A 55874-nucleotide genomic window follows, 5' to 3' on the forward strand; every position below is an offset into this window, starting at 1 on the left:
CCGGCGGGCGGTCCAGGTGCCGGGGGCCGGTGAGAGGGGACGGTTCTCGGCGATCAGGGCGCGCAGTGCGGCCGCGACGGGCCCGGGGCGTTCCTGCATCGCGACGTGACCGGTCTCCGGCAGGGTCAGGAGCCGGACGTCGCGGAAGGCCGCATAGGCGCGGGGCGCCGTGCGGAAGGGGACGAGGCGGTCCTCCCGGCCGTAGACGAGCAGGGTGGGGGCGGTGATCCGGTGGGCCTGCTGCCAGGGGGAGGACGGCCCGCGGTGCAGGAAGGTGTGGACGATCGCGCGCACGCCCGCGGCCAACATCCATGGTGTGTGCGGGAGTTCGGCGCGGCGTAGGCGTTCGCGGGCCTCGGTCGCCCGTTGCTCGGGGGTGACCAGGGCGGGGTTCGCGTAGATCAGCCGGTAGAGGTCGTCGAGCTGGCGGTCCGGGCTGTGGTCGGCGAGGCGCCGGGCGTACAGGCGGTGGGCGCCGGGCAGGGCGAGCAGGGAGATCCGCAGGGTCTGGGCCGGCGGGAGCGCGGGCAGGACCGGGGAGACCAGGGTGAGGGTGGCGACCAGGCCCGGACGGCGGGCGGCGAGGTGGAGCGCGGCCAGGGCGCCGAGGGAGTTGCCGACGAGGTGCACCCGGCGGTGCCCGGCGCGGTCCAGGTGGCCGGCGACGGCGGCGGCCAGCCGGGCGACGGTGATCCGCCCGTCGGGCGGGGGCGCCGACCTGCCGAAGCCGGGGAGATCGAGGGCGAGGCAGTGGACGGACGGCCGCAGCAGGCCGGTCAGCGCGGCCCAGTTGTGGGTCCACCCGCCGAGGCCGTGCAGGAACACGGCGGTGTCGGCGGTGGGCGCGGTGCTGGGGAGGTACTCGGCGGCGAGGGACTGGTACACGGTGGGGCGATCCTCCAGGGGTTCGGTGGGGGGCTCGGGCGGGCGCCGTCAGCCGGTGCCGTCAACCGGCGTCAATCGGCGTCAACCGGCGTCGACCGGTCGGCTCCGCGGCCCGGTCGGCTCCGTGATGGCCAGCCGGTATGGCGCCGTCAGCCGGTGCCGTCAACCGGCGTCAATCGGCGTCAACCGGCGTCGACCGGTCGGCTCCGCGGCCCGGTCGGCTCCGTGATGGCCAGCCGGTAGTGCCCGATCAGCTGGTCACCGACCTCCTCCCAGCTGCGCCCGGCCACCGCGGCGCGGCCCGCCCGGCCGAACTCCGCCCGGAGCCCGGCGTCCCGGGCGAGCCGTTCGACCGCCGTCCGGAACGCCTCGCCCGAGCCCGGCGGGACGAGGAGGCCGGTGCTCCCCGGCCGGACGAGGTCCAGCGGCCCGCCGGCGGCCGGGGCGACCACGGGCAGGGCGCTGGCCATCGCCTCCTGGACGGTCTGGCCGAAGGTCTCGAACGGGCCGGTGTGCGCGAAGACGTCCAACGAGGCGTAGAGCCGGGCGAGTTCGTGCCCGGTACGGCGGCCCAGGAAGAGCGCGTCCGGCAATGCGGCCTCCAGGGCGCCGCGGCACGGGCCGTCGCCGACGACCACCAGCCGTACGCCCGGGAGCCGGGACGTCGCGGCCAGCCGGTCGACCTGCTTCTCCGCCGCCAGGCGGCCGACATAGCCGACCAGCACCTCCCCGTGCGGGCCGAGCGTTCGGCGCAGCGCCTCGTCGCGGTGGCCGGGGTGGAAGCGGGTGCAGTCGACGCCGCGCGGCCACAGGTGCAGCCGGGGCACGCCCTGGGCGGCCAGCGCGCGCAGCGAGGACCGGGACGGCGCCAGCGTCCGGGCGGCGGCGGTGTGGATGCGTCGCAGGATCCGCCAGGCGAGCCGGGCGGCGGGCTCGCCTGCCACCGGGAGGTAGGTCCTGGTGTAGGCGGCCATGTCGGTCTGGAAGACCGCGACGGTCGGGATGCCGGCCCGGCCGGCCGCCGCCGCCCCGGCGGCTCCGAGTGCGAACGGCCCGGCCAGATGGACGACGTGCGGGCGGTGCCGGCCGATGGCCGCGGCCAGGCCGGTCGCCCGGCGCCCGGGGAGGGCGATCCGCACCTCCGGGTAACCGGGCAGCGGCACGGACGGCACCCGGACCACCTCATAGCCGTCGGCCCGCTCGGGGCCCCGCCGGGTCCGGGTCGCCGGGGCGACCACGAGCACCTCGTGCCCTCGGGTCACCAGGTGCTCGGCCGTCCGGAGCACGCTGTGGGCGACGCCGTTGACCTGCGGGGCGAAGGACTCGGTGACGATCAGCACCCGCAGCCGGCCGCCGCCTCGCCCCGGGCCACCCGGGGTTCGTACCGCCGCTCCGGACAGGATCCGGCTCACCGGGCGGCTCCCGTCGCGGGCCCGGTCACGGTCGGCCGTGGCTCCGCCTCGATGGAGCGGCCGACCGCCCGGAGGTCCCGCAGGATCTCCCGGAACGAGTCGACGAGACCGGCCTCGCAGTAGTCCACGCCGATCTCCGCACAGTAGGCGCGCACGATGCGCGAGGCCGGGCGCAGCGCGGCCACCGGCATGGCCGGGAAGAGGTGGTGCTCGATCTGGAGGTCGAGGCCGCCGAACAGGAAGTGGACGAACCGCCCGGACCGGAGGTTGCGGGAGGGCAGCACCTGCCGCCGCAGGTAGTCGGTGTGCTCCTCGGCCGCGCCGGTCATCGGCATGCCCTTGTGGTTGGGCGCGAACACGCACCCCAGGTACACGCCGAGCACCGTGCCGCACACCACGGCGAACGCGAGCGCCTGGAGCGGTGTGAGGACGACGAGCAGCAGACCTGCTGCCAGGGCGTAGTGCAGGACGGCCAGGGTCCGTTCCAGCGCGGGGTGCCGGAGTGGGCCGCGGACCAGGGTCAGCCCGGTGGCGACGACCAGGCCGAGCGCCTGGAGGGAGAGCAGCGGGAAGAACAGCTCCGCCTGGTACTTGGCGACGCTCCGCCTCAACCCCCGCGTCCGGGCGGCCTGTTCGGCGGTGCGGACGAACAGGATGGCGTCGGCCGCCGGGTCACGGCCCTCGCGGTTGGGGTGCGCGTGGTGGCGGTTGTGGTCGCTGACCCACCAGCCGTAGCTCATGCCGACCACCAGGTTGCCCAGCAGGATGCCCGCCAGGTCGGTCGCCCGGCGCCCGGAGAACACGGCGTGGTGCGCGACGTCGTGACCGAGCAGCGCCAACTGCCCCAGCACGAAGGCGGACAGCGGCGCGAGACCGAGCTGCCACCAGCTCGCCCCGAGCGCGGTGAACCCCGCCAGCAGCAGCACCGAGGCGGCGAGCAGGGCGCCGGCGCGGCAGGCGTAGTACAGCGGGCGCCGGCGCAGCAGCCCGGCCTCCGCGACGCGTCGCCGCAGCTCGGCGAAGTCGCCGTGCCGGAGGGCTCCGGCGGTCGGGACGTCCTGAACGGTCATGTCACCTTCCCGGTGGGGGTCGCTCCGGCCGATCCCGGGCGCCGCGCCACGGGGCCCCGCTCCGGATGGGCGGAGCCTTTCGTACCCGGCCCGTTCCTGTCCCGAACCGTTCGGGGATGTTCCGGGGAAGTGCCCGATCGGGTGGACGGAGGCCCTGGTGGCCCGGTCGTCCGTCCGAGGATCGTCCAGCTGTTCCGACGCTGCACGGAGTTGACGAGATCGTTCGTGCTCGGGAACATGTGTCACCGTGCGTGTGCACGGGTGCACGACTGTAAGCAGAATCGGTTCTCCGAAGTGGGGTCATGACGTTGCTGGTGTCCGGGCGGGGCATGGGACGGGCCGGTCTGGCCGTCGGGGTGGCGCTGGTGCTGGCGGCCGGTGCGGCCGGCGGAGCGTCGGCTGCCGGGCTCAGGTCTGAGGCGGCGGCGCACGGAGCGGTCGGCGGGGCCGGGCAGGTCGGTGCACAGGGCCTCGGGCAGCGGCCGCCGGGCGCGAGTGCCGTCTCGATCACCGAGGGCGAGGTCGGCCAGGTGGGCCCGAAGGGGACCATCACCTACCCGTCGGTGACCAGCTGCCTGGTCGTCACCGTCTACCTGCGGGACGGCGGCAAGGTCGGCGGCCACGCCAGCCTGTTCCAGGTCCCGGGGAAGTACAGCTCGGACGAGATCCTCCCCGCCATCAGGCGCGCCGTCGGCCACCGGCCGGTGAAGGCCGTCGACGTCAGCGGGGCCGTCGGGGCCTGGAACCCCTCGTACTTCGAGAAGTCCATCGAGCGCTACACCGACGGGGCGCCCCCCGGGCCGACGGGCGACGCCCAGCGGATCGGTGACACGGTGGCCGAACTCCTGGGCCGGCAGCGCGCGGAGGTCACCGTCCGGGACGTGCCGGACGGTGACATCACCAGGTGAACCACGCCGACGGCCACGGCCACCGGGTAGCGGTCCAGGTGGAGCTCGTCTTCGAGCGGGACGTCCGCTGAACGGCTTCGGGCGCCGACCGCCATGGTCGGCGCCCGAAATCGTTCTCGGCGGAGGGTGGGAGGAGCCGGCGCAGTCAAGGGCCACCGGTCAGCGGAGCTGGAAGGTCCACTCCTGCTTCCAGCCGTCCTTGCAGGTCCACACGCCGAGCTGCTTGAAGTCGGCGTCGTGGGTGAGGCAGTTGTCGTCGTCGATCTGGACCCGGTACTTGCCGTCGCCGAGGCTGACGAACTGCCACTTCTGGTTGGAGGTGTCGCCCCACGCCTGCTGCTCGGCGACGTAGGTGTCGGGGTTCTCGGTGAGGTTGTACCCGAGGTCGTTGACGATCCGGTAGCGGTCCCCGCCCAGCGGCTTGATCGTCCAGGTGGACCCCTTGTAGCCCAGGATCCCGCCCACGATCGGCGAACCCCAGCCGGCGGTCTCGGTGGGTGCCGACGCGCCCAACCCGTTGGAGAGCTTCAGGAACAGCGGCCGCTCGGTGGGGACGTCGGCGCCGCCCCCGGTCGGCTTCGGGTCCGGCTTCGGCTTCGGGTCCGGCTTCGACGGGGTGGTCGGGTCGGTCGGCGTGATCACGCCGCCGGAGGCGGACTCCAGCACCCACTGCTGCTGCCAGCCCGACTTGCAGGTCCACACGCCGAGCTGCTTGAAGTCGGCGTCGTGGGCGAGGCAGTCGTCCTCGGAGATCCGGATCTGGTACTTGCCGTTCCCGACCGCGACGAGCTGCCACTTCTGCTGGGAAGAGTTGCTCCACGGCTGGAGTTCGGCCATGTAGTTGCTGCTCTCGGTGAGTTCCAGCCCGTAGGAGCTGGTGATCCGGTAGCGGCCGCCGCCCACCGAGGTGAGCTTCCACTTGGACTCGTTGCCCCCACGGATCCCGGCGACGACCGACGCACCGGCGGAACCGTTGACCGGGACGGCACCCAGCCCGTCGTCGAGCTTGAGGGTCACGTCGGCGCCGTTGGTACCGCCGCCGCCGGGCGTGGGCGGGTTGGTGGTCGGCGGTGTGCCGCCCCAGGCCCAGTTCTGGTTGGGGGCGTCCCGCCGGTCCTCGGAGCCGCAGCCCCAGGCCACCACCGGGCTGCCGTTGCCGGTCTGGCCGCTGAAGTCGTCGATGCAGACGTCCTTGGACCGGTCCTCCTGGTCCACCAGGTGCCGGAAGCCACCACTGGCCGACATGTTCCAGCGCTGCCCCGGGTTGTCCAGGCAGTCCCAGACCTGGAGCTTGGTCCCAGGCGCGGTGTTGTTGGCCGGCAGGTCCAGGCACTTGCCGTTGGCCGCCTGGAGCCGGTACCCGTTGTAGGTCCACTTCTGGGCGTCGCCGCCGTTGCACTCCCACATCTGCACGGGGGTGCCGTTCGCGGTGCCGTTGCCGCTGACGTCCAGGCAGGCGTGGTAGCCGGGGCGGGCGGAGTCGGGGGTCAGGCTGCCGGTCCTGGTGCCGTAGCCGGACCGCGCGGGGAAGTGGATGGTGCGCACGTCGCCGTCGCACTTGTAGGGCCTCGCGGTGCCCGACCGGCAGGTCCAGGAATCCTTCTTGACGCTGTCGCCGTCGTTGCCGACGAACGCCCAGTTCATGAAGCCGCCGTCGGTCCGGTTGCGAAACGTCGAATCCCCCTGGAAGACCCAGATCCGGAACACGTCGTAGCCGGACGGATCCTTCTTCTCCTTGTCCAGGAAATGATTGAGCTTGTAGGTGGTGTCGAGCAGCACCCCCTTCATATCGGCCTTGTACTCGCCTTTGAACCACTCGGTGTCATACAGGTCGGTGCCCACCGTCTTGTACACCATGACGTTGAACGCCGGGAACTTCTGACTCAACTTCGTCGCGGTGCTCTGGGTGAACTCCGCATTGTCCAGCTTGTTGACGTTCGCGGCGTCGCGCATGCCCCTGATCATGTCGAAGGCCGAATTGATCAGCGCGGTCATGCAGTTGCCGCCGCCCACCGAGGCCGGGGTTCCGCAGCTCGTGTCCACGGGGCCGGCGGCGGGCGCGGCCTGGGCCTGAACGGTCAGGCCGGAGACCATGGCGACTGCGGCGAGTCCGCAGGCCAGGGCGCTTTTCAGGCGGGATAGGGGTTTCATGTCAGATCCGTCTTTCTACTCGGCAAAGATGGATCGTAGGCCATGAAATCCGGCGTCCAGCCGCTCCTTACGGAATCCATATGACGGCTTCGGGAGTCCTGGCGCCCTTTCATGAGAAGCCGGGTCGAAGTGAATTCGGATGAACCTGAACGCCGGATTATCCGTTGCCCGATGTACCCGGCCGCGCCGACCGCTTCGCGGTCCCGTCCGGTCCCGTCCCGTCCCGCGCCGTTCTATCTCGTCCCGTCCCGTCCCGTCCCGTGCCGTTCCGCCGCCGGCGGTCAGCCGCGTACGTGCAGCCCGAAGCCGGTGCGGCCGGGGGGCTCCAGGCCCTCCTTCAGGTGCAGCGAGGGGATCTCGTAGTCGCCGAAGTTCTGCCGCCGGAACGCGATCGGCTCGGTCGACTCCAGCGTGAGCAGGCGCTGCTCCCAGGCCTTGGCGACGGCCGGGTAGTCCTCGTCGGTCAACCGGTCGGTGCCGTACAGCACGAACGGCGGCAGTACCTCGATGCCCGGGTAGTAGAGGATGCCGTGCTGGAACGGGAACAGCAGGTCGTCGATGGGGCCGTTGATCCCGCGGGCGGCGTAGTGCGACTCCGGGCCGCCGGTGGTCACCGACAGCAGAGCCCTCCGGCCCGCGAGGGTCCCTTCGCCGAAGCGCTCGCCGTACTTGGTGTCGCTGTGCTCGCCGACGCCGTACGCGAAGCGGTAGGTGAACACCCGGTCCACCCAGCCCTTGAGGATCGCGGGCATCGAGTACCACCACAGCGGGAACTGGAAGATGACCGTGTCGGCCCACAGCAGCTTCTCCTGCTCGGCGAGGACGTCCGGGGTGAGCGTCCCGGCCTGGAAGGCCCGGCCCGAGTCCAGGGCGACCTTCAGCGGACTCGAAGCCTCGGGGCCGTAGTCCGCGGCGTCCACGACCGCCTTCCAGTTCATCGCGTAGAGATCGCTCACCCGCACCTGGTGCCCGGCGTTCTCCAGGGTGGACACCGCGAGGTCCTTCAGCGAGCTGTTGAGCGACTTCGGCTCCGGGTGGGCGTGGACGATCAGCGTCTTCATGGGAACTCCTTCGGATCGGATGCCGTGCGGATGTCCTCGATCCTGGACGCCGCGGCGCCCGGTGTTCAGGGGCTCCGCGTCCATCGGACCGGACTTCCTGGTCATGGCAGGGCCACCCTCGCGGACACGGCCGAGGCCATACTGGGGGGCATGGACGATCTTGCGGGCTTCCTGCGGACCCGGCGTGCCCGGGTCGATCCGGCGGCCGTCGGCATCCCCACCGACAACCGCCGCCGGGTCGAAGGGCTGCGCCGAGAAGAGGTCGCGCACCTGTCCGGCGTCAGCGTCGACTACTACGTACGGCTGGAGCAGGGCCGCGCGACCCAGCCCTCCGAGCAGGTGCTCGACGCGCTCGCCCGCGTGCTCGACCTCGACGAGACCGAACGCGGGCACCTCTACCGCCTCGCCCGGCAGCGCCGCCGCCGTCCGAAGTCGCCGGGCGGCCGGATCCGGCCGGAGCTGCTGCGCGTCCTCGACCTGGTCACCGACGCACCCGCGCTGATCATGAACCACCGCATGGACGTACTCGCCGGGAACCGCCTGGGCCGGCTCCTCTTCGGCCGCCCGATGCCGGGCCTGAACACCGCCCGGCACATCTTCCTGGAGGAGGCCGAGCGCGGCCTCTACGCGGACTGGGAGAACTGCACCCTCGACGTGGTCGGGCACCTTCGCCTGGCGGCCGGCCAGTACCCCGAGGACCCCGGACTGGCCTCGCTCATCGGCGAGTTGGCGATGGGCAGCGAGCGCTTCCGCCGCTTCTGGGCCCGCGCGGACGTGCGCGCCCGCACCCATGGACGCAAGGCGTACCGGCACCCCCTGGTCGGGCTGCTGGAACTGCACCAGGAGAACTTCGCACTGCCGGACGAATCGGGCATCGAGCTCCTGGTGCTGTCCGCGGCCCCCGGCAGCCCCGCCGAGGACGGGCTGCGCCTGCTCGCCGGCCTGGACGCGGACACCGGTGACGCGCATCCCCCGGTGAACGCCCGGATCCGCGAGTGACGCGCCTTTGACGTGCCTGCTCCTGCTGCCGACCGTTCGCCGGGCACCACGTGGTTGGGCGTGCATCGAGGTGTCGGAGTCGGTCCCGGTGCTCCCGAAGCTGCCGGTTGAACGACGAGCAACTCCGCGGAACGCTCGAACCGTCCTCCCGACAGCGGCCGGGCGGGACGGAGGCTGAGCCCGGTCCCGGGGCTTCGGACGGTGTCCTGGCGCTCAGACGTCGGCTTCGATGGCGAAGGTGTTGCCGTCCGGATCCTGAAACCACGCGATACGTCCACCGCCGGCTCGCGCGGTGATGCCCCTGGGGTCGTGCTCCAGCCCGTCGTAGCGGGTGAAGTCGACGCCGGCGGCAGTGAGCTCGTCGACGACCTGCTCGATGTCGTCGACGTACCAAACCGCCATGGTCGCCCGCGACTTCCCCGCGGTGCCCGACTGGTACACGTTCAGCGCCGGGCCGCCACCGGAACCGTAGACGCGGCTGCCGTCGGGGATGTCGGCGCTGGGACCGGCCCGCAAGGCCCGCAGGCCCAGCTTTCCTTCGTAGAACGCGACTGCTCGCTGAATGTCGGACACGGCGACCGAAGCACGCAGGTGGAAATCGCTCAAGGGCATGATCCACCCTCCCACAGCCGCTGTTCGCGTTCACCTGCACCGGCGGGCCCGGGAGCGGGAAGCGGTGGGCACGGCTGGGTCGGGCGGCCGGTCTGTGAGGCTACGCGGCGGCGGGCTCCGCGAGCCGGTGCCTGGTGCGAGGGGTGAGGGCGAGGCCGAGCAGGCAGCCCGCGACCAGGCCGATGCCGTGGTTGTTCCGCATGAGGCAGAGCAGCGTTCCCGCGGCGGGGATGAGGAGCAGGTACCAGATCTCCTTGAAGGGGCGGCGGGGGGTGTTCGCGCCGAGCAGGCAGGTGACGGCCACGGCGCCCAGGAGGGCACAGACGGCCACCGAGTCGCCGCCGCCTCGGGGCGACCAGCCGGTCAGGCTGACCACGTGCGCCAGGACACCGCCGACGAGGAAGACGGCCAGGGTCCGCCACCAGCCGAGGACCGCCTCGGCGACCGCGCCGACCACGAGCAGGGCCGGCAGGTTGATCGCGATCTGCATGATGCCCGAGGACTGCACCAGCAGTGCGGTCACGGCCCGCCACCACTGCCCGTCCGACAGGGCGTCCGGCCGGCGCATCAGATCCTCGACGACGGAGGGCACCGCGTACTGGACCACCGCCATCACCGCCATCACCGCGAACAGGGCGAGGGTGGCCCAGGGGCGCCGCGCCAGGGCCGCGCGGACCACCGCCAGCACGTCGCCCGGCCCGCCGGCATTCGCCGCGCGGCCGGCCGCCGCGCCGCCGGCCCCGGAGTCGCTCGCGGGGCCGTTTGTGGGGCCGTTCGTGGGGCCGTTCGTGGGGCTGACCAGCACCAACGCCCTTAGTCCCACACCGATCACCACGGCAGCGCTTGCGTACAACCCGATTTCGTGCGGCGACATCGCCGACCCCCCGTTCGAACAGCCTCGGGGCACCTCGCCCCGTCGACGCGGCCCATCCTCGCAATCGGGCGGCGCCCCACGCCAGCGCGGATGATCACTGGATGACCATGACAGTCGTCACAGTGGGCGATCACCCTGGAGGTCGGCCACCGGTCACCGGTCACCGGGCGGGTTCGGGTACGAGCGCGGCGGGGACGGCACCTTCCACGACGCCGACGCGTGGACCGAGTTGTCGACCCGGGGGCACCTAGCGACGGTCGGTCTCGGCCAGGAGCCGGGCCCGATGGCGCTCGCCCGTGCCCTGCTGCCGCCACCGCGACGGCCGGCGCGGGGCAGGCGTTACATTTGGGGCGAAAAGGGGCTCGATCGCCGACGAGGTGTGGCCGATGCATGCGATCACCGACTGGCTGCGCGGCCTGTCCGGCCCGGTGGTGTACGCGGTCGTCGGCGGCATGGTCTTCACCGAGGACGCCCTGTTCTTCAGCTTCTTCATCCCCGGCGAGACCGCCGCCGTCCTCGGCGGCTTCATCGCCCACCAGGGCAGCGTCTCCCTCGGCTGGATGGTCCTGGTCGTGGTCTGCGCGGCCGTTCTCGGGGACTCCGCCGGCTATGAGATCGGCCGACACCTCGGCCCGGCGATCCTGCGCACCCGGCCGCTGCGGCGCCATGCGAAGCAGGTCGACGCGGTGCGGGACTCGATCCGCCGACGCGGGCCGGCCGCCGTCTTCGTCGGCCGTTTCGTCGCGTTCTTCCGCCCGCTGGTGCCCTCGCTGGCCGGGATGTCCCGGATGCCGTACCGCCGGTTCCTGTTCTACAACGCCCTCGGTGGGCTTGCCTGGGGCGTCGGCTTCACCCTCCTGGGCTACTTCGCCGGAGCCGCCTACACCAGGGTGGAGGGCACCGTCGGCCGGGTCGCCGCCCTCACGATCGCCGTGATCATCGCCGCCGTGTTGCTGGTCTGGTACGTCCGGCGACACCGTTCGCGGGGGCGGGAGCCGTCGGATGACGGGGGCGGGCGGGAGCCCTGAACCGGACGGCCCCGACCGGCCGCCCGGCCCGGCGGTGTGGGCTCCCGGGGCACGCGGAGCGAGTCGGCGGACCCACCCGGCGACCCTTGTCGTCGATGCCTTCTCTCATGCACCCACCGTCGAGCGGCCACCCGAACGAGATCGATCCGGACGAACGATCGACCACGAGGCGTCTCACGCGGTTTGGGAATCGATTCTCAGAGCAGGCGGTGGACAGACGGTCCTCGGTGCCGGCGACGACGTGCAGGGGCAGGGCCAGCGGCGCGCCCGGGGTGTGCCGGTGGCTGCCGACCATCTCGAAGTCGGCCCGGTGGGTGGTCATGATCAGTGCCAGCAGCTCCTCGTCGTCGGCGATCTCGGCGGGCAGCGAGCCGTACTGGCCCTGGATGGCCGCGAACAGCTCGCGGTCGCCGAGGTGGTGGATCGGTGGCACGCCGCGCGGCAGGTCGGGGGCGACGCAGGCGGAGAGGTACAGCCGTTCCGGCTGCGGCAGCCCGCGGTCCCGCAGGGCCCGGGCCGTTTCGAACGCGACGAGCGCGCCCAGGCTGTGGCCGAAGAAGGCGAACCGGCCCCGGAAGTCGGCGTGTTCGACGATGTCGGCGACGGCCTGCTCGATCCGGGTGTGCCCCGGCTCGTCGATCCGCGAGCCACGGCCCGGGAGTTGCACGCCCCAGATCTCGGCTTCGGGAAGTTCGTCGCCCCAGCGGACGAACTCCCCCGGCGAGCCGCCGCTGTGGGCGAAGCAGTACAGCCGGACTGCGGCATCGGGCCGCCGACGGCGGCAGACCAGCAGTGCGGGTCGGTGCTCAGGCATGGACGACCTCCTTCGCAGGGGTGGGGCCGGGGATCTCCCGCAGGGAGCGGACGGCCGGCCCCAGCGCCGGCAGCGCCGCGAGCAGGCCGCCCAGACCGAGCAGCCATACGACCGTGCGCAGGCCGAGCGGCCCGACCAGGGCACCGCCGGCGAAGGTGCCGACCGGGATCGCGCCCCAGTTGACGAACCGGAACGTTGCCGTCATCCGCCCACGCAGCTCGGGCGGGGTGACGGACTGGCGCAGGCTCACCGAGTTGATGTTGAAGACGGCGGCGCTGAACCCCGCCAGCGCCATGGCCGCGACGAGAACCGGCACCGCGCTCGTCGGGGTGGCCAGCGGGAGCAGCAGGAGCGCGCCCGCCATCAGCACGGCCGAGCCACCGAGGGCGGGCCCGACTCCGCGCAGGCCGGTCAGCCGCTCGTTGAGCAGCGAGCCGACCAGTACACCGCCGTTGGCGACGGCCAGCGCGCCACCCAACGCCCCCGCGGACAGGTGCAGTTCACGCACCGCATAGAGCAGCAGCACCGCCTGGCCCATGCCGAGCAGGCCGAACAGGTTGCCCAGGCCCGCGGTCAACACGATCGGCCGCAGCAGGCGATGGCCGAAGACCGATCTCAGCCCGTCCCGGATCTCGGTGACGAGCGCCGCCCGCTCCGCCCGGGCCGGGCGCGGCTCCTCCCGTGCCCGCATCAGCAGGACCAGCACGCCGGACACCGCGAAGCCGACCGAGTTGGCCAGCACCGCGACGGGCGCGGTCAGCCACTGGACCAGGAGGCCGCCGATGCTCGGGCCGCCCAACTGCCCCACCGTGGTGGAGAGCTGCAGTTTGGAGTTGCCCTCGACCAAGCGCTCCGCACCGATCACGGTGGGCAGGAAGGACTGGGCCGCGAGGTCGAAGAAGACCGTCATCACCCCGACCACCAGCGCCGCCGGGTAGAGCACCCACAGCCGCAGCACCCCGCAGAGCGCGCTCACGGGCACGGCCAGCAGCACCGCCGCCCGCACCAGGTCGGCGACGATCCAACTCGGAGATCCTGGCGGCGAACTCGCCCAGGATCGGCTCGACCTGCGCGCTGTGACCGGCGGCGGCGATGTGCAGCCGACGGGCGTCCACACCGCGCTCGCTCAGCCGCCGGCGCAGCTCCTCCACGGCGGCGGGCGGGCTGGAGCGCGGCTACCACGTCCTCACCTTCGACGGCCCCGGACAGTCCAGCGCGATCCGCCACGACGGACTGACCCTACGGCCCGAGCGGGAGCACGTCAGGCGTCCAGGGCGTAGCGGCCGATGGGCGCCCAGGCCGTCCGGCGTGCTCGGTCGGCGCGGCCTCATGGCGCCCGGCAGTGCCTGACCGCCGCCCGACACCGCTAAGCGGATAGGTAATCCGGTTGTGTGCTACCGTCCCAGCAAGCGGATGAACTATCCGAATATCTGGGTGGAGGTGCACATGGTGAAGACAGCCGTGGTCACAGCGGGGACGGCCGGCATCGGGCTGGAGACGGCCCTGGGACTGGCCGACGCCGGGTTCTCGGTCACTGTGGTCGGACGCAACGCCGGCCGCGGTGCCCGGGCGGTCGACCGAATCAACGCAACGAGCCCGGCGCATCCCGGACGGTTCCTGCCCGCCGACCTCGGCTCGCTCGACCAGGTGCGCGCGCTCGCCGACCGGATCGCCGCCGAGCACGCCGCCTCCGGCGACCCGCTGACCGTGCTGGTCAACAACGTCGGGGCGATGTTCCCGCAGCGACAGACCCTGGATGGCATCGAAGCGTCGTTCGTCGTCAACCACCTCTCGCCGTACCTGCTGACGGAACTGCTGCTGCCCACGCTGACAGCCGGGGCGCCGAGCAGGATCGTGAACGTGACCTCGGGCGCGGTCGGGCTCGCGAAGAGGGCCTTCGACGCCGTCGAGCCGCCCGGCGGCTACTACGGCTTCCACTGGTACGGCCGCGCCAAGCTCGCCAACCTCGCCTACACGCTCGACCTGGCGAACCGGCTGAAGGGCACGACCGCCTCCGTCTTCGCCGCCGACCCGGGAGGCGCCGCGACCGACATGACCAACGGCACCATGACCGACCCGCGGATCGTCTCACCGGCCCTGCGACTGCTGTGGCCGCTGGTGCGCCGCAAGTTCGAACGCTCCACCTCGGGCCCGGCGTCCGTGGCTGCCCGGCCCTCGATCGTCGCCGCCACCGACGAAGCCCTCGCGGGCCGGACCGGCATCGTCATCGGGGCCCAGGTGCACCCGGTGTCGCCGCTGCGCGCAGCGACCGACCCCCGCATCGCCCGGGACGTGCGCCGGCTCAGTGAACGGTACGCACCTCTCACCGTCACCTGACCCGCCAGGCGGTGCGAGTGCCGTCGGGGGGCATCATCCGGATGGAGAATCCGGTTATCATGTCCCCCATGACGACGCCCCTGCGCAAGGACGCGGCCCGCAACTGGGACCGGATCGTCGCGGTCGCCCGTGCCCTGGTCGACCAGGGCACACCCCTGCAGCTGAACGACGTCGCCGGCCGCGCCGGACTCGGAGTCGGCACCGTCTACCGGCACTTCGCCACCCCCGAGGCGCTACTGGAGACCGTCGCCACCCCCTGCCTGGAAGCCCTGGCCGACCACGGCCGGCAAGCTCTGACCGGCACCGACCCCTGGCGCGCCCTCGAAGGCTTCCTGTACCGCACCGTCGAAGCGCAGGTCACCGACGCGTCCCTCGCCCCGGTCGCCGCGGCAGCCACCGACACCCTGCCGCGCACCACGGAACTCAAAGAGACACTTCGGTCGGTCGGCACCGCACTCCTCGGCCGGGCTCGCGATGCCGGAACGGTCCGACGCGACCTGGCCGCCACCGACCTCGTCCCGCTCATGTGCGGCATCGCCTACGCCGTCAACGTCCACGGCGGCACACCCGCCGACCGGATCGACACCGCACACCGCTACCTGGCCACACTCCTCGAAGGACTGCACACCACGCCACAGCACACGTGAGAACACCACCCGCACACCAACCGGGGTGATCCGCACCTGCCGCCACGACCTGCATGGCGCGCCGGTCTGCGATCGCCGTCCCCCTGAGGTCGTCCGGCGTGCGAGCGCCGAGCACGACGAGGAACCCGACCGGATGATCGCCGCCGCCCGCGCCGACAGCCCGGTCATGCACTGGGCCTGCGACCACAGCTGCTACGTGACGGGTACGGCGCTGTGGTTCAAGCGCAAACGATGCCCACCTCCCTACCGTGGGCAGTGGTCAGCACAGACGCTGGAGCCCCGGCCGCGGCCCGCGCAGGTCGCACTTCCGCGCAACGGGGCCGACCGTCCCCCATGGTTCGTCGGCCCCGCAAGGTCGAGCACAGGCAGGTCCGTACACCAACGCCACCCCGCGGCCAGCGCGACCTGCACGGTCGTCAGCGCGAGGGCGACAGGTTAAGCAAACCGAAAGCTGCGGCCTCCTAGCTTCGGCAGCGTGAGTGGTCTGCGACTGCGGACCCCCGCCGCCTTGGAGGTAGGAAGTCATGGAACGCTTCGCCGCATTCGTGATGCGGCACCGCATCTGGGTGGCGCTCATCTGGGTCGCCATCACGGTCGTCGGCGTCCTCATGGCGCCGCAGGTGTCAGGCCGGCTCAAGAGCGGCACGACCATCAGCGCGCCCAGCTACACCGCCAACAAGTCCCTGCAACAGCACTACGGCGGCGTCGCGGCCAACCCGAGCGTCCTGGTCGTGGACCTGCCCGCCGGCACCACCGTCGACAGTCCCCAGGCCAGGGCCGGGCTGGCCGCGGCCGACAAGGTTGCCGCCCAGGTGCCGCAGGTACGCGACCTGTCCTACGCCAACACCGGCGACAGGGCCCTGGTCGGCAACAACGGCACCGCAACCCTGATCATGGTCTACCCGCCCGCCATGGGCGACCCGGTCCCGCAGGAGGTGATGGATGCCATGGGAGCGGCCATCGCCCGCCAGGTCCCCGGCGCGCACGCGCAGACCACCGGCCTCGAGCAGCTCGGCAACGGCGGCACCAGCTCCGGCGGCAGCGTGCTGAGCGAGATCCTGGTCGGTATCGGCCTCGCACTGATCGTCCTCGCGTGGGTGTTCGGTTCTGCGCTCGCGATCCTGCCGCTGATCTCGGCGATCGTCTCGGTGCTCACCATGCAGGTGGCCATCTACGGCCTCACCTACGCCACCGACCTCGCCATCAACCCCTCGGTGCAGTTCATCGTCGCCCTGCTGGGCCTGGGCCTGTCCGTCGACTACGCGCTGCTGCTGGTCAACCGCTGGCGCGAGGAGCGCGACAACGGCGCCGACAACAAGGAGGCCGTCGTCCGGTCGCTCAGGAAGGCCGGCCACTCCGTCGCCTTCAGCGCCCTGATCGCCTCCCTCGGCCTGTTCGCGCTGACCGTCATGCCCGTCTCGTTCATCCAGGGCGTCGGCCTGTCGGGACTGTTCATCCCGTCCATCGCCGCCCTCGTCGCCCTGACCACGGTGCCTCTGCTGCTGTCCAGCATCGGACCGCGCCTGGACAGGATCCGACTGCGCAAGCGCAAGGTTGTCAGCACCCCCAGCCGGACGTGGACCCGCAGCGCGCAGCAGATCGTGAAGCGGCCCAAGACCGCCGCCGCGATCGGCGCCGCGATCCTGGGAGTGCTGTGCGTGTTCGGCGCGACCATCAACATGAACCAGCCCGCCGGCACCTCGCTCGCCCCCAACGGCCCCGCCGAGCAGGCCCTGGTCCAGCTCCAGCACGACGGCTTCCCGACCGGGGTGCTCACATCGGTGCCGGTCGAACTGCCCGTCGGCACCGACCCAGCCGCGACCGCCGCCTCCTTGCGGGCGCTGCCCTCCATGCACGGCGTCCTGGTCTCCGGCGCCCCGCAGTGGAACCAGCACGGCACCTCGGTGATCATGGGCCTGCCCAACGCCCAGGTCGGTACCGCCCACGCCGGAACCACCGTGGCCGACCTGCGCGCAGCGGCTCCGCACAACGCGCTCATCGGCGGCGAGCAGACCCAGAACACCGACCTGACCCACATTCTGATGCACTGGTTCCCGCTGCTGTTCGTCGTCGTCGCGCTGGTCACCTTCCTGCTGCTGGCCCGGGGCATGCGCTCCCTGCTGCTGCCCGCCAAGGCCGTCGCCCTCAACATCCTCTCCGTGGGAGCTGCTTACGGCGTCCTGGTGCTCATCTGGCAGCTCGGCTACGGCTCCAACAGCCTGTGGGGCATCCCCGCCACCGGATCGATCAACCCGCTCGTCCCGATGCTCCTCTTCGGGTTCCTGTTCGGGGTCTCGATGGACTACGAGGTGTTCATCCTCGCCCGCGTCCGTGAAGCCTTCGACCGCACCGGAGACACCAACGGCGCCGTCGTCGAAGGGATCGCCCGTACCGGACGCCTCGTGACCAGCGCTGCCCTCATCCTCTTCCTGGCCCTGGCGTCCCTGTCCTCCGCGCCCGATGTCACCATCAAGATGATGGCCACCGGCATGGCCGCCGGCGTCCTGATCGACGCCCTGGTCGTGCGCACCCTGCTCACGCCCGCCCTGGTGGTGCTGTTCGGCAAGGCCAACTGGTACCTGCCCACCTGGGCCGCCCGCCTGCTGCGGGTCAAGCCCTCCACCGCTGCCGACCACCACGATGTCGACGACGAGGACGGCGACGGCAGCGACGACCGGCTCAGCACCGCAGACCTTCAGTCCCTGCGCCCCTGACCCAGAGCCCGTACGGCGGGCCCCAGACGTCGAACCCCGGCATCCCAGGGGCCCGCCCCGCCGATCCACCCAAGCCCCAGCCCGCGGTCCGCCCAGCTCTCCGCCCCTCCCTCCGGCCAAGGAACCGCAAGATGAACCTGCACCGAACCCCGCAACCGACCACCAGCGACGCGATCACCATCACACCCACCGCCGGCTCCGGGAAGAGCCAAGGCGGTGCCCCCGGCCCGGGCTGCGCCGCCAGTGCGAAGGTGTAGCCATGCGGATCCTCGTGGTAGAAGACGACGAAACCATCGGCGCGTCCCTGTCCTGGGGCCTACGGGCCGAGGGATACACGGTCGAGCTGGTCGCCGACGGGAACGAAGCCCTGTGGCAGGCCTCCGAGCACCCCTTCGACCTGATCGTCCTCGACGTCATGCTGCCGGGCCTGGACGGCTACCAGATCACCACGAGGCTCCGCGCCGCGGGCAACTGGACGCCGATCCTGATGCTCACCGCCATGGACGCCGCCCTGGACCAGGCCGAAGGCCTCGACCTCGGCGCCGACGCCTACCTCACCAAGCCGTTCGAGTACCCGGTCCTGCTCGCCAACATGCGTGCCCTGCTCCGCGGGCGCGTCCAGCAGCGCCCCGCCGAACTTCGCGCGGGAGACCTGGTCATGGATCCCGCCACCCGCCGCGTCCGGCGCGCCGGCACGGACATCGCCCTCACCTCAGGCGAGGCCTCCGTGCTGGAGTACCTGCTGCGCGCGCAGGGCAGGGTGGTGTCCAAGAGCGAACTGCTCCAGCACTGCTGGGACGACTTCGGCGAGACCGACCCCGGCGTCGTCGAGGTCCGCATCCACCATCTGCGCCGCAAGATCGACCAGCCTTTCGGCACCCGCACCATCGACACCGTCAGAGGAGCGGGGTACCGCGTTGAACCGGTTCAGCTCTAAGCGCTCCTCGCTGCGACTGCGGCTGACCGCCCTGGCCGCAGCGGCCATCACCGTCACCGTCGCGCTGGCCGTCGCCGTCCTGGCCGCCACCGTCGTCCAGGCCGTGCGCACCAACGTGAAGACCACCCTGAGCGCCTACGCCGACACCATCGCCCGAAGCGACGTCGGCGACACCTGGCCCAAACCGCTGCCACCCGCACCAGGGGGCTTCAACGCCTGGGCCCAGGTCGTGGACCAGAGCGGGCAGGTCATCGCGTCCACCGCCAACGCGGCCGGCCAACCTGCGCGCTACACCCTCCCCGCAGGCAGTACCGCCCCCGTGCCCGCACCCTCCCGCGCGGCCGCCGACGAGCGCGTCATCGCCCAGCGCTACATGGAGGGGAGCACCCCCGTGGTCATCTACGTCGGAGGCTCCACCGAACTGCTCTCCCTGCTCACCAGCGATATCCAAGGACACCTCCTCTATGTGCTGCCCGCGGTCCTGATCGCCGCCGTGGGCGTCTCCTGGCTCCTGATCGGCCGCACCCTGCGACCGGTGGAACGCATGCGCGCCGAGGCCGCCGAGATCACCGCGAGCGACCTGCACCGGCGCATTCCCGAGCCCGGGAACGACGACGAGATCGCGCGCCTCGCCCGCACCCTGAACACCATGCTCGGACGCTTGGAGACCTCGGCAGAACAGCAACGGCGTTTCGTCGCCGACGCCTCCCACGAACTGCGCACCCCGCTCACCGCTGTGCGTACCTCCCTCGAAGTGGGCTTGGCCCACCCCGACCGAGCCCCCTGGCCGCTGCTGGCCGAACGGGCCGTCACCGAGGCCACCCGCATGCAACGTCTGGTCGAGCAGCTCCTGCTCCTCGCACGTTCCGATGCCGACACCCTCGTCGCCCGCCGCGAACCCGTCGACCTGGCCTCGCTGGCCCGCGATATCGCCGACGACCAGGCCGGGCGCGTCCCGGTCGCGGTACACGCCGACGCGCCCGTCGGTGTGGCCGGCGATCCGGACCAGCTCACGCGCCTGCTCGGCAACCTCGTCGACAATGCCACCCGCTATGCCGCCGGCCGCGTCGACATCACCGTCCGCATGGAGGCACCGGGCACCGCGCTGCTGAAGGTGCGCGACGACGGCCCCGGCATCCCGCCCGAGGACCGCGACCGCGTCTTCGACCGCTTCGTCCGACTCGAGACCTCCCGAGCCCGCGGCGGCCACGACTCCGGGGCGGGGCTCGGCCTGTCGCTGGTCCGGGAGATCGCCAAAGCGCACGGCGGCACCGTTGCCGCCGCCGACCCTGGCTCTGCCACCGGCGCCCTGTTCGAAGTACGCCTGCCCGCAAGCGACGCGGGCGCGGCCTCATGACGGTCGGTCATGCAGCTTCGGGGGACGCCGCCCGCCGGGGAGGTGGCGCAGGCGTGCAGGTATGCGTGGGCGGTGTCCTCGGCGTCGGGGTCGCCGCTGACGCTGCCGGCGGAGGCGGCGACCCCGCAGCCCGCACAGCGGCCTTCGCGCGACGCGATGCCGCCCGATGCACAGCAGCAACTTCAACGAAGGGATGACCATGAGTGCCTCGGTAATCCAGTTCTTCTACGAAGCGATGAAGTCGCAGGATCCAGTCGCACTGGCCGCGGCGCTCGCCGACGACGTCGTCATCACCGAGCCCTCGGCACTGCCGTACGGCGGGACGACCACGAGCCGCGACGAGTTCTTCCAGAAGGTTCCGGGCTGGCTGGATCAGTTCTCGACGTGGCAGTTCGTCGAGGGAGAGATTTTCGGGGACGGCGACCGGCTCGCCGGCCTCTGGAGCGCGGTCTTCACCGCGCGCGCCAGCGGTGAGACCTTCCGCTATCAGCAGTTCGAGCGGTACGAGGTGAGGGGCCGCACGATCAGCAAGGTGGACGTCTACCAGTCCGACACCCAAGGGCTGATCGACTTCTTCAGGAGGAACGGGCCGGTCTGGTAGGGAAGTCCGCATGGACTCCCTCCTCTGCCTTGCGATGCACGCACCCCTACGCCGCGCGCTGATCCGACGCGAATCGTCAGACACGCCCTAGGCGGCCCGCAGCAGCCTTGCCGTGAGTGGGCTGAGTTCGACCGGCCCGTCCTCGCCGACGAGAACCGTCCCGCCGATGGTGACCATGTGGTCGCCGATTCCGCAGCTCGGCTCGAAGGCGAAGGACATGCCGGGCTCCAGGGTCATGCCGGCCAGCGTCGCAGGTCGTGGCGCCGCGGTCGGGTACCGGTCACCGCCGTCGGCCTGGATGGGTCCCCCAGGGATGCGGCTGAAGGCGCCGTAGGGGTTCAGTCCATGGATCTGAGGGCCGCGGAACCAGGCGCCGACCGCCTCGGCGGGCGCCAGCATGGCCTCGGAGACGTCTCCGAACGTCGCGCCCGCGCGAAGCGTTGCCAGACCGGCGGTGTAGCACGCGTTCGCGATCCTGGCGGCGTGCTCGATCATCGGGTGGACCTCGCCGATGGCGATGGCGGCCTGATGCTGCGTTTGACGGCCGCCGAAGGTGCTGAAAATCTCCGTGGCGATGAGGTCGCCCTCCTGCAGGATGCGCGGCGCCTGCGGCCGGTAGCCCCAGGTGGGCTGCCCGGATGCCGATGGTGCCGGGCCCGAGCAGAAGTGCAGGTGGGGCGCGAGGCTGCCGTGCCGGTACGCGGTGGCCATGGCTGCGGCGAACACGTGCGCTTCGGAGATGCCCGGTGCGGCCGTGGCCACCATGGCCGCTGCCATCGCATCGCCGATGCGGGCGGCATGACGCACCACGGCGACCTCCTCGTCGCCCAGCGGCATCATGAGACGGGCGAACGCGTGCCCGACACCGCGGAAGTCGACGCGGGGCAGGAGGGTCAGCACGGTGTCCCAGAACGGGTAGGGGATTCGCCCTTCGGGATGCGCGGGAAGGTACGGGTCAAGGCCGATGACCCCCACGGATCCGTTGCTGAGCCCCAAGTCCTGCAAGACCTGGACGAGTTGGTGGGACTGCCGGCCCAGTCGCAGGTCGTTCGCGGCAAGCCACAGGTCCTCGCCCCGGTGGGCTGCTTCCCGATGGTCGAAGAGGAACGTCGGGATCGGCACGAGCGCTGTCGGTGTCCGGTCGCGCGGGAAGACGAGGAGGACGCCTGGCCGGTCATTGGTGAACCGGCTGTCGAAGGCGAGGGGCGCGGGCCCGGCGTCTCCTTCGCCGAACACCACCAGAGCGTCGAGGCCCTCCCGTTCCATGAAGCCGCGCGCCAGGTCCCAGCGCCGGTCTCGCTCGGCCAGTGAGTAGACGGGAACGGGAGTACGGGGCATCGCTGGGAACGGCATGCTGCTAGCCCTTCCTTGATGCGGCGATGAGTGCCGCGGCGGTGTCGATGATGGTCTGTTCGGTGGGGCGGGGCTGCCAGCCGAGCTGAGTACGTGCCTTGCTGCTGTCGACGAGCCTGATGCGGCCGAGCTCGTGCCGCACCATCGCCAGCTGCGGATTGCGCCGTGCGAGCAGCTTGACCACGAGGTCGGGCATGGTGCGGACGGGCACCTTCGCGGCTTCGTCCGGGAACCTCTCGCGCAGGATGCGGGCGATCTGCCGGTACCACAGGAAGGTGCCCGAACCCAGGTAGCGCTGGCCTGCGGCGGCCGGGCTCGTCATGGCGAGGAGGTGGAGTTCGGCGATGTCGCGCACGTCGACGATGTTCCAGCCGATGTTCGGCACGGCGGGAATCTCCCGGGCGAGCAGACGGCGGATCACCTCGACCGTGCCCGGCCTGTTCGATGAGCCCAGGGTGGGTCCCTGCATGAAGGTCGGGAGGATGGCGGTCAGTTCGAGCCCGGTGGCGGCGGCGAGGTCCCAGGCGTCGCGCTCGGCGAGGATCTTGGAGTCGGGGTACGCGCGGAGCGGGGTCCCGGACGGTTCGCTCCAGGTCGTCTCGGTCGCGGGTGTGTCCGGCGCGCCGCTGTCGGCCGTGACGCCGGACGAGGTGAGCACGGCACGCCTGACCCCGGCACGGGCGGCGGCACCCAGGACGCGGCGGGTGCCCTCGCGGGCGGTGGTGATGAGGTCCGTGCCCGGACCGAAGGGCATCGGCGAGGCGGTGTGCAGCACGTAGTCGGCGCCGGCGGTCGCCCGGTCCCAGCCGTCGTCGCCCAGGAGGTCGGCGGCCGCGAACTCGATGGTCCCGGCTGCCTGCCGGCCCACTTGCGCACTCACGGCGTCGCGCACCTGCTGGGCCTTGTCGAGGCTGCGCACGGTGGTGCGCACCCGGTAGTCGCGCTGGAGCAGGCCCGCGATCACCCAGCCGGCCAGGTAGCCGGTCCCGCCCGTGACGAGCACCGTCTCACCGCAGTGGGTATCGGCCATGTGAGCCCCCAATATCATTGAGTTTCTCATTGATATTGAGAGGCTACCATGGGGTCATGACCGCAAGCCATGCCGCGAAGGCATCGATGCCCAGCCCGGCGGACGTCGAGCGGAAGGCTGAGATCGTCCGTGTTCTCGTGGAGGTGGGGAACGCCGCGGACGCGGTCGTGGCCCAGGTGCTCGGCGAGTTCGGGGTCCCGACCTCCGTCACCGGCACGCTGTGGGCGCTCGCCCCGGGAACCGAGCCGCCGACCATGCGGGACGTGGCGGCTCGCCTGAACTGCGACCCCTCCACGGTCAGCCTCGCCGCCGACAAGCTCCAGAGCATGGGACTCGTCGCCCGCCGGCCCCACCCCTCCGACGGCCGCAAGCGCATCCTGGTCCTCACCGAACAGGGCCACGAACTGTGGGAGGCCCTCCGGTCCAGGCTGCACGCCTCCGGACTGTTCGCCGGCCTTGACGCGCGGGAACAGGACACCCTGCTGGCGCTGCTGACGAAAATGCGCAACCCGCAGCGCCCGTAGCCGGTGAAGGACATCGGCAGGTCGGCCGCGCCACGCTCGGCCGCGTCGGCTGAACCCGAACTCCCGTCGACCGCTTGACCGCCCTGATGTGGCGGGGGCTGCCCCGTCGGATCGGCGCGTTGGTCACGTGTGCGCGGCTGTCCGCAGTCGCGTGAATGATCACGAAGGTGCTGCGGGTCTGCCTAGCGGACCTGGTTCACCATGTCCTGCACGGCGCTGATGACCGCGTCCGGCCGGTCGTCGGGGATGTCGTGCGAGCTGTTCTCGGCGGTGACGAGGTGGCGGTTGGGTGCGGCGCTCACGAAGTCCTGCTGGGCCTGGCGCCACAGCTGCGCGTCGTCGGGTGTCGGGAGCGGGGTCTGGGAGGAGACGATCGCGGTGGCCGGGACGGACCGGGGCCAGACCAGCTGGTGGTACGCGAGGTGGACGGGGCCGTAGTCGGCGGCCTCGGCGAGGAGTTGGCGGGTTTCGCGGGTCTGGGGCGCTTGCTTGAGTGCGTCGATCTGCGGGGTGTTCGCGGCGACGAGCTTGGCGGTCTCGCTGTCGGTGAAGAACTGCGGGAGGTTGGCGTCGACCAGGACCGCGCCGGCGATCCGGTCCGGGTGCTGCTGGACGAAGGCGGTCGCGATCTCGCCGGCCAGGGAGTGCGAGACCAGGACGACGTTCTTGGTGACTCCGAGCTGGGTGAGGCCTGCGGCGAGGTCGTCGGCGGCGTTCTGGGCCTTCCACGGCCCGGGGACGTCGTCGCTTCTGCCTTCTCCGGTGCGGTCGTAGGTGATGATCTCGGAGCCGGTGTTCTTGGCGAGGGCGGGGGCGATCTTGCTCCAGGAGGACGCGTCGAGTCCGCCGCCGGCGTCCAGGAGGATGGCCGGGAGGCGGCCGGGGGTGACGTAGAAGGCCAGCTTGTGGCCCTCGTTGGTGATCATGTGCAGCGAGGGTTCGGCGGCAGTCGCCCCGGAGGCGGTCGCGGACGCGGTCGCGGAGGCGCCGGCCGGTGGCGCGGCCTGTGTCCTGGTCGAGTCGCAGGCGCCGAGGGCGCAGGTCGCGACCGTCACGCCGGCCAAGGCGATTGCGGCATACCGGAGTCGGCGGCGTGGTGAGGTGGGGACGGCCACGGGAGTGCCTTTCGCGAGGGGCGGACTGCCGGTGCGCGAAGACCTGGTGCCGGCCATCGGCAAGTCCGCTGCTACGAGGGTCTTCTGACACTCTCAAGCCTGCAAGTCGGCGCGGCCGGTCGCGATGGCGGTGACCACCGGATCGGGGCGGGGGTTGGCCCTACCTGCGGGGAGGGGATCACCGCCTTCCGGCGCGGCCCGGTGCCCTCAGGTCATCTCATCCTCCAGTGCGGCGAGGCCGGCCTGCTGGGCAGGGTCGAGGACTTCACAGCCCCGGCCGCAGTCCTCCTACCTGTCAGGCCGTTGGCCGATGTCCGTGGCCGGTGGTGATCGGGCCGGTCAGCCGCTCCCAGTTGCCGGAGGCGATCGCGGCCTTCTCCTGTTCGGTGAAGGGCGCTTGCTGGAGGAAGGTGCGGGCGACTCCCCGACTGGTGTCGAGGTAGGGGAAGCCTCCTGGCCGGGTGCCGTAGGTGTACGGGTAGTCGGTGGAGTAGAGCATGCGGTCGGTTCCGACGACTTCGGCCGTCCAGCGGAGGTAGCGCTCGCTGACCGTGCCGCTTCCGGCGATCCAGAAGTTGTGCCGGAAGTAGTCGGCCAGGGGACGTTCCAGCTCGGCCATGTCCTGCAGGATGCCGATGTGGTCGAGGTAGAACAGGACGACCTCGCCCCAGTGTCCGGCGATCGCCTGAAGGCCGGGGTGGCGGTCGAAGACGCCGGAGAAGATCATGCGGAGGTACTGCACGCCGAGGTCGTAGTACCAGCCCAGCCCGGCGGTCGCGAGCGCGCGGCCGACTCCGTGGGGCAGTCCTGAGTAGTAGGCGTCCTGGACCGCCTGTACCGGGGTCTGCGGGTGGAAGTGCAGTGGCACGCCGAGCCGTTCGGCGGTGCCGTAGAGGCCGTCGAACTCCGGGGCGTCGGCCGGCAGGGAGCCGGTGCGCCCGTACAGCATCGCGCCGCGCAGGCCCAGGTGCGTGACCGCACGCTCCAGTTCCGCCGCGGCGGCTTGCGGGGCCGGGCGAGTGCCGCGATCGATTCCGATGGACCGGCAGCAGACTCAGGATCGGGTCAGCATCAGTCCTGTCAGACGCTGTCGCGGATGGTCGAACCGTGTCATGCGTCGAGTGCGGAAGCGAGTGCCGACGGGGGCGCTTCGAGGTGAGCGCAGGGGTACTTCGGGTCGGGGGTGTGGTGGCCCGGGCCACCACACCCCCGATTGCCTGACATGCAGGTCAGCGCACGTTTCCGCGGGGCTTGAGGGGGATTCCCGGGAGCTCCGGGGCGGGCAGCCGGTCGCCCGGGTAGCCCTCGACGGCGCCGAAGCGGTCGGGGTTCGCGGAGCTCATCCATTCCTCGCGGGCTCGGGCAATGTCTTCGTGAGACCGCCCGATGAAGTTCCACCACATGACGATCTGCTCCTCGAAGGGGGCGCCGCCGAGGAGGATCAGGCGGGCGGGGGCGTCGGTGGTGTTGGTGACGGTCAGGGCGGTGGGGCCGGGGGCGAGGTAGCCGAGGTCGCCGGGGTGGAGGTCGGCGCCCGCGAGGCGGACCTCGCCGTGGTCGACGAGGAGGCCGTGTTCGAAGGCGGGGTCGACGGCCAGGGTGACGGTGGCGTGCGGGGCGACGGTGAGTTCGGCGCCGAGGAGGGGGGTGAAGGTCGGGACGGGGGAGGTGCGGCCGGCCAGGGTGCCGAGGAAGACGCGGACGTCGGCGCCGTCCAGGGTGACGGGTTCGGGGACGTGGTGGTGGAAGTCCCGTGCGGTGTCGCGGTGTTCGTCGGGCAGGACGACCCAGAGCTGGACGCCGTGCAGCACGGTGGTCGCGGGGGTGGAGACCTCGGAGTGGCAGATGCCGTGGCCGGAGGTCATCAGGTTGAGTTCGCCGGGGCGGACGAAGGCGTGGACGCCGAGGCTGTCCCGGTGCTCGATCTCGCCGGTGAAGAGCCAGCTGACGGTCTGCAGGCCGGTGTGGGGGTGGGGCGCGACGTCCATGCCGCCGGTCCGGGCGACATCGTCGGGGCCGTAGTGGTCGACGAAGCACCAGGCGCCGATGAGCCTGCGGTAGCGGTGCGGCAGGGTGCGGCGGACGGTCATCGCGCGCGGTCCGCCGAGTGGGACGTCCCGGGGGGACAGCACCTCGACGAACGGGTCCTGCTGGTGCTGCGGTCCGGCGGCGGGGCGCGGCTCGGTCTCGGCGGTGCTCACGGCTGTGGTCCCTCCCAGGGTGATCTCGACTGTCAGGTAGTTCTAGATTCAACTATTATGGCATGGCAGAGTGTCGAACGGCAGTGCGCCGATGATGGCACGGGAGTCGAGGAGTACAGGTGAGTGATGTGACGGTGGTTCCGGCGGAGCGGCGGGTCTTCATCGACAAGCAGAGCCCCAAGGCCTACAAGGCGGCGCTCGCCGCCGCCGAGGCGGCCCGCGAGGGCGCGGCCGAGGCCGGGCTGGACCGGCGGCTGGTGGAACTGGTCAACCTGCGGGTCTCGCAGATCAACGGCTGCGCCTACTGCCTGAACGTGCACACCCGGGCCGCGCTGCGCGAGGGCGAGACCACTCAGCGGCTCGGCGTGCTGCCGGCCTGGCGGGACACCGAGCTGTTCACCGCGCGGGAGCGCGCCGCGCTGGCGCTGGCGGAGGCGACCACGAACCCCTCGGACGCGGCCGCGCAGGAAGCCGCGTACGGGCTGGCGCGGGAGGCGCTCACCGAGGCGGAGATCTCGGCGGCGATCTGGGTGGCGATCACCATCAACACCTTCAACCGGGTGTCGATCATGAGCAAGCACCCGGTCCGGCCGACGCCGGGGCTCTAGGGTCGGCGGGAGTCGGCGGGAGTCGGCGGGAGTCGGCGGGAGTCGGCGGGGGATCTGTCGGCGGGGGAGCTGCCGGTGGGCGTGCCGGCGAAGGGGTGGGTCGGCCGGTCGGCCTCCGCCGTTCGGCGTAGTGCCTACGTTGGTCGGAGTACGACCGGTTCCTCCCGGTGGGGGATGACGGAGTATCAGGCCTGCGGCGAGGCTGTGGTCCCGGAGGCGGGCGGGGGCCCGCCGTGGACGAGGGGGTCACATGACACGTCGTACGGTTTCCGCGATGGTGGCGGCGGCAGCCGTCTGTCTGGCGCTCGCCGCGCCGGTCGCGTCGGCGGGCGCCGCCGAATCGGGGAGCGCCGCACCGGGCACGGCCGTCGTCCGGGTCGAGGGTGAAGCGCGGTCGGCCGCGCTGAAGGCGGTGACCGGGGCCGGGGCGGCCTCGGCGATAGCCGAGGTGCGGGACGAGGACGGGGTCTGGCGAGCGGGTTCCGGCGTCTCCGACCTCGCCTCCGGTGCGCCGGTGCGGGCGGACGGGCGGTTCCGGGCCGGGAGCATCACCAAGACGTTCACCTCCACCACCGTGCTCCAGCTGGTGGGGGAGGGGCGGATCGGCCTGGACGAGCCGGTCGAGCGCTACCTGCCGGGGGTGGTCCCCAACGGCGGGCACATCACCGTCCGCCAACTGCTCAACCACAGCTCCGGCCTGTGGGATCCGACCAACGAGGAGGGCGGGCTGTTCCCGCACACCACGGACCCGGTGGTGATCCGCGACTGGCTCGACCAGGGCGGCCTGACCCGCTCCATCACCCCGGTCCAGGTGGTGGCGGCCTCGGTGGCGCACGCGCCCAACTTCCCGCCCGGGGCGAAGTTCAGCTACTCCAACGTCAACTACACCCTGCTCGGCATGATCATCGAGCGGGTGACCGGCCATGGCTACGCCCAGGAGATCACCGCCCGCATCCTCCGGCCGCTCGGGCTGACCGGAACGTACTTCCCCGGCGCGGCCACCGACATCCGCGGCCCGCACGCCCACGGTTACTGGACGCTCGCCGAGGGGCCGGCGCCGGAGGATCGCAGCGACCGGGACGTCACGGTGTCCAGCGTCACGTGGGCGAACTCCGCGGGTGAGCTGATATCCACCCTGGCCGACCTGAACCGCTTCGAGCAGGCCCTGTTGGGCGGTCGGCTGCTGTCGCCCCAGCTGATGCGGGAGATGAAGACGACCATCCCGGTGCAGGCCGACGGCCGGCTCCCTGGCCTGGGCTACGGGCTGGGGCTGGCACGGCTGCAGCTGTCCTGCGGTCCGGTCTACGGCCACGACGGCGGGGTGCCCGGCTTCAGCTCGCAGCTGTGGAGCTCGGGCACCCGCCAGGTCGCGATGTCCGTGACGTCCAGGGGCGACGCGGTGCAGGCCTCCGCGCAACTCGCCGCGCAGGGCGGCTTCCTGGAGGAGGCGTTCTGCGGCACCCACCAGGGCGGGGGTGACACCTGGCTGAAGCTCGGCTGAGCCGCAGCGGTCGGGGGTGGGGAGTGGGGCCGGGCCGGGTTGGGCGGCCGGTCGCGGTGGGCGGCATCCGTCGACGAGGTGCCCCGGCCCCGGCCCCGCCGTCAGGCCGAGCGGCGCTGCTCCGCGAGGTAGTCGTGCACGGGGGCGACGGGGGAGAGGGTCAGATCGGTGACGATGTGGCTCGCCGAGACGACCTCCAGCACCGGCAGGTCGGCCAGCGGCGCCATCACATGGGCGTTGAGCTGGAGACGGGCCGGGCCGGTCCAGGCCTCCTTGACGGTCACGTCGCTGATCCGGGTGCGGACCAGGTCGCAGACCCGCAGGCCGCCGGTGTAGTCGGGGATCACCTTGACCGCGAAGGTGGGCACGGTGATCTGGTCGCGTGCCTCCCGCTGGTCCAGCGGCTGCCACTTGTAGGCCATGGTCGCGGTGGCGACCCGCTGGCTTCCGTAGTCCAGGGTGCCGACGAGGGTGCCGGCCTCCGTGAACAGTCGCGGCGTGGCCATCACCTTGGGGTAGGCGCTCAGCTCCCGGCCGGCCGCGGTGGCGGCGAAGCTGTCCAGGTACATCGCGTGCAGATATTCACCGTGCTCTTCGCCGTGCCGCACCGGGATGACCTGCCCGGCCTCGACGTACGGGCCGTAGCCGTCGACCTCGCCCATTTTCATGATCTCGAAGCGCACCAGCGGCTCGTCGATCTCCAGTGGCTCGGGGACGACGGCGCGCAGCGCCTCGGGGTCGGTCCGGTAGACGACGTTCAGGTACTCGCGGTCGGTGAAGCGGGTGGCGCGCAGGGGGTAGACGGGGGCGGTCAGCGGGGTGGCGGCGTGGCGGACGACCTGCTCGGAACGCATCAGGGGGCTCCTTCGGACGGGGTGGGGTTGTGCGGTCCCCTCAAACGGATACGATATGTATCGGATACACCATGCATCCGATGGGATCGCGGTGCAAGCGCGCGGAACACCCGGGCCGCCGGTAGTGCCCCAACCGCCCGGACCGCCCGTGGCGCCCCCGCATCCCCTCGGTGCGCAGCAGCACCCGCACAGCCAAGGAGTGATCTCGATGTCGTTCACCGCCCCCAACCCCACCGGCCGACCCGTCGCCGTCGTCGGAGCCGGCACCCTCGGGCGCCGCATCGCCCTGATGTTCGCCACCGACGGCGGCGAGGTGCGGATCTACGACCCCTCGGCCGAGCAGCTCGCGGCCGCCGGTGCCTACGTGGCGGAGCAGCTGCCCGCCGTCGCCGCGAAGGTGGGCGGGAGCGGGGCGGGCACCGTCGCCGTCACCGGTGACCTCGCCGAGGCACTGCGCGGCGCCTGGCTGGTGATCGAGGCGGTGCCCGAGCGCCCGGAGCTCAAGGAGCGGGTCTTCGCCGACCTCGACCGGTACGCCGACCGGGACGCGGTCCTGGGCAGCAACTCCTCGTCCTACCCGACCAGCCACTTCGTCGACCGGGTGCGGGAGCCCGAGCGGCTGGTCAACATCCACTTCTACATGCCGCCCGTCCAGAACGCGGTGGACGTGATGTCCAGCGGCCGCACCGACCGGGCCGTCATCGACCTGCTGCTGGCCGAACTGCCGCGCCACGGCGTCTTCCCGTTCGAGGCGCGCAAGGAGAGCACCGGCTTCATCTTCAACCGCATCTGGGCGGCCATCAAGCGCGAGTCGCTCGCGGTGGTGGCCGAGGGCGTCGCCACCGCGGAGGAGGTGGACGCCATGTGGTCCGTCAACACCGGTCTGCGGGGCGGCCCGTTCCGGGCGATGGACCAGGTCGGGCTGGACGTCGTACTGGACATCGAGGAGCACTACGCCGCCGAGCGCCCGGAGTTGCCCGCCGGGCCGCGCACCCTGCTGGAGGAGTACGTGGAGGCCGGCCGACTCGGCGTCAAGACCGGGCGCGGCTTCTACGACTACGGCTCCGGCTCGGACCGCGACTCGGACCGCGGCTCGGACCGCGGCTCGGACCGCGGCTCCGGCGGGGGCGCCGCTGCCGCCTGACACGCTGCGGCCGCTCGGCACACGGACGGCGACCCCGGCCCGGCCCGTAGACTGGGCCGGGCCGCCCGGCGGCACCGTGCCGAGCGAAGAACGAGAGCCGAGGACCGCAGTTCGTGCCCAAGTCACCCACGAAGCGGCGCCCGCTGACCGTCGCCGCCCTGAACGACAGCGCCCTCGCCCTGTTCACCGAACACGGCTTCCATGCCACCTCGATCCGCGACATCGTGGCCCGCGCCGGGCTGACCAGGGGCGCGTTCTACTCCAACTACCAGGACAAGGAACAGCTGTTCCTCGCTCTCTACGACCAGCAGATCGACCGCTTGCTCGCCGATCTGCGCACCGCCTTCACGGCCACCGCCGCCGCCCAGGACGTCCCGTCCCGGATGCTGCGCGAACTGGCCGACCGGCGCCGGGAGGACGAGGGATGGTTCCTGCTCTCCATGGAGTTCACCCTGCACGCCGCCCGGCACCCGGAGGTCGCCCGCAGCCTCGCCGAGCACGAGGCCCGGCTGATCGACGGCCTGGTGGAGCTGATCGAGGAGGCGACCGACCACGCCCCGGAGGTCCACCCGCGCGACCTCGCCCGGCTGCTGGTGATCCTCCACGAGGGCGCCACCGCCATGCGCCTCACCGAGGAGGCCCGCGGCGAACTCGCCGAGTTCCCGGAGGAGCTCCTCCACCGCGTCGTGGACGGGCTGTTCCACCTACGGCGTGGCTGACGCGCCCCCGTTGAGCCGGCCCGGTGGGTCCGTCGGCCCGGGGCAGGGGCGTTCACGGGCAGGGCGGTGCCGAGGCCCGACCGCCGCGGCCGGCTCGCGGTCCGCACCAACCGCCACTCGGTGCCGGTCCGTTCGATCGGCAGGCGAGTCCGGGCGCTGCCGCACGCCTCCCACCCGGTGGTCAACGAAAAGACACGCCCAACACGACGGAGGTTCCATGCGTTTGATCTCGAGTGGCCGGCACCATGCCACGTTCGAATTCGGCGACCTGCAGGTGATCTCGTTGCGAGACGGGTACATCGACATGCCGCCGACACGGCTCCGCGACGAGGACGGGTGCGCGCTCGATGTGCTGCCGGCCGCCGTGCCGCTGGCCGGCGACAACCTACGGCTGTCGGTCAACGCCTTCTTCGTCACCGACGGCACGCAGTCCGTTCTCATCGACACCGGCGCGTCCGACGTCTGGCACGACCCCACCATGGGACTGATCTACGACGCGCTCCACGAAGCAGGAGTCCAGCGCGCGCACATCACCGATGTGGCCATCACCCACAAGCACGAGGACCACGTGAGCGGCCTGATCGCGCCGGACGGTTCGGAGGCGTTCGCCGAACTCGAGCGGGTGTGGATCGGCGCGGGCGACACCTCGGTGTTCACGGGGCGGCTCGAGCCGATCCGCGACCGGGTCGTGCCCGTGTCCGAGAAGGTCGCGATCAACGACTGGTGCACCGCGATCCCGACACCGGGCCACACCCCCGGTCACACCGTCTACGACGTCAGGAGCGGCACCGGCCACCTTCTCGTCTGGGGCGACACCGTGCACGTCCCCACGCTCCAGTTCGATCAGCCGAACGTGTCCTGGGAGTTCGACGGCGACCAGTCGCAGGCCCGCGCCGCGCGAGCGTCACTCCTCGAACAACTGACCCGACCAGACCACTTCGTAGCCGGCGCCCACCTCGACTCACCCGGCATCGCCCGGGTGACCCCCTCCGGCGAGGGCTACGCGCTGGAATACCTCGCACCACCGATCGGCTGACCGAGCCCGACGGCTCCGGACCGTGCTCGCGAGGGCGGTCGAGGAGGGCAGGCCCCGGCCGACCGGATGGTCGTCCACGAACCCGACCACGTGGCTCCTGAGCCTCTCCCGGCCGGTGACCGCAGACTCCCTGTGGTCACCGGCCGGACCGCACCGCCCTCGCCACAGATCACCCGCAGGCCTGCCCTCGGTGGAGTGAACGAAGCCGCCGGGCCCCCACCCGTGGCACGACGCGCCACGTGCCGACGGCGCAGTGGTGAGGGCGGACAATGGTGGACGTGACAGACATGACGCTCAACCTCTGGCGACAGCCGCTCGGTCCGGTGGCCGCCGAGGTGCTCAGCTCGGTGTGGGAACGCAACGACCTGACCGTGCTCATCCTCGCCGAAGGCGCGCTCTCCGAACTCCCGCCCGGCATCAGCAGATTGATGCGGCTGCGCACCCTCGACCTCGGACACAACCTGTTCACCGAGGTGCCCGCCGAACTGACCCGGCTCACCTGGCTCCGGGACTTCCTCTACCTGCACGACAACCAGCTGACCACCCTGCCGGACGGCCTCGGGCGGCTCACCCGGCTGCGCTACCTCAATGTCGGCGAGAACCGGCTCACCGAACTCCCGTTCGCCATCGGCAAGATGGCCGAGCTGGTCGAACTGCGCGCCCAGCACAACCGGCTCACCGCCCTGCCGGAGTCGATCGGCGCCCTCGGCGAGCTGCGCGAACTCTGGCTGCGCGGGAACGAGTTGACCGCCCTGCCGGCCTCCTTCACGCTGCTCTCCGAACTGCGCGAGCTGGAACTGAGGGAGAACGCCCTAGGTGAACTGCCCGCCGTCCTCGCCGGGCTGCCGAGGCTGCGCCGGATCGACCTCCGCACCAACGGCATCACCGAACTGCCCGACTGGCTGGCCGATCCGGCGGCGCTGCCCGCGCTGGAGAAGCTCGACCTGCGGTGGAACGACGTACAGGTCCCGGATCACCTGATGGAGGCGCTCATCGAGCGTGGCTGCATGGTCCTGCTGTGATCCCGCCCGCAAAGATCAACGCGGACGCCGGTGAGCTGCTACCGTGGAACGCATGAAGCGCGCTGCACTCGCCACGACGACGCCGGAAAGAGTCCCGGCGCGCTGACTGCTGACCAAGTCCGAAGCCCCGGGGCGAGTGCCCCGGGGCTTCGTCGTTCCCCGGCCCACTCGCCCGCCCAACCCGAGTGGAGACCACCATGAACGAGCAGTCCGTCCAGGACCGGCCCGCACCCGACCACCGCAGGCTCGGCCGCGAGCTCGACCTGTTCGACACCGACCCGCTGATGGGCTCCGGCCTGCCGTACTGGCTGCCCGACGGCGCCGCGATCCGGCACACCCTGGAGGAGTTCATCCGGGGCCGCGAGCGCCGGGCCGGCTACCGCCACGTCTACTCGCCGGTGCTGGGCAAGCGCGAGCTGTACGAGATCTCCGGCCACTGGAACCACTACCGCGAGGACATGTTCCCACCCATGGAACTCGGCTCGGAGGAGATGGTGCTGCGCCCCAGCCTGTGTCCGCACCATGCCCTGATCTTCCGCTCACGCCCGCACAGCTACCGTGAACTGCCCCTAAGAATGGCCGAGTTGGGCGGCATGTACCGCTCCGAGCTGTCCGGCGTGCTCGGCGGGCTGACCAGGGTCCGGGCGATCCAGCTGAACGACGCCCACGTCTTCTGCACCCCCGAGCAGGCCGCCGACGAGGCCGTCGCCGCCCTGGAGCTGATCCGCGAGGCGCACCGCGCGCTCGGCATCGTGCCGGTCCGCTACCGGCTCTCGCTGCCCGGCGCGGGCGGCAAGTACGTGGCCGACCCGAAGCTCTGGGAGCGGGCGGTGGCGCTGCTCACCGAGGTGCTGGAGCGCTCCGGGGTGCCGTTCGAGGCGGCCGAGGGCGAGGCCGCCTTCTACGGTCCAAAGATCGACGTGCAGATCGCCGACGGTGCCGGGCGCGAGTTCACCCTCTCCACCGTGCAGATCGACTTCCACCAGCCCGAGCGGTTCAACCTGCATTACATCGGCCCGGACGGCGCCAAGCACCGCCCGGTGATGGTGCACCGCAGCGTGATCGGCAGTGTGGAACGGGTGGTCGCCCACCTGATCGAGCTGTACGGCGGGGCGTTCCCGGCCTGGCTCGCGCCGGCCCAGGTGGTGCTGGTGCCGATCTCCGACGCCGAGCTGCCGCAGGCCGAGCGGCTGCGGCAACGCTGCCTGGACCTCGGGCTGCGGGCCGAGGTCGCCGGGCCCGAGCACGGCAGTCTCGGCGCCCGGATCCGGGAGGCCCGGCTGGTGCCCTACCAGGCGGTGATCGGCGCCAAGGAGGCCGTGGACGAGCGGGTCGCACTGCGGCTGCGGGACGGCCGCCGGCTGGAGCCGATGCCCGCGGAGGAGGCCTGGGCCCGGATCGGCGCGCTGGTCGCGGACTGCAGCGCCGAGCTGTGGCGGGACGCGCCCGCCGGCTGAACCGGACGGCGGGCCGGGAGCATACGTACGACTAGTGCGGCGCGCGGAGTGTCGGCGGGGCCGGGGGCGGTGGCCGCCCGTCGAATGGGCGCGGCGGCCGGGTCCACGGCCGCCGCCGTCCCCACCAGTCCCATCGTCCCGGAGGTGCCCATGCGCGGATCGCGCAGGCTCGTCGCTCCCGTCCTCACCGTCTGTCTCGCCCTCGCCGGTGCCGTCGCCGCCGCCCCGGCGGGCTCGGCCGGGCTCCGCCCGCTGCCGGTGCCGGAGGTCCAGTACTGCGCCGCCGTGCTCGGGCACCTGCCCGGCGCCGACGGTGCCTCCCCGGTGCTCGGCCGGGCCTGCTCGTGGGATTCCCGCGCCGACGCGCTCGCCGAGGCCGACGGCCGCACCCGCACGGCAGAGCAGCCGACCGACCGGACGCTGCTGCTGGAGGAGTTCAAGGACGTCGACTACCAGGGCGGCGTCATCTACTCCTTCTTCGGCGACGCCGGCGGCTGCGACGGCACCGGCTACCACCTGGTCAACTACTTCGGTGTCGCGCTGAGCGTCTCCTCGATGAAGGGCTACAACAACTGCAACGCCGTCCACCTCTGGTCGACCCTCAGCGTGGAGAAGACCATGGACCTGCCGGCTCCCCAGCTGGGCGGGAACTTCAACGACGCGGTCCGTGAGCTGCAGGTCTTCCACCGCTGAGGGGCCCCGGCGGCGCCGGTTCCGGCGTCGCCGATCCTGGTGTCGCCGGCCGCCGGGGTCGGGTGCCCCCGGCGGTCAGTAGGACTGCAGCTCGATCAAGTGGCCCTCGGGGTCGCGCAGATGGGCGCTGCGCAGGGTGGGGCCCCACTCCGGGCGGTCGGCGGCCGGGGCGGCGAGGGTGCCGCCGTGGGCGAGGCAGAGGGCGAGCGCCGCGTCCACGTCGTCGACCCGGAAGACCAGCATCGCGGGGTCCTGGGCGGGGGCGCCGGGGTCGGCGGGCAGGCCGGCGGTGCCCAGGGTGGCGGCCATCGCGGCGCGGTCGAAGAGCGCCAGGACGGCCTGGTCGTCGACGTCCCAGTTGGCGTACGGGCCCTCGGGCGTGCCCTTGATCAGGGTGGCGCCGGTGAACGGGGGGAGGACGGCGCGGTAGAAGCCGAAGGTCTCGGCGAAGCGGGTGACGAGCAGGCGGGGGTAGAGGGCGTCCACGGTCGGGCTCCAGGTGGGCTCTGAATCTCTGGGTCGGCACCCACTATAGGGAGTGACCCTAGAATACCGCCATGGCCTCCGAGGACCCCGCCCCGCCCGGCGCGCTGCCGCCGACCCTGCTGGACCTAAGCACCTTCCTGCTGGCCCGGATCGGCCGGACGGCGCGGGCCCGGCTCGCCGAGCACCTCGCCGAACGCGGCCTGCGGCTCTGGGACATGGCCGTACTGGCGGCGCTCGCCGACTTCGGGCCGCAGGCTCAGCGGGACCTGGTGCGGCGGCTGGGCATCGACCCGAGCGACCTCGCGAAGGTCGCCGACCAGCTCGGCGCGGCCGGGTACGTCGAGCGCCGCCGGGACGAGGCGGACCGGCGGCGGGTCTCGGTGTCGGTCACCGCCGCCGGGCGGACGCTGCTGGCCGAACTGGACGCGCAGGCCCGGGCGGTGCAGGACGAGGTGCTGGCTCCGCTGGACCCGGCGGAGCGGCGGGTGCTGCAGGAGCTGCTGCTGCGGGTGAACCAGGGGGAGGCGCTGCGGCGCGGCGCCGTCTGAGCTCAGCCGGTGGGCGGCCCCGGGCGGCGGGCGCCCGCGAACTCGCCCGCCCAGCGCGGGAGGTCGAGCACCTTCTCGACCCGGGCCACCAGGGTGCCGGTGCGCTCGGCGTGGATCATCGCGCCGTCGCCCGCGTAGACGCCGACGTGGTGCAGCGGCGCGTCGGGGCGGGAGAAGAACAGCAGGTCACCGGGGGCGAGGGCGTCGCGTTCGACCGGGGCGCCGCGGTGGAACTGGGCCACGGTGTAGTGCCCGAGCTCGACGGTGCCGTGACTGGCGCGGTACCAGCAGTACAGGGACAGCCCGCTGCAGTCGAAGCCGACCGTGCTCTCGCCCAGGCACACGCCGTTGAGATAGCCGTTCTCCTCGTCGCAGAAGCCGAGGCCCGGGCCCAGCCGGTCACCGCCGCCCCAGGCGTACGGAACGCCGATCTGCGCCTCGGCGACGGCGGCGACCCGGCGGCCGAGGGCCGCGGCGGCGAGCGAGGCCGCGGACGGGTCGGACGGGTCGGATGGGTCGGATGGGTCGGACGGGTCGGACGGGTTGGACCGGCCTGTGGCGTGGGCGGGTTGGGCCGCGGCGCCGAGGGCCGGGGCGAGGCCCGCACCGAGGGCGAGGCCGAGCATGCGGCGGCGGGCTACTCCGGAGGCCTGGTCATGGCCGGGGGGTCGGGACTCCATCGGTCGGCTCTCCTGGGCTGGTCGCGGGGTTGGCGCGGGTCCGCACCAGGATCGCGGTCCGGCGGCGCCGTCCGCCATCACCCGCAGCGGTGAATCGTGGGCACACAGGCCTTGGCGGGCCCGGGAGTTCACCGGAAATCGGTTTGACGGTCGTTCGTGAGGGGCCAACGATGGGCGCGAACGTTCGGTGACGACCTCGGAGGCCCTCATGGACAGCGCCGTCAAGCTGGTCCGCAACACCCGTCTGACCCAGGCCGTCGACTACGCCTACGCGGCGGTGGTCGATGCCCCGGCCCGTTCGCTCTGGCTCGCCGGAGCGTGCCCGCTGGACGAGGAGGGGCGCACCGTCGCCGTCGGGGACTACGAGGGCCAGGCCCACCAGGTGATGCGCAATCTGATAACCGTGCTGGAGGAGGCGGGTGCGGGGGTCACGGACATCGCCCGGACCACCGTGTACGTGGCCTCCGGCGATCAGGCGGACCTGGTGAAGGTCTGGAACGTGTACCGGGAGTACCTGGGGGCGCACGACGCCCCCAGTACGCTGCTCGGCGTCTCGGTGCTCGGCTACCGCGACCAGTTGGTGGAGGTGGAGGCGGTGGCCGTGCTGCCCTGACGGGCCCGGGGGCGGGGGCTCAGGAGGAGGCTGCGGCGAGCAGGGCGTCCAGCTTCCGGTAGCCCTCGACCACGCCGCGCTCCATACCGCTGACCAGGATCGCGTCCCGGGCCGCCAGGCTGTCGACCACCGACAGGACGGTCACGCGGGTACGGCCCTCGCCGGCGGGTTCGAAGACGGCGGTGTCCAGCGCGACGCCGTCCGGTACGCCCTCGAAGGTGAAGGTCTGGACGAGCCGGGTGGCCGGTCGGACCTCATGGAAGGAGCCGTAGAAGGCGGCGACCTCCTGGCCCTCGCGGTGCATGGAGTAGCGGTAGTGGCCGCCGGTGCGGGGCTCCCAGTCGTCGATCTTCAGGTCGAGGTCCTCGGGGCCGAGCCAACGGGCGACCAGCTGGGGCTCGATCCAGGCCCGGAACACCCGCTCCTGCGGGGCGTCGAACTCGCGGACGATCCGGATGGTGGGCAGCGTCGGGTCCGCCTCGATGTGGGTCTGGTGGCCGGTGGTGGAGGTCATTGCGGGGCTCCTTCGGTGTGCCGGGGGCGGTCGGGGCGGCTGCGGCTCTCTGGGTCGTCCGCACCGGTCGGCTTCGGTTCCGCGTCGGTGTCGGCGTCGGTGTCCGCGCCGGTGTCTGCGTGTGCGTTGGCGTCTGCGTCGGTGTCTGCGTCTGTGTTGGCGTCTGCGTCGGCCATGGCCGCGAGGACGGCGTCCAGGCGGCCGAAGCGGGCCTCGGCCTGGCGGCGGTAGCGCTCGATCCAGCTCGTCATCAAGTCGAACACCTGCGGCTCCAGGTGGCACGGCCGCCGCTGGGCGTCCCGGCGGCGACTGACCAGTCCGGCCTCCTCCAGCACCTTGAGGTGCTTGGAGACGGCCTGCATGGACATCGCGTAGGACTCCGCCAGCTCGCCGACGGTCGCGTCCCGGACCGAGAGCCGGGCGACGATGTCGCGCCTGGTCGGATCGGCCAGGGCGACGAACGCCCGGGAGAGCTGGTCGACGGCCACCGCACACCTCTGTTCATCCGCAACCGATTGGTTGAGAACCACGCTACTCCGCTGCCCCCCCGTACTCAACCGTTTGGTTGCGGAAGCGGTGGAGGTGGGCTTTGGGAGGGAAGCGGCCGATCAGAAGAAACCGATCGTTCGGTTTTCAGGCGAGAGCGCCGGGTGCTAGCCGTGTTCGTCGGCGGATCTCCGGAGAGGTGTGACTTCCATTCGTCCGGTCGGGATCTGACGGACCGTAGGAGAGAAGAGGTGGAACGGGTGGGGAAGGAGGGGAGGAGTCGCTGATTCCCCGACATCGTCTTGTCGCCCGTGGGGAGCCCGTAGCTAGGATGCGGGGTGTTTGGTTTTGTTTTCCCGGAGCTCAGGGCGGGGTGGTTGCGGTGGTACGGCAGGAACGAGCGCTCCGGACGCGTCGGCTGATCCTGGAGGCCGCGGCGTCGGTCTTCGACGAGTTCGGCTACGAGGGCGCCACCATCGGGGAGGTGGTCTCCCGGGCCGGGGTGACGCGAGGTGCGGTGTACTTCCATTTCGCCTCGAAGCGGGATCTCGCGCAAGGCGTCGTCGAGGAGCAGTTCGTCCAGGACGGAGTGCCCGAACGTAGCTGCAAGCTCCAGGAGTTCGTGGACACCGGGATGGTAGTCGCACACCTGATGCCGCGTGACCCGTTGCTCAGCGCGGGCGCCCGGCTCACGCTCGGCCAGGACGTCCTCGATGACCTCGGCGGCGGTGTGATCCCCGGCTGGATCAGCCGGATGGAGGCGCTGCTGGTCGCCGCCGGCGAGCGCGGCGAACTGCTGCCGCACGTCGTCCCGGCCGACACCGCGTGGCTGATGACCGCCGCCTGGACGGGTGTTCAGATCCAGTCGCAGAAGCTCGCCGGCCGGGCCGACCTGGAACTCCGGGTGTCCGGCCTGTTCCAGCACCTGATGCCGAGCGTCGCGGTGCCCGGGGTGCTCGGCTCGCTCCGGATGGGGCCGGACCGCGGCGCCCAGGTGGTCGCCGAGGTCGCGGCGGCCCGGCAGGCGGAGGAGGGCGGCGACGGGCGGTCGGCGGAGTCGCGGGCCGAGGCGGGGCCGGTGGCGCTGCAACCGGTCTGACGTCCGCCCGCGCGGCGGGGCAGGTCGAATGTCAGTGCGGCTCGCCATGATGGCGGTATGAAGGACGCAGCCACCACGGCCACCCCTGCCGCTCCCGCCTCCCCGGAGGCCTACGCCGACGCCGTCGCCACCGCCGTACGGGCCGCCGCGGCGTACTACGCCGACGGCTCCACCCCGCTGGGGGACGACGAGTACGACGCCCTGGTCCGGGCGATCGAGGCCTATGAGCGCGAGCACCCCGACCAGGTGCTGCCCGAGTCGCCCACCGGCAAGGTGGCCGGCGGCGCGGCCGTCGGCGACGTCCCGCACAGCACGCCGATGCTCTCTCTCGACAACGTCTTCTCGGCCGAGGAGCTGGAGTCCTGGGCCGCCGGGCTGGAGCGCAGGCTCGGCCGGCCGGTCGCCGCCTGGTGCGTCGAGCCCAAGTTGGACGGCCTAGCCGTCGCCGCCCGCTACCGCGCGGGCCGGCTCACCCAGGTGCTCACCCGGGGCGACGGCCTGGCGGGGGAGGACATCACCCATGCGGCGGACGCCGTCCTGGGCCTGCCCGCCCGGCTGGCCGAACCGCTCGACGTCGAACTGCGCGGCGAGGTGCTGCTCACCCACGAACAGTTCGAACAGGCGAACGCGGTGCGCACCACCCACGGCGCCACCCCGTTCGCCCACCCGCGCAGCGGCGCGGCCGGCACCCTGCGCGCCAAGGACCGCCCCTACCGGGTCGAGCTCACCTTCTTCGGCTACGACGCCCACGGCCTGCCCGGCCTCGACCACGCCGAGCTGCTCGCCCGCCTCGCCGAACTCGGCGCCAACACCGCCGCCAGCACCGAGGCCGCCCCCCGCCGCTGCGCCACGCTGGCCGAGGCCGAGCAGCGGATCGAGAAGATCGCCGCCCTGCGCGCCGCGCTGCCCTTCGGTATCGACGGCGTCGTCGTCAAGGCGGACGCGGTCGCCGACCAGGAGCAGGCCGGGTCCGGCTCCCGGGCGCCGCGCTGGGCGGTGGCCCGCAAGCTCCAGGCCCAGCACAAGGTCACCCGGCTGCTCGGGGTGGAGTGGAACGTCGGCCGCACCGGGATCATCGCGCCCCGCGCTGTGCTCGACCCGGTGGTCATCGACGGCGTCACCGTCGCCTACGCGACCCTGCACAACCCCGCCGACATCGAGCGCCGCGGGCTGATGATCGGCGACCAGGTGTTCGTCTACCGCGCCGGGGACGTCATCCCCCGGGTGGAGGCGCCGCTGGTGGACGAGCGCACCGGCTCCGAGCAGCCGATCGCCTTCCCCGAGGTCTGCCCCCGCTGCGGCGACGCCATCGACCGGGCCGAGCAGCGCTGGCGCTGCGTGCGCGGCCGGGGCTGCCAGGCCGTCGCCTCGGTGATCTACGCGGCCGGGCGCGACCAGCTCGACATCGAGGGCCTCGGCGGCACCCGGGCCGTCCAGTTGGTCGAGTCCGGGTTGGTCGCCGACCTCGCCGACCTCTTCACCCTGACCAAGGATCAGTTGCGCACCCTGGAGCGGATGGGCGAGACCAGCGCCGACAACCTGCTCGGCGCCATCGAGACCGCCCGCACCCGCCCGCTGAACCGGGTGTTCTGCGCCCTCGGCATCCGTGGCACCGGGCGGACGATGTCGCGCCGGATCGCCGCGCACTTCGGCAGCATGGTCGCGATCCGGGCTGCCCACGCCGAGGCGCTGGCGGGCGTGGACGGCATCGGGCCGGAGAAGGCGGCCGTGATCGTGACCGAACTCGCCGAGCTGGCAGCGCTGTTGGACCGACTGGCGGAGCAGGGGGTGGGGACGGAGGTCACCGAGCCGGTCGCCGCGGCGGCAGTGGTGGCAGCGGCGGCGGCGACGGGCGGGGCGAGCGCTGTGGGCCCGGTGGGCGAGGGGACGGCCGCAGGTCCGCTGGCCGGGCAGAGCGTGGTGGTGACAGGCAGCATGACCGGTGCCCTCGCCGAACTCTCCCGCAACGAGATGAACGAACTGATCGAACGCGCGGGCGGCAAGGCCTCCTCCTCGGTGTCCAAGCGCACCAGCCTGCTGGTCGCGGGCGAGAAGGCGGGCTCCAAGCGCGTCAAGGCGGAGGAACTCGGAGTGCCGGTCACCACCCCGGAGGAGTTCGCCGTCCTGGTTGCCGACTTCCTCGGCTGAGCCCACGGCCGGGCATCGGCCCGGTCAGCGGCCCGTTCGTCGGCCCGTTCGTCGGCCCGTTCGCCGTGCGGAGCGGGTGCGGTAGGGTGACCGACGCTGAACACGACCACGCACCAGGGAGGTGAGACCCATTACCGGTATGTCCGAGCGGGTGCTCCCGGAGCGCGGCCGTGCGGGCGCACCGCGCGCGTAGCGCGGGCGCACCGACGCGGCGTCGGCCCTGGCGGGAGCCCTGACGGAGTCCTCCGTTCTCCTCCTGTCCTGCCCAAGGGGTTCCCTTTGCCGGTCTTCGCCTCCGCTGTTCTCCGTTCCTCCGTCGTCTCCCGACTGCGCGCCGCCGGTTGTGTGTTCGCCGAGGACGAGGCGCGGATCCTGCTCACCGCCGCCGCCACACCCGCCGAACTGGCCGCCATGGTCCGGGCCCGCGCCCAGGGCCGGCCGCTCGAACACGTCGTCGGCTGGGCCGAGTTCGCCGGGCTGCGGATCGCCGTCGACCCCGGTGTGTTCGTCCCGCGCCGGCGCAGCGAGTTCCTGGCCACCGAGGCCGCCCGGCTGGCCCGTCCCGGCGCGGTGGTGGTCGACCTGTGCTGCGGCAGCGGCGCACTCGGCGCCGCCGTCGCGGCCGGCGCCGGACACCCCGTCGAGCTGTACGCCGCCGACCTGGACCCGGCCGCCGTCCGCTGCGCCCGGCGCAACCTGGCCGGAACGGGAGCACAGGTCTTCGAGGGCGACCTGTTCGCCGCCCTGCCGGACGCGCTGCGCGGCCGGGTGGAGGTGCTGATCGCCAACGTCCCGTACGTACCGACCGGTGACATCGAACTCCTGCCGCCGGAGGCCCGGTTGCACGAGGCGCGGCCCGCGCTGGACGGCGGGGCGGACGGGCTGGACGTGCTGCGCCGGGTGGCCGTGACGGCGCCGCGGTGGCTGGCGCCGGGCGGGTCGCTGCTGTTCGAGACCAGTGAGCGGCAGGCGGCCGACGCGCTGGTGGTGGCCCGGTCGGTGGGTCTGGCGGCGGCGGTGAGCCGTGCGGAGGAGTTGGACGCCACCGTGGTCACGGCGACGAAGAGCTGACCCGGAAGCAGGGCCGCCCCGGCCACCACCCCCCGTCGGGGTGGCCGGGACGACTGGTCAGATCGCGGCGCCGTACACGTGGTCGACCGGGATGGTGAGCAGCACCCGGCGGTCGGCGACCATCGCCGCGCGGTACTCCGCCCAGTCGGGGTGCTCCCCGGCGGCCCGGCGGTAGTAGTCGACCAGCGCCTCGGCCTCCGGCCCGTCCGGGTCGGTGCCCGGCCCGGTGAGGGTGGCGACGCCCTCGGCGGTGGCCCAGGACCGTCCGTCCGGCCCGGTCACCTCCAGGCTGACCCGGGGGTCCCGGCGCAGGTTCGCGGTCTTCGCCAGGCCGTCCCGGGTGGAGATCAGGATGACGTTCGCCGCGCGGTCGTAGAACGGCAGGACGGGGGAGAGCTGGGGCCGCCCGTCCGCCTTGATGGTGGCGAGGATGCCGAGGCGGCTCTGTGCGAGCAGGGCGTACGGGTCGTGAGCAGTGGCGGTCATGGGAGCATCATCGGGCCTCGGGCCGGTGTGAAGGGCAAGGCACGGCAGGTGTGTTGCGCCGTTGACGCCTGGTTGACCCCGAAAGATGAGGATTCGCGGAATCGCCGGTGGCGGGCGCGGCCGGCGGTCTAGGGTCGGGACGCGACGGGATGTGACGACCCGTCATCTGGCGCTGATCCGAGTGCTGATCCGAGTGCTGATCCGAGTGCTGGTCCCCGCGCCGATCCGAGCGTAGACCCGAGCGTAGACCCGAGTGCTGATCCGAACCGAGGGAGCACCGCACGATGGCTGCCGACTACCGGCCCAGGGAACTGCTGGAGTTCTCCGACGACCTGCACCACGAGGACGTGACCCCGCTGCGGGCCTTCCTGTCCGCCCGTCTCGGCGAGGTCGTCGAGGCCCAACCCGAGGGCAGCGCCGCCCGCTTCGCGGCCGAACGCCTCGCCGACATCACCCTCAGCGACTGCATCCACCTCGGCGACCTGCTGCTCGTCTGGAGCGAGGTGGTGATGGACGACCGGGTCGACGTGCCCGGGGAGGTCCAACGGCTGCGCCAGGACGTGATGTTGTGGTGGGAACGGCTGTGCGAGACGGCCGACGGCTTCCGGGAGCACCCCGGCCACAACCCCCGCTGGCGGGCGCTGCGGTACCTGAACCTCGCCCACGCGGAGCTGATGGCGAGCCTGACGGACTCCTCGCGGGGCGGGTACGCGGGCGGGGCGCATCCTTAGCAGTACTTCGTCGGGTCTGAAGTACGACTAGGCCCTGAGGCGGGGAGCCGGTCAGGCGAACTCCGAGGGGCGGACGGCCGTCGCGAGCGCGGCGGCCGTCCGCCGGACATCCGCCTCCGTGGTGCGCCAGTTGCTGAACGCCGCGCGCAGGGCGGGCAGACCGGCGTAGCGGGTCGGAGTGAGGAAGGCCTGGTCGGAGATCCCGGCGGCGAGGGCGGCCAGCCGCTCGGGCGTGGGGTCCTCGGCGAGGGTGAAGCAGACGACGTTGAGGCGTACCGGGGCGAGCAGGCGCAGCCCGTCGATCGCGCCGATCGCCTCGCCCAGCGCGTGGGCGCCGGCGATGCAGCGCTCCACGATGTCCCGGTGGCCGGCCCGGCCGTAGGCGCGCAGGGTGAACCAGGCGGCCAGAGCGCGCAGCCGGTGGGAGTTCTCCGGTGTCAGGTGCACCAGGTCCGGGTGGTCGCCGACCGGGCCGAGGTAGGCGGCGGCGTTCTGGAAGACCCTGGCCTGGAGGTCGCGGCGGCGGGTGAACTGCACGGCGCTGTCGTAGGGCACGTTGAGCCACTTGTGGAGGTCCACGCAGACCGAGTCGGCCTGGTCCAGCCCGGCCACCAGCTCCGCGTGCCGCGGGGAGAGCGCGGCGAAGGCGCCGAAGGCGGCGTCCACGTGCAGCCAGAACCCGTACTGCTCCCGGAGCGCGGCGACCGCACGCAGGTCGTCGAAGTCGACGGTGTTCACGGTGCCCGCGTTGGCGACCACCACGCACGGGCCGTCGGCCTCGGCGAGCGCCCGCTCCAGCGCGGCCACGTCCACCGCCTCCCGGCCGGACAGGGTGGGGAGGGTGGTCAGCGCGGTGCGGCCGAGGCCCAGGACGGACAGCGCCTTGGACACGCTGGAGTGCGCGCCGCCCGACAGCACCCGCACCCGGCCCAGCGCCGCGACTCCGTCCTCGGCCACGTCCACTCCGAGCCGCTCGCCCAGCCACTCCCGGGCGATCGCCAGGCCGACCGTGTTGGACAGGGTGGCGCCGCTGACGAAGGTGCCGCTGTGCGCGGCGGAGAGCCCGAACAGCTCGCGCAGCCAGCCGACCGTCTCGCGCTCCAACTGCTGACCGGCCGGGTCGAGCGAGGAGTTGGAGTTCTGGTCGGCCGTCGCGGTCAGCCAGTCGCCGACCAGGGCGGCCGGGGTCGCCCCGCCCGTCACGAATCCGAAGTAGCGCGGCCCGGCACTGGCCGACAGCCTCGGCTCCCAGCGCTCGCCGAACTCCGCCAGCGCCGCCCGCAGCCCGCCGCCGTCCTCGGGCAGTGGCCCCGTCGCGGTCGGCCGGTCGGCCGACGGCGGGATCACCGGCCGGTCGTCGAGGCCGGCCAGGAAGCCGACGGCCCGCTGTCGGGCCTCCTCCAGCAGGGTGGGCAACTGGTCGAGGTCGGCGGCGAGTTCGGGGTGCATGGGGGTTCTCCGTTGATCGGTGGTCAGACCGAGGCTAGTGCCGGACGGAGCGGGTGTCGCAGGCCAATCCACGGCCGGTGGCCTGGCCGGTCGCGGGGTTCGCACACCGCGGAGGCGTCCCGGGAGCCGGACCAGTGCCACGGCGAAGCTACGAGCCCCGTCCTCCTGCTGCCCACGTGGTGAGGCGTTCGGGGGAGGCGAGCACTCGACCACCGGCGAACCGTCGGCGGTTGCGAGCGGGGCTTCGATCCCGTCCGGAACCATGGTCGTGGGCGTGGGAGCCCCGTCCGGTCGATCGCGTCCGAGCCCTTCCACCTGCGGCAGGACCCTACCGTCGGGGCAGTTCGGCCCGCCGGACGGGCCGGGAGGCCAGGGCGTAGAGCGCGCCGAGGCAGGAGAAGGCGCCGCAGCCGAGGAACACCGGGGCGGCGCCCCAGGCGCCGATGGCGGCGCCGACCACGGGGTAGCTGAGCGGGGCGAGGCCGACCATGGTGAGCATCACGACGGAGGTGACCCGGCCCAGGTAGGCGGGGTCGGCGGTGGTCTGGACGAGGGCGCCGTCCAGGGTGCCGAAGACGCCCGCGTTCAGACCGACCAGTGCGGCGAGCACCGCAGCCGACCACAGGGTGGGGACCAGGCCCATGACGGCCGCTCCGATGCTGCCCAGCAGCAGGGTGACGGCCATGGTGAGACCGGCCCGGGGCAGTCGGCCGACGACGGCGAGCAGGGTGGCGCCGACGGTGGCGCCCGCGCCGAAGCAGGCGACGATCAGGCCGTAGCCGGAGGGGCCCCAGCCGCGCTCGGCGTTGAGCAGCACCATGCCGACGTTGAGGGTGCCGGTGAGGCCGAGTTCGCAGACAGCGCCGACCAGGACCAGTGGGCCGAGCAGGCGGTGGCGGCGGATGTAGCGCAGGCCGTCGGTCAAGTCGGCGCGGGCCGTCCTGCGTCCGGCGGGGGCGAGGTGTTCCGGGGGCGGAGCGAGGGGACTGATCCGGACCGACAGCAGCAAGGGCAGGGAGAGGGCGAACAGTGCGCCGGCGACGGTGAAGGCGGTGGCCGGGCCGCCGAGGCCCATGGCCAGGCCGCCGATCGGCGGGCCGGCGACCTGGCCGACGCGCATGGCGAGCGTGCGCAGTCCGGTGACGCGGGCCAGCTGGCCGGGGCCGGTGATCCGGGGCGGCAGGGCGCCGACGGCGGGGACGAACAGGGCGTCCACGGCGCCGAACACCAGCGCCACCGCCACCAGCAGCCAGAGGGCGGGCGTGGTCAGGGCGATGGCGGCCGCGACGGAGAGGATGAGCAGACAGCGCAGGCTGTCGCTGCCGAGGATCACCCGGCGCGGATCGAACCGGTCGGCCACCACCCCGCCGCCCAGCATCAGCACCGCCCGGGGCAGTGCGCCGGCGGCCATCACCAGCCCGACCTCGGCGGGGCCGGCGGCGCGCTGGGCGGACCAGCCGAGGGCGACGAAGTAGATGCTGTCGCCGACCAGGGACGCGGTGTAGGCGGTGAGCCAGCGCAGCACGTTCGGGTCGCGGTGAGCGGCGGCGGCGGGGCGGACGGCCGGCGTCGTCTCCAAGGTGGCCATGGCGGGCTCCAGTCGGTGGGTGGGCGGCGTCAGGGGCGGAACGGGAAGCCGTACAGGTGGACGGACACGTGTTCGCGGCCCTCGGTGTCGCCGGCCGCCCGGGCCGCCTTGCCGCGCTGCCGCCAGCGACGGCCGAGCGCCTGCAACTCGTCGTCCAGCTCGGCGAGTTCGGCGGCGGTGAGGTCGAGCAGCCACTCGGCGCCGAACGCGGCGTCGGTCCACTCCGTGCCCCAGGCGGAGGTCTGGTCCAGGTAGCCGCGGTACTGGGCGACGCGGGTGTCCACCAGGCCACGGGTGACCACCCCGACGGCGGCCGCACCCTCCGGCGTACCGGCGAGGTCCGACTCGCGGAAACCCCAGCCCTCCTCCGAGGAGACCTGCCACCAGCGCTCCCGTCCGTCGCTGCTCTGCGTGGTCGCCTCGGTGACGAAGCCGTGCTCGGCGAGCTTGCGCAGGTGGTAACTGACCAGTGACGGTGCCTGATCGACCTGGTCGGCGAGCTGGGAGGCGGTGGCGGTGCCGGAGATGTAGAGCAGGCGGTAGAGCTGCATGCGCAGCGGGTTGGTGAAGGCCTTGAGCCGGGAGAGGTCGGTGATCCGCTCGGTTTCGGGGTGCTGCGGGGGGTGCGGCTGGTCCATGCCTCCACGGTAGATCTGAAGGGAAAGTTGCGCAATGAAAACTGCGCAAGAAATGTTTCCGATCTTTCAGCGCGGGCCGGCGCGAAGCGAGCCGCCGCGCTGCAGGTGGTGCTGGAGGAGACCGCCGAACAGGTGGACACCTCCACCGGGGAGATCACCGCGCCGAAGGTCGCGACGCTGGCGGCGATGTGGGAGGCGATCGAGGCGGTGGAGCCGCGCAAGGAGTTCGCCGCGGCGGTGGCGGCGATGGTCGATCTGGCTCCGCCCCTGGACTCGGACGCGGACGAGGCGTGGCGGCGGATGCTGGTCTCCCGGTTCTCCACGGTGAGGCCGTTCCTGAAGCTGCTGGTGGAGGTGGTGGACTTCGAGGCGACCGCGGAGGGGGCGTCGGCGCTGCGGGCACGAGTGACGTCATACGAATGGTTCGTCGTGGTCGCCACCATCTTGACCTAGGCGTCTGTGCTGGCCAGGCCCCGGAGAGGGGTACGGGAGCCGTCACACCGACCGGAGCTGTTTACGGCTTCGCGGATCCGTTCGGCGGCCCAGTGTGCCCGGTACGCCTTCTGTCGGCAGGCGGGCCGGTCATACGCGGTGTCCCGGCGGTGACCGCGGCCCAGGCGAACCGGTCCGGCTTCTCGTCATTGGTCAGGTTCCCGTTCATCGGGGTGAGCGCCCGACGGTGAGCCGACCCGTGCGCGGGCGCGAGGTCGGCTCCTGGGTCCAGGGCGGCGTGACCGTGCCCGCCGGCTGATCACTTCGCCTGGGAGAGCAACACCGCGTCGGGGCCGGCGGGGAATCGCAACTGGCCGGTCGTGTCGTGCGCGGCTCGCCACACCGTCTCGGCGACGTCGCTCTCCCTGGTGAACAGGTCCTGCGCCGTGAAGTCGCCCATGGCCTTCTGCGCCCATGACGCGTAGGGCGCCGGGATCAGTTCGTCCAGCGGTGCCCCGTCCGCCGCGTTGGCCGCGTTGGCTGCGAAGTTCGTCGTCAGGCAGGCGCCCGGCTCGACCGTCTTCGCCTGGACGCCGAAGGGCGCGAGTTCGAGCGCGAGGGAAGCGGTGAACCCTTCGACGGCCATCTTGCTCGCCTTGTAGACGGCTGTGAGCGGCATGTGCCCCAGCACCACGCTCGAGGTCACGTTGACCACCACCCCGGAGCCGCGCTCACGGAACCGGGGCAGCACCGCTTGGGTCACCGCCATCACGCCGAACGTGTTGGTTTCGAAGACTTCCCGTACCCGGGCCATGGGGGTGCCCTCGAACACGCCGATCGATGGGACGCCCGCGTTGTTGACCAGGACGTCGATGGGCCCGGCTGCCTGGAAGGCCGCGGTGATGCTCTCGGGCCTGGTTACGTCGAGTTCGATGACGCGGAGCCGGTCCGACTCAGGAAGGACGTCTGGACGCGGCGTCCGCATCGTGGCGATGACGTTCCACCCCTGCGAGTGGAAGTAGCGGGCGGTCTCCCGCCCGTACCCGGATGAGGTACCAGTGATCAGAACCGTCTTCATGTTGTGCCCCTTTGCGTGTGGTGGGATCCATTCGGGCGGGCAGGCATTTTCCTGCTCCACGGGAGAATCGGTAATCCCATTGAATCGCTCTGACCTGCGGAGATAGTAGAACTATCCTCGCTGTTCCTTGCACGATCCTCCGGAAGGGGCACCAGCTCAGGACAGGAGACCTGCCGGCGCACGTACGGCCTGACGCAGGCGGGCGGCGTCCTGGCTGGGGGGCGCGCCGAACTGGCGGCGGTACTCCCGGCTGAACTGCGACGGGTTGTCGTAGCCGACGCGGTGGCCGACTCCGGTGACGTCTCCGGGATGGGTGGCGAGCAGCAGCCGGGCTTCCTGGAGCCGGATCTGCTTCTGGAACTGGATGGGGCTCATCGCGGTCACCGCTTGGAAGTTGCGGTAGAAGGCGGAGACGCCCATGCCGGACTGCCGCGCCACGTCCTCGACCCGGAAGGGCTGCGCGTAGTGCTCGCGGATCCAGCGCACGGCCCGCGAGATGTGGCTGAGGCTGCTGTCGGCCAGGCCCAGCTGGCGAACCGTCGCACCCTGCTCGCCGGTGATCAGACGCCACAGGATCTCGCGCTTGACCAGCGGGGCCAGTACGGCCCGGTCGCGGGGCTCGTCGAGCAGGCGCAACAGCCGGACCACCGCGTCCAGCAGCGCGGCCGGAGCGTCACTGACGGCGATCCCCGACGGCGCGCCCCCGCTGTTCGGGGGGGCGCCTCCGGGCCCGGCCTCGAGCAGCAGCTCGGCAATGGCGGACGGTTCCAGGACGAGGCCGAACCCCAGCGCCGGCTGCTTGGGGTCGGCCCGGGTGAACTGCCCTGTGACGGGCAGATCGACGGATGCGACCAGGTACTGCCCGGGTCCGTACTCGAACACCCTCTCACCCAGGGCGAGGCGTTTGGCGCCCTGCGCGATGACCGCCAGGAGCGTGCCGGACATCGAAGGCGCCGGCGGATCAGGGCGGTCGACCTTCGAGATGAGGACGCCGTCGACGGCGGTGGTCCAGTCGGGCCGCGCATGGCGGGCCAGCAGGGTGCGGAGTTCTTCGAGGTACATGCGTCCATTGCAGCACCATTCCGCGCCGCGGTTCCCAAAGTCGCGAGGATCGTGCAAGTGCAAAAGAGTATCGGTCTAACGTTTCCGCAGTTCAACCCACTTGAATGGAATCACCGCACTCCATCGCTGAAGAGGAAGAGAAGGAATCCATGACTGCCGACTACGGCTTCGGCGCCACCCTGACCGCCAGGCCCGGTATGGGCGACCAGCTCGTCGACCTGCTGCTGACCGGACTGAACGAGGGCAGCCCCGGCGCGAGCGAATACTGCCTCGTCTACCTCGTCTCCCGCTCCGCGTCCGACCCCGACGTCGTCCACGTCGCCGAAGGCTGGACCAGCGAGGACGACCACCACCGCGTCTTCGCCGGCAAGACCGCCCAGGCCATCGTGGCGCAGATCGACCCGCTGCTCGCCAAGGACTCCGAGTACACCGACCTTGTTCCGATCGGCGGCAAATCGGCCCTCTGACCCGCCGGACCGCCGGCACCCCACCCCCGGCCTCTGCCGCCTCGGTGCCCACCGAGGCGGCCCCCGTCCTCGCCCGACCGTCCCGCCACCACCCACGAGAGGCAACGACCATGACCACAGCACGCCCCTCCCTCGACCCCGAACTGCGTGAACTCCTGGCCGACATGCCGCTGATGTCCGAGCTCAGCCCGGAAGTGCTGGCGCAGGTACGCCCCTTCGCCTCGATGCCCGTCGAACCCCTCCTCGAAGGTCGCGCTATCGACCGGCGCGAGGTCACCGTTGCGAGTCCGGACGGCACCCCGATCCCCTTGTCCGTCTTCAGCCCCGCGAACAGCGATCGCACCGCTGCCGCACCCTGCGTCTACTGGATGCACGGCGGCGGGATGGTCATGGGCGACCGCTTCTCACAGATCGACATCCCGCTGGAGTGGCTCGACGAGTTCGGCGCCGTCGTGGTCTCCGTCGACTACCGGCTCGCGCCCGAGTCCACCGGCACCATCCCGGTCGACGACTGCTACCAGGGACTGCTCTGGATCGCCGACCACGCCGCCGAACTGGGCATCGACCCCGCCCGGATCATCGTCGCAGGCGCTAGCGCGGGCGGCGGCCTCGCCGCCGGCGTCACCCTGCTGGCCCGCGACCTCGGCACCCCGACGATCGCCGCCCAAGTCCTGATCGGCCCCATGCTCGACCACCGCAACACCACCACCTCCAGCCTCCAGTACTCGAACGGGCCCGGCGTCTGGACCCGCGAGATGAACGGATTCGGATGGCGCTGCCTCCTCGGCGACCTCACCGACGACGAGGTACCCGCATACGTCTCACCCGCCCTGGCCGGCGACCTCGCGGGCCTGCCGACCACCTACATCGACACCGGCTCCGCCGAAGTCTTCCGCGACGAGGACACCGCCTACGCCACCCGCATCTGGGCGGCCGGCGGCCAGGCCGAACTCCACGTCTGGGCAGGCGGCTTCCACGGATTCGACGCCCTGTACCCGCAGGCACACATCTCGGCCACAGCCCACCGAACCCGCACCGACTGGCTCGCCCGGCTCCTGCCCACGAACCCCGCCGCATAGGTGAAGTCGACGAGTTTCGGTCGTACGCTTCAGCCTTGGCCAAGACCTCAGCGCCTGCTGTCTCCGGGCGCGAGCAGGCTGGTGACCTCGGCGATCGCCTCCGCCGAGGGGTGGAAGTAGCGCCGCACGTTCTCCGGCTTCTTGTGCCGGGACTTCGCCATCAGCATGGGCAGGCTGGCCCCGGCCTCGCCGAGGTGGGTGAGACCAGAATGGCGGTATTCGTGCAGGTCCCAGCCTGTGCCCGGCACCCCGCCGACTGCGGTGTGGGCGTCGAGCAGGGCGCGGGCCTGACCGCACGACAGCCGGACCGGATGTCACGGTCGCCGAGGACCAGCTCCGGCAGGGTCGGGGAGGCGACGCGTTTCGCGCTGCCGCTCGAATGGTTCGACGGCGCGGTGCTGTTCTGGGGGCGTCCCGGTGGTGTCGAAGGCCGACTGATCGGCGGGGTGATCAATCGCGTCGTGCTGAACCAGCACTCCCACGACGGGCTCGTCGGCAGCGCGCCGATCGGCTCGGTACCGGTCAGCAACCTGGAGTAGAGCTTCTCGAGTTCCGCCTGGCGCGCCACGGACGCCGACTGCCAGGCCCCGCCGAAGCCGGGGACGGCCATGTCGGCATGGAACCCGACCAGACCCGTCACGGGCGGGTCGTGGTGGGCCGCCACGGCAGTCCCGTCTACTCATGGCCGGTGAGGGTGGGGACGGCGCCGCACTCGACGTGGTCGATGTGGACGCCGGGGAGGCCGCGGGACCAGGCGGCGGCGATGGGGGTGAGCTGGGGGCGGGGGAGCGGGGTGGGGCCGAGGCCGATCGGGAAGTGGGTGCGGCCGTCGCGGGTGCGGTAGGGGCGGGGCCAGGCGTGGAGGTGGGTGGCGCCGGCTTCTTCGAGCGCGGTGAGCAGGGTGCGTAGGCGGCCGCGGACAGGGCCGGCGGATTCCTGGTCGGCGGTGACGACGGCCCAGGCGGCGTGTCGGCGGTGCAGCGGGGGAGGGGTGAGCAGGGCGGGCCACGGGTCGGGGCTCGCGGTGGTGAGCTCCCAGGCCCGGTAGAGCTCCTCGGTGAGCAGGTCGCGGGTGTCCGGGCCGACCTGGGTGGTGCAGCTGCGGACGGGGGCGGAGGGGGTGAGGACGGTCAGTGGGGCGGGTCGCTGATCGGTGAACTCGGCGGTGAGGGTGACGGGTTGGCGCCAGTCCCAGGAGGCCCAGGTCTCGGTGAAGCGCTGGAACAGGTCGTCCTCGGAGGTGTCGGAGGTATCGGAGGCGTCGGAGGCGTCGAGGACGGTCCGGGCGGCGAGCACCGACCAGGCCAGCGAGGGCAGTTGGCCGAACGGGGCACCGTCCAGGCCACGCGCCCGCGCCCAGGACTTGACCTGCCGGGCCAGCTGAATGAAGCGGCCGTGTCGCTCGCCGAGCGCCGCCAGGATCGCCTCGGCGTCCGTGACGGCGCTCAGTGCGACGGCCGCCGCCTCGCCCAACTCGGCGCGCCGGGGCACCGCTTGGGCGGGGTCGAGGATGCCGGTGAACACCACGGCCAGGTCGACGGTCAGCTCGTCCGCCTCCAGTCGAAGCCCCGGCACCCGGGCGCCGCGCACCTCGCGCAGCCGCCGGGCCTGCGGCAGGGCGGCCGCCACCCGGGCCAGCACCTCGGGCAGGTCGGCCGGTCCGGGCAGGGCCGCCACCAAGTCCAGGTCGCCGCCGTCCAGTTGGCAGCCGAGCCGGCGCGAGCCGACGGTGTGCACGACGCCCTCCGGCAGCGCCGAGGCGATCCGCCGGGCCAACTCGACCGCGCCGGCCGTGCGTTCGGCCGACTCGACGTGCAGTGACACCTCCGGCTCCTCCGGCAGCACGCGCACCTCGCCCGTCCCCAGCGTGACCACCGCGCGCGGGCGCATCGGCTCGTCGCCCCGCCGGGAGAGCACCACCAGCTCGCCCACCAGGGCCTCCATACCGCTCAGCCGGGCGGCGCAGTCGGCGGCCACCCGTTGGGGGTCGTCGCTGCGACCGAGGCTCAGGTGCGGGGTGTAGCCCTCGGCGTGGCCCCGGCACCGGGGGAAGCGGCGCTCCAGGGCGTGCCGCAGCGCGGCCCAGGGTTCGGGCGCGGCGGCGGCCGGGTCCAGCCAGACGGTGGCGTCCTCGCGATGGCCGAAGGTGTGCACGCCCTCCAGTCGGGCGGTGAACGGGGCGGCCTCGGCGGCGGCCGCGCCGAGCAGCGGCAGGGCGCGGTCGAAGTCGGATTCCGGTACGAAGCCGAACAGCAGGTTGACGTGCGGGGGCCAGCGGCGCAGCTGGGGGTCGTACGCGGCGCGCAGCCGCTGGATCGGCGGCCACAGCTCCTCGGGCGGCAGCCAGGCGACGGCGGTGCGGGCGGTGGGGGCGGCGTCGAGGGTCTGCGGGGCGCCGCCGCCGAGGGCGAGGTCGACGGCCACGCCGTAGTGGTCGGAGGGGTGGAGGCCGTCGGCGGTCGGCCGCTCGCCGAGCAGGGTGGCCGTGGTGGCGCGGGCCCGGTCGGAGCGGTGCAGGACGCGGTCGATCCGGCCGGGCCGGCCGGTGAGCGAGGAGAGGGCGGCGAGCGGGTTGACGGTCGGGTCGAAGGTGGGGGTGGAGTCGGCCGGGCCGTGCACCTCGCTCCAGGCGTCGTGCAGTCCGAGGGCGGCGGCGGGGCCGGCCGGGCCGGTGCGGGCGTCGTTGAAGTCGCCGAGCAGCAGCAGTTCGCCCTCGACGCCGGCCAGGCCCTCGGCGAGTCGGGCGAGTTCGGCCTGTCGGCGGGCGGGCCCGTCCGTCGAGTGGTCGCTGCTCAGGTGGACGGCGGCGACGGTGAGCGGCGTGTCGTCGGCGGTCCGGACGGTGACGGCGGTGACAGCCTTGTGCGGGCCCAGCACGTGCCGGCCGGCCTCCAGCACGGGGAGGCGGCTGAGCAGCAGCAGCCCGTACTCGGGCACGTCGCGGCCGCCCGGGTCGGCGCCGAGGGCGTAGCGGTCGCGGACCCAGGGCTCGGCCAGCAGCTGGACGACCAGGGCCGGCTCGACCTCCTGGAGCGCGATGACGTCGGCGTCGGCGGCGGCCAGTGCGGCGAGCAGCAGCGGTCGGCGGCGGTCGGTGTCGATCCGGTCGGCGTCGTAGCGGTCCCACAGGGTGTTCCAGGTGACCACACGCAGGGTGTCCCCGGTCGGGGTGCCGCCCCCGGCCTGCCGGGGTTGCCAGCCGCCGTCCGGCCGCCAGGCGTACGGGGTGGTGGCGGTGAAGAACGGTGCGGGCAGTCGGCGCGGTTCGGCGCGGTGTCCGGCCGTGGTGGTGTCCAGGAGGTCCACGCCGGTGCTGCGGTCCCACACCACCACGCCGTCGGCCTCGACCCAGTGCACCCGGTGCCAGGGGATCTCGCCGGAGGCGATGAAGGCCTCCAGCGGGACGCGCTTGGTGCGGTCGTCGCGCTGGCGCACACCCAGGGTGAAGCGGGCCGGGTCGAAGCGGGCGTCCCAGCGGATGCGCTGGCAGACCTGTTCGATGGGGCGCATCAGTCCTCCTCTGAGTCGAGCGTGCCGGCCGTGTCCGCCACGGTG

Annotated in this window: 55 protein-coding genes and 2 pseudogenes (1 of these 57 running past the window's edge); 29 read left to right on the forward strand and 28 right to left on the reverse strand. The window is 72.3% G+C overall.

The window, feature by feature from the left end; genetic code table 11:
- The 3 genes from BG452_RS16185 to BG452_RS16195 form a co-directional block, all read right to left on the reverse strand.
- The coding region (locus BG452_RS16185; protein ID WP_317621075.1) for an alpha/beta fold hydrolase at positions 1-885 on the reverse strand (885 nt) is incomplete at its 3' end.
- A gap of 182 nt (positions 886-1067) precedes the next feature.
- Positions 1068-2231 carry a glycosyltransferase family 4 protein gene (locus BG452_RS16190; protein ID WP_188305047.1) on the reverse strand — a complete coding sequence of 388 codons (1164 nt, stop codon included), beginning with the start codon at positions 2229-2231 and terminating at the stop codon, positions 1068-1070.
- A gap of 62 nt (positions 2232-2293) precedes the next feature.
- Positions 2294-3367, reverse strand: a complete 1074-nt coding sequence (locus BG452_RS16195) for a fatty acid desaturase family protein (RefSeq protein ID WP_188304999.1) — start codon at positions 3365-3367, stop codon at positions 2294-2296.
- A gap of 302 nt (positions 3368-3669) precedes the next feature.
- Here BG452_RS16195 and BG452_RS16200 point away from each other — a divergent pair, with 302 nt between their 5' ends.
- A complete protein-coding gene (locus BG452_RS16200; protein WP_188305000.1) occupies positions 3670-4275 on the forward strand; it encodes a hypothetical protein in 606 nt (201 codons plus the stop codon).
- 159 nt (positions 4276-4434) lie between these two features.
- On the opposite strand, the gene BG452_RS16205 is transcribed toward BG452_RS16200, so the two are convergent.
- The gene (locus tag BG452_RS16205; RefSeq protein WP_188305001.1) at positions 4435-6426 is read right to left on the reverse strand and encodes a ricin-type beta-trefoil lectin domain protein; all 1992 of its coding nucleotides are present in this window, start codon (positions 6424-6426) and stop codon (positions 4435-4437) included.
- Positions 6427-6707: 281 nt separating this feature from the next.
- Positions 6708-7487 (reverse strand): NAD(P)H-dependent oxidoreductase, encoded by a 780-nt coding sequence (locus BG452_RS16210; RefSeq protein ID WP_188305002.1) that lies wholly within the window; start codon positions 7485-7487, stop codon positions 6708-6710.
- A 150-nt stretch (positions 7488-7637) separates the two neighbouring features.
- On the opposite strand from BG452_RS16210, the gene BG452_RS16215 reads away from it, so the two are divergent.
- Complete coding sequence (locus tag BG452_RS16215; protein WP_188305003.1) at positions 7638-8486, forward strand: helix-turn-helix transcriptional regulator; 849 nt, start codon at positions 7638-7640, stop codon at positions 8484-8486.
- 213 nt (positions 8487-8699) lie between these two features.
- On the opposite strand, the gene BG452_RS16220 is transcribed toward BG452_RS16215, so the two are convergent.
- Both BG452_RS16220 and BG452_RS16225 read right to left on the reverse strand, forming a co-directional pair.
- Entirely contained in the window at positions 8700-9098 is a 399-nt protein-coding gene (locus BG452_RS16220; protein WP_188305004.1) for a VOC family protein, read from the reverse strand.
- Positions 9099-9198: 100 nt separating this feature from the next.
- Positions 9199-9951, reverse strand: a complete 753-nt coding sequence (locus BG452_RS16225) for a rhomboid family intramembrane serine protease (RefSeq protein WP_188305005.1) — start codon at positions 9949-9951, stop codon at positions 9199-9201.
- Between the two features lie 407 nt (positions 9952-10358).
- Between BG452_RS16225 and BG452_RS16230 the strand changes: the two genes are divergently transcribed.
- A complete protein-coding gene (locus BG452_RS16230) occupies positions 10359-11000 on the forward strand; it encodes a DedA family protein (RefSeq protein ID WP_188305006.1) in 642 nt (213 codons plus the stop codon).
- Here BG452_RS16230 and BG452_RS16235 read toward each other — a convergent pair.
- Both BG452_RS16235 and BG452_RS16240 read right to left on the reverse strand, forming a co-directional pair.
- Positions 10909-11814 (reverse strand): thioesterase II family protein, encoded by a 906-nt coding sequence (locus BG452_RS16235; protein WP_188305007.1) that lies wholly within the window; start codon positions 11812-11814, stop codon positions 10909-10911. The genes BG452_RS16230 and BG452_RS16235 overlap by 92 nt on opposite strands.
- Positions 11807-12820, reverse strand: coding sequence for an MFS transporter (locus BG452_RS16240; protein ID WP_188305008.1), 1014 nt, complete (start codon positions 12818-12820; stop codon positions 11807-11809). Before BG452_RS16240 ends, BG452_RS16235 begins: the two co-directional genes overlap by 8 nt.
- A 440-nt stretch (positions 12821-13260) precedes the next feature.
- Here BG452_RS16240 and BG452_RS16245 point away from each other — a divergent pair, with 440 nt between their 5' ends.
- The 7 genes from BG452_RS16245 (at position 13261) to BG452_RS16270 (ending at position 20407) form a co-directional block, all read left to right on the forward strand.
- Positions 13261-14151, forward strand: a complete 891-nt coding sequence (locus BG452_RS16245; protein WP_188305009.1) for an SDR family NAD(P)-dependent oxidoreductase — start codon at positions 13261-13263, stop codon at positions 14149-14151.
- Between the two features lie 68 nt (positions 14152-14219).
- A complete protein-coding gene (locus tag BG452_RS16250; protein ID WP_188305010.1) occupies positions 14220-14798 on the forward strand; it encodes a TetR/AcrR family transcriptional regulator in 579 nt (192 codons plus the stop codon).
- Positions 14799-15322: 524 nt separating this feature from the next.
- Positions 15323-17512: an MMPL family transporter gene (locus BG452_RS16255; RefSeq protein ID WP_188305011.1), complete on the forward strand. Its 2190-nt coding sequence runs from the start codon at positions 15323-15325 to the stop codon at positions 17510-17512.
- Positions 17513-17643: 131 nt separating this feature from the next.
- Positions 17644-17769, forward strand: coding sequence for a hypothetical protein (locus BG452_RS47075; protein ID WP_262986008.1), 126 nt, complete (start codon positions 17644-17646; stop codon positions 17767-17769).
- 2 nt (positions 17770-17771) lie between these two features.
- Positions 17772-18449, forward strand: a complete 678-nt coding sequence (locus tag BG452_RS16260) for a response regulator transcription factor (RefSeq protein WP_188305012.1) — start codon at positions 17772-17774, stop codon at positions 18447-18449.
- Entirely contained in the window at positions 18430-19806 is a 1377-nt protein-coding gene (locus tag BG452_RS16265) for a sensor histidine kinase (RefSeq protein ID WP_188305013.1), read from the forward strand. The genes BG452_RS16260 and BG452_RS16265 overlap by 20 nt, the downstream gene beginning before the upstream one ends.
- Positions 19807-19972: 166 nt before the next feature.
- The gene (locus tag BG452_RS16270) at positions 19973-20407 is read left to right on the forward strand and encodes a nuclear transport factor 2 family protein (protein ID WP_188305014.1); all 435 of its coding nucleotides are present in this window, start codon (positions 19973-19975) and stop codon (positions 20405-20407) included.
- Positions 20408-20494: 87 nt separating this feature from the next.
- On the opposite strand, the gene BG452_RS16275 is transcribed toward BG452_RS16270, so the two are convergent.
- Both BG452_RS16275 and BG452_RS16280 read right to left on the reverse strand, forming a co-directional pair.
- Positions 20495-21760 carry a M24 family metallopeptidase gene (locus BG452_RS16275; protein ID WP_188305015.1) on the reverse strand — a complete coding sequence of 422 codons (1266 nt, stop codon included), beginning with the start codon at positions 21758-21760 and terminating at the stop codon, positions 20495-20497.
- 4 nt (positions 21761-21764) lie between these two features.
- A complete protein-coding gene (locus BG452_RS16280) occupies positions 21765-22790 on the reverse strand; it encodes an NAD-dependent epimerase/dehydratase family protein (RefSeq protein WP_188305016.1) in 1026 nt (341 codons plus the stop codon).
- A 56-nt stretch (positions 22791-22846) separates the two neighbouring features.
- Here BG452_RS16280 and BG452_RS16285 point away from each other — a divergent pair, with 56 nt between their 5' ends.
- Positions 22847-23314, forward strand: a complete 468-nt coding sequence (locus BG452_RS16285; protein WP_188305017.1) for a MarR family winged helix-turn-helix transcriptional regulator — start codon at positions 22847-22849, stop codon at positions 23312-23314.
- Positions 23315-23496: 182 nt separating this feature from the next.
- On the opposite strand, the gene BG452_RS16290 is transcribed toward BG452_RS16285, so the two are convergent.
- The 3 genes from BG452_RS16290 to BG452_RS16300 all read right to left on the reverse strand — a co-directional run bounded on the left by BG452_RS16290 (position 23497) and on the right by BG452_RS16300 (position 26630).
- On the reverse strand, positions 23497-24369 hold the full coding sequence (locus BG452_RS16290) for an alpha/beta hydrolase (RefSeq protein ID WP_317621076.1): 873 nt from the start codon (positions 24367-24369) through the stop codon (positions 23497-23499).
- A gap of 355 nt (positions 24370-24724) precedes the next feature.
- Complete coding sequence (locus tag BG452_RS16295; RefSeq protein ID WP_317621077.1) at positions 24725-25468, reverse strand: amidohydrolase family protein; 744 nt, start codon at positions 25466-25468, stop codon at positions 24725-24727.
- A gap of 190 nt (positions 25469-25658) precedes the next feature.
- Positions 25659-26630 (reverse strand): pirin family protein, encoded by a 972-nt coding sequence (locus tag BG452_RS16300; RefSeq protein ID WP_411292960.1) that lies wholly within the window; start codon positions 26628-26630, stop codon positions 25659-25661.
- 119 nt (positions 26631-26749) lie between these two features.
- Here BG452_RS16300 and BG452_RS16305 point away from each other — a divergent pair, with 119 nt between their 5' ends.
- Both BG452_RS16305 and BG452_RS16310 read left to right on the forward strand, forming a co-directional pair.
- Positions 26750-27238, forward strand: coding sequence for a carboxymuconolactone decarboxylase family protein (locus tag BG452_RS16305; RefSeq protein ID WP_188305019.1), 489 nt, complete (start codon positions 26750-26752; stop codon positions 27236-27238).
- Between the two features lie 250 nt (positions 27239-27488).
- The gene (locus tag BG452_RS16310; RefSeq protein WP_188305020.1) at positions 27489-28739 is read left to right on the forward strand and encodes a serine hydrolase domain-containing protein; all 1251 of its coding nucleotides are present in this window, start codon (positions 27489-27491) and stop codon (positions 28737-28739) included.
- Positions 28740-28840: 101 nt separating this feature from the next.
- Here BG452_RS16310 and BG452_RS16315 read toward each other — a convergent pair whose 3' ends face one another.
- Positions 28841-29593 carry an acetoacetate decarboxylase gene (locus BG452_RS16315; protein WP_188305021.1) on the reverse strand — a complete coding sequence of 251 codons (753 nt, stop codon included), beginning with the start codon at positions 29591-29593 and terminating at the stop codon, positions 28841-28843.
- Positions 29594-29801: 208 nt separating this feature from the next.
- Here BG452_RS16315 and BG452_RS16320 point away from each other — a divergent pair, with 208 nt between their 5' ends.
- The 6 genes from BG452_RS16320 (at position 29802) to BG452_RS16345 (ending at position 35664) form a co-directional block, all read left to right on the forward strand.
- Complete coding sequence (locus tag BG452_RS16320; RefSeq protein ID WP_188305022.1) at positions 29802-30737, forward strand: 3-hydroxyacyl-CoA dehydrogenase family protein; 936 nt, start codon at positions 29802-29804, stop codon at positions 30735-30737.
- Between the two features lie 113 nt (positions 30738-30850).
- Complete coding sequence (locus BG452_RS16325) at positions 30851-31456, forward strand: TetR/AcrR family transcriptional regulator (RefSeq protein ID WP_188305023.1); 606 nt, start codon at positions 30851-30853, stop codon at positions 31454-31456.
- Positions 31457-31673: 217 nt separating this feature from the next.
- On the forward strand, positions 31674-32492 hold the full coding sequence (locus BG452_RS16330; protein WP_188305024.1) for an MBL fold metallo-hydrolase: 819 nt from the start codon (positions 31674-31676) through the stop codon (positions 32490-32492).
- Between the two features lie 287 nt (positions 32493-32779).
- Positions 32780-33514: a leucine-rich repeat domain-containing protein gene (locus BG452_RS16335; RefSeq protein WP_223242307.1), complete on the forward strand. Its 735-nt coding sequence runs from the start codon at positions 32780-32782 to the stop codon at positions 33512-33514.
- Positions 33515-33711: 197 nt separating this feature from the next.
- Entirely contained in the window at positions 33712-34971 is a 1260-nt protein-coding gene (thrS, locus tag BG452_RS16340; RefSeq protein WP_188305026.1) for a threonine--tRNA ligase, read from the forward strand.
- 150 nt (positions 34972-35121) lie between these two features.
- Positions 35122-35664, forward strand: a complete 543-nt coding sequence (locus BG452_RS16345) for a hypothetical protein (RefSeq protein WP_188305027.1) — start codon at positions 35122-35124, stop codon at positions 35662-35664.
- A 75-nt stretch (positions 35665-35739) separates the two neighbouring features.
- Here the strand turns inward: BG452_RS16345 and BG452_RS16350 are convergent, their stop codons facing one another.
- On the reverse strand, positions 35740-36150 hold the full coding sequence (locus tag BG452_RS16350) for a VOC family protein (protein ID WP_188305028.1): 411 nt from the start codon (positions 36148-36150) through the stop codon (positions 35740-35742).
- Positions 36151-36221: 71 nt separating this feature from the next.
- Here BG452_RS16350 and BG452_RS16355 point away from each other — a divergent pair, with 71 nt between their 5' ends.
- A complete protein-coding gene (locus BG452_RS16355; protein ID WP_188305029.1) occupies positions 36222-36698 on the forward strand; it encodes a MarR family winged helix-turn-helix transcriptional regulator in 477 nt (158 codons plus the stop codon).
- Between the two features lie 2 nt (positions 36699-36700).
- Here BG452_RS16355 and BG452_RS45660 read toward each other — a convergent pair whose 3' ends face one another.
- Entirely contained in the window at positions 36701-37378 is a 678-nt protein-coding gene (locus BG452_RS45660; protein ID WP_223242298.1) for a C40 family peptidase, read from the reverse strand.
- A gap of 208 nt (positions 37379-37586) precedes the next feature.
- Here BG452_RS45660 and BG452_RS16365 point away from each other — a divergent pair, with 208 nt between their 5' ends.
- On the forward strand, positions 37587-37991 hold the full coding sequence (locus BG452_RS16365) for a RidA family protein (RefSeq protein ID WP_188305030.1): 405 nt from the start codon (positions 37587-37589) through the stop codon (positions 37989-37991).
- A 19-nt stretch (positions 37992-38010) separates the two neighbouring features.
- Here BG452_RS16365 and BG452_RS16370 read toward each other — a convergent pair whose 3' ends face one another.
- Both BG452_RS16370 and BG452_RS16375 read right to left on the reverse strand, forming a co-directional pair.
- Entirely contained in the window at positions 38011-38505 is a 495-nt protein-coding gene (locus BG452_RS16370) for an SRPBCC family protein (protein WP_188305031.1), read from the reverse strand.
- Entirely contained in the window at positions 38502-38993 is a 492-nt protein-coding gene (locus tag BG452_RS16375) for an ArsR/SmtB family transcription factor (RefSeq protein ID WP_188305032.1), read from the reverse strand. The genes BG452_RS16370 and BG452_RS16375 overlap by 4 nt, the downstream gene beginning before the upstream one ends.
- Positions 38994-39373: 380 nt before the next feature.
- Between BG452_RS16375 and BG452_RS16380 the strand changes: the two genes are divergently transcribed.
- From BG452_RS16380 to BG452_RS16390, 3 genes are all read left to right on the forward strand, one after another.
- Positions 39374-40090 carry a ScbR family autoregulator-binding transcription factor gene (locus BG452_RS16380; protein WP_188305033.1) on the forward strand — a complete coding sequence of 239 codons (717 nt, stop codon included), beginning with the start codon at positions 39374-39376 and terminating at the stop codon, positions 40088-40090.
- A gap of 57 nt (positions 40091-40147) precedes the next feature.
- A complete protein-coding gene (ligA, locus tag BG452_RS16385) occupies positions 40148-42238 on the forward strand; it encodes an NAD-dependent DNA ligase LigA (RefSeq protein WP_188305034.1) in 2091 nt (696 codons plus the stop codon).
- A 279-nt stretch (positions 42239-42517) separates the two neighbouring features.
- On the forward strand, positions 42518-43309 hold the full coding sequence (locus BG452_RS16390) for a putative protein N(5)-glutamine methyltransferase (RefSeq protein WP_223242300.1): 792 nt from the start codon (positions 42518-42520) through the stop codon (positions 43307-43309).
- Positions 43310-43366: 57 nt separating this feature from the next.
- Here the strand turns inward: BG452_RS16390 and BG452_RS16395 are convergent, their stop codons facing one another.
- A complete protein-coding gene (locus tag BG452_RS16395; RefSeq protein WP_188305035.1) occupies positions 43367-43795 on the reverse strand; it encodes a PPOX class F420-dependent oxidoreductase in 429 nt (142 codons plus the stop codon).
- 284 nt (positions 43796-44079) lie between these two features.
- Between BG452_RS16395 and BG452_RS16400 the strand changes: the two genes are divergently transcribed.
- Positions 44080-44526, forward strand: coding sequence for a hypothetical protein (locus BG452_RS16400; protein ID WP_188305036.1), 447 nt, complete (start codon positions 44080-44082; stop codon positions 44524-44526).
- 51 nt (positions 44527-44577) lie between these two features.
- Here the strand turns inward: BG452_RS16400 and BG452_RS16405 are convergent, their stop codons facing one another.
- From BG452_RS16405 to BG452_RS16415, 3 genes are all read right to left on the reverse strand, one after another.
- Positions 44578-45975, reverse strand: a complete 1398-nt coding sequence (locus tag BG452_RS16405; protein WP_188305037.1) for a pyridoxal phosphate-dependent decarboxylase family protein — start codon at positions 45973-45975, stop codon at positions 44578-44580.
- 328 nt (positions 45976-46303) lie between these two features.
- Positions 46304-47563: an MFS transporter gene (locus BG452_RS16410; protein ID WP_188305038.1), complete on the reverse strand. Its 1260-nt coding sequence runs from the start codon at positions 47561-47563 to the stop codon at positions 46304-46306.
- A gap of 29 nt (positions 47564-47592) precedes the next feature.
- Complete coding sequence (locus BG452_RS16415) at positions 47593-48201, reverse strand: ArsR/SmtB family transcription factor (protein WP_188305039.1); 609 nt, start codon at positions 48199-48201, stop codon at positions 47593-47595.
- Between the two features lie 72 nt (positions 48202-48273).
- Between BG452_RS16415 and BG452_RS16420 the strand changes: the two are divergent.
- A pseudogene (locus BG452_RS16420) lies at positions 48274-48603 on the forward strand (Tn3 family transposase); the annotation flags it as partial.
- Between the two features lie 349 nt (positions 48604-48952).
- Here BG452_RS16420 and BG452_RS16425 read toward each other — a convergent pair.
- Both BG452_RS16425 and BG452_RS16430 read right to left on the reverse strand, forming a co-directional pair.
- Positions 48953-49711: an SDR family oxidoreductase gene (locus BG452_RS16425; RefSeq protein WP_188305051.1), complete on the reverse strand. Its 759-nt coding sequence runs from the start codon at positions 49709-49711 to the stop codon at positions 48953-48955.
- Between the two features lie 156 nt (positions 49712-49867).
- Complete coding sequence (locus tag BG452_RS16430) at positions 49868-50773, reverse strand: AraC family transcriptional regulator (RefSeq protein ID WP_188305041.1); 906 nt, start codon at positions 50771-50773, stop codon at positions 49868-49870.
- Between the two features lie 149 nt (positions 50774-50922).
- On the opposite strand from BG452_RS16430, the gene BG452_RS16435 reads away from it, so the two are divergent.
- Together BG452_RS16435 and BG452_RS16440 are read left to right on the forward strand one after the other, a co-directional pair.
- Entirely contained in the window at positions 50923-51240 is a 318-nt protein-coding gene (locus tag BG452_RS16435; RefSeq protein WP_188305042.1) for a putative quinol monooxygenase, read from the forward strand.
- Between the two features lie 110 nt (positions 51241-51350).
- Positions 51351-52319, forward strand: a complete 969-nt coding sequence (locus BG452_RS16440; RefSeq protein ID WP_188305043.1) for an alpha/beta hydrolase — start codon at positions 51351-51353, stop codon at positions 52317-52319.
- A 47-nt stretch (positions 52320-52366) separates the two neighbouring features.
- On the opposite strand, the pseudogene BG452_RS16445 reads toward BG452_RS16440, so the two are convergent.
- A pseudogene (locus tag BG452_RS16445) lies at positions 52367-52624 on the reverse strand (hypothetical protein); the annotation flags it as partial.
- On the opposite strand from BG452_RS16445, the gene BG452_RS16450 reads away from it, so the two are divergent.
- Positions 52583-52858: a hypothetical protein gene (locus BG452_RS16450; protein ID WP_188305044.1), complete on the forward strand. Its 276-nt coding sequence runs from the start codon at positions 52583-52585 to the stop codon at positions 52856-52858. The pseudogene BG452_RS16445 and the gene BG452_RS16450 sit on opposite strands and share 42 nt — an antisense overlap.
- Positions 52859-52994: 136 nt before the next feature.
- Here the strand turns inward: BG452_RS16450 and BG452_RS16455 are convergent, their stop codons facing one another.
- A complete protein-coding gene (locus BG452_RS16455; protein WP_188305045.1) occupies positions 52995-55829 on the reverse strand; it encodes an RNA repair domain-containing protein in 2835 nt (944 codons plus the stop codon).
- The coding region annotated (locus BG452_RS16460) for an AAA family ATPase (RefSeq protein ID WP_188305046.1) crosses the window boundary (this coding region is incomplete at its 5' end): on the reverse strand, positions 55829-55874 show 46 of its 723 nt. Its footprint extends 677 nt past the window's final position. The genes BG452_RS16455 and BG452_RS16460, both read right to left, overlap by 1 nt.

Source organism: Streptomyces sp. CBMA123, from assembly GCF_014596465.1.
In the GTDB taxonomy this organism is placed as follows: Bacteria; Actinomycetota; Actinomycetes; order Streptomycetales; family Streptomycetaceae; genus Kitasatospora.

Coding starts and splice junctions, on each gene's coding strand:
- BG452_RS16195 (WP_188304999.1), bottom strand. CDS start 3,367: ATGACCGTTCAGGACGTCCCGACCGCCGGAGCCCTCCGGCACGGCGAC.
- BG452_RS16200 (WP_188305000.1), top strand. CDS start 3,670: ATGACGTTGCTGGTGTCCGGGCGGGGCATGGGACGGGCCGGTCTGGCC.
- BG452_RS16205 (WP_188305001.1), bottom strand. CDS start 6,426: ATGAAACCCCTATCCCGCCTGAAAAGCGCCCTGGCCTGCGGACTCGCC.
- BG452_RS16210 (WP_188305002.1), bottom strand. CDS start 7,487: ATGAAGACGCTGATCGTCCACGCCCACCCGGAGCCGAAGTCGCTCAAC.
- BG452_RS16215 (WP_188305003.1), top strand. CDS start 7,638: ATGGACGATCTTGCGGGCTTCCTGCGGACCCGGCGTGCCCGGGTCGAT.
- BG452_RS16220 (WP_188305004.1), bottom strand. CDS start 9,098: ATGCCCTTGAGCGATTTCCACCTGCGTGCTTCGGTCGCCGTGTCCGAC.
- BG452_RS16230 (WP_188305006.1), top strand. CDS start 10,359: ATGCATGCGATCACCGACTGGCTGCGCGGCCTGTCCGGCCCGGTGGTG.
- BG452_RS16235 (WP_188305007.1), bottom strand. CDS start 11,814: ATGCCTGAGCACCGACCCGCACTGCTGGTCTGCCGCCGTCGGCGGCCC.
- BG452_RS16245 (WP_188305009.1), top strand. CDS start 13,261: ATGGTGAAGACAGCCGTGGTCACAGCGGGGACGGCCGGCATCGGGCTG.
- BG452_RS16250 (WP_188305010.1), top strand. CDS start 14,220: ATGACGACGCCCCTGCGCAAGGACGCGGCCCGCAACTGGGACCGGATC.
- BG452_RS16255 (WP_188305011.1), top strand. CDS start 15,323: ATGGAACGCTTCGCCGCATTCGTGATGCGGCACCGCATCTGGGTGGCG.
- BG452_RS47075 (WP_262986008.1), top strand. CDS start 17,644: ATGAACCTGCACCGAACCCCGCAACCGACCACCAGCGACGCGATCACC.
- BG452_RS16260 (WP_188305012.1), top strand. CDS start 17,772: ATGCGGATCCTCGTGGTAGAAGACGACGAAACCATCGGCGCGTCCCTG.
- BG452_RS16270 (WP_188305014.1), top strand. CDS start 19,973: ATGCACAGCAGCAACTTCAACGAAGGGATGACCATGAGTGCCTCGGTA.
- BG452_RS16275 (WP_188305015.1), bottom strand. CDS start 21,760: ATGCCGTTCCCAGCGATGCCCCGTACTCCCGTTCCCGTCTACTCACTG.
- BG452_RS16280 (WP_188305016.1), bottom strand. CDS start 22,790: ATGGCCGATACCCACTGCGGTGAGACGGTGCTCGTCACGGGCGGGACC.
- BG452_RS16285 (WP_188305017.1), top strand. CDS start 22,847: ATGACCGCAAGCCATGCCGCGAAGGCATCGATGCCCAGCCCGGCGGAC.
- BG452_RS16310 (WP_188305020.1), top strand. CDS start 27,489: ATGACACGTCGTACGGTTTCCGCGATGGTGGCGGCGGCAGCCGTCTGT.
- BG452_RS16315 (WP_188305021.1), bottom strand. CDS start 29,593: ATGCGTTCCGAGCAGGTCGTCCGCCACGCCGCCACCCCGCTGACCGCC.
- BG452_RS16320 (WP_188305022.1), top strand. CDS start 29,802: ATGTCGTTCACCGCCCCCAACCCCACCGGCCGACCCGTCGCCGTCGTC.
- BG452_RS16330 (WP_188305024.1), top strand. CDS start 31,674: ATGCGTTTGATCTCGAGTGGCCGGCACCATGCCACGTTCGAATTCGGC.
- BG452_RS16335 (WP_223242307.1), top strand. CDS start 32,780: ATGACGCTCAACCTCTGGCGACAGCCGCTCGGTCCGGTGGCCGCCGAG.
- thrS (WP_188305026.1), top strand. CDS start 33,712: ATGAACGAGCAGTCCGTCCAGGACCGGCCCGCACCCGACCACCGCAGG.
- BG452_RS16345 (WP_188305027.1), top strand. CDS start 35,122: ATGCGCGGATCGCGCAGGCTCGTCGCTCCCGTCCTCACCGTCTGTCTC.
- BG452_RS16355 (WP_188305029.1), top strand. CDS start 36,222: ATGGCCTCCGAGGACCCCGCCCCGCCCGGCGCGCTGCCGCCGACCCTG.
- BG452_RS45660 (WP_223242298.1), bottom strand. CDS start 37,378: ATGGAGTCCCGACCCCCCGGCCATGACCAGGCCTCCGGAGTAGCCCGC.
- BG452_RS16365 (WP_188305030.1), top strand. CDS start 37,587: ATGGACAGCGCCGTCAAGCTGGTCCGCAACACCCGTCTGACCCAGGCC.
- BG452_RS16370 (WP_188305031.1), bottom strand. CDS start 38,505: ATGACCTCCACCACCGGCCACCAGACCCACATCGAGGCGGACCCGACG.
- ligA (WP_188305034.1), top strand. CDS start 40,148: ATGAAGGACGCAGCCACCACGGCCACCCCTGCCGCTCCCGCCTCCCCG.
- BG452_RS16395 (WP_188305035.1), bottom strand. CDS start 43,795: ATGACCGCCACTGCTCACGACCCGTACGCCCTGCTCGCACAGAGCCGC.
- BG452_RS16400 (WP_188305036.1), top strand. CDS start 44,080: ATGGCTGCCGACTACCGGCCCAGGGAACTGCTGGAGTTCTCCGACGAC.
- BG452_RS16405 (WP_188305037.1), bottom strand. CDS start 45,975: ATGCACCCCGAACTCGCCGCCGACCTCGACCAGTTGCCCACCCTGCTG.
- BG452_RS16410 (WP_188305038.1), bottom strand. CDS start 47,563: ATGGCCACCTTGGAGACGACGCCGGCCGTCCGCCCCGCCGCCGCCGCT.
- BG452_RS16415 (WP_188305039.1), bottom strand. CDS start 48,201: ATGGACCAGCCGCACCCCCCGCAGCACCCCGAAACCGAGCGGATCACC.
- BG452_RS16425 (WP_188305051.1), bottom strand. CDS start 49,711: ATGAAGACGGTTCTGATCACTGGTACCTCATCCGGGTACGGGCGGGAG.
- BG452_RS16430 (WP_188305041.1), bottom strand. CDS start 50,773: ATGTACCTCGAAGAACTCCGCACCCTGCTGGCCCGCCATGCGCGGCCC.
- BG452_RS16435 (WP_188305042.1), top strand. CDS start 50,923: ATGACTGCCGACTACGGCTTCGGCGCCACCCTGACCGCCAGGCCCGGT.
- BG452_RS16440 (WP_188305043.1), top strand. CDS start 51,351: ATGACCACAGCACGCCCCTCCCTCGACCCCGAACTGCGTGAACTCCTG.
- BG452_RS16455 (WP_188305045.1), bottom strand. CDS start 55,829: ATGCGCCCCATCGAACAGGTCTGCCAGCGCATCCGCTGGGACGCCCGC.